Genomic DNA, 57671 nt, shown 5'->3' on the forward strand with positions numbered 1-57671 from the left:
ATACTTTTGCCTGCGTACCGTCTTCCGATATTTCCAGAGGCACGATATCCAGCTGATCCGGTGTCAAGTCATCCAGCCCCGGCTTCCCTTTTGTGCGCATCGAAGAGTAATCGATTTCCGCGTTTTTAAGCATCTTTTTGTCCTTCGCGATAAGCTCCCCGTCTTTAAAAACATAGAGAGGATTTATTTTAGACAGGCTGTCCGTCAAAACGATATCCGCAAAGCGTCCGGGCGTCAAGGAACCGATCTGATCCTCCATATGGAACGATTTTGCCGTATTGTAGGAAGCCATTTTGATGGCCTTGATAGGAGGAATGCCCATTTCGGTACAGAGGGAGATAATCCAGTCCATGTGCCCCATCTTTAAAAGACGTTCGACGGAAATATTGTCCGTGCACAGCATAAAGTTATCCGTCGGGAATTTGCGGTCCACAATCGACCTGAGCAGGATTTTAATCACTTCGCTGCTGCCTACACCGAACTTGATTTGAGTCGCCAAGCCATAGCGGATGCTTTTCTCGATATCGTCCCCGGTCCAGACATCGTGATTATTCGAAACGCCAATCGCGGGTAAATAGTTCAAGATCATATCGGAAAGGGCAGTCACTCCCCAATGTCCGTTCATAAAACCGCCCTTCTCCTTGAGCCAAGCGGCTTTGCGGAAATCGTCCTCGTCGCCCGAGCTGTAGGTGAAGTGCTCGAACTCACCCAGACCGATTACCGGCTCCATGTCCAGGACTGCTTTTGTGACCTCGGCGGCCGTTTTTTTGCCCGGTGCAAACGCATACAATCGATAAGGCAGCTTATCGTAGTCTTTGAACAAATCCCGAGCGGCCTGAATGCCGTTCTCGCCCGCCGCGCTAAGCAGATCGAGGCATTCGGCATAAATCGTCGTGGTTCCGCAAGGAACCATCGCTTCGGCCAGCGCCGTCGGATTTGCCAGTTGAGATTCAAAATGGAGGTGCGCATCGATCAAGCCGGGAATGGCATACAGCCCTTGTCCGTCGAAAACTTCCTTTACGCGAATAATAGACTCATCCGGATTAAGTGCAACGATACGTTTATCATAAACCAGGATAGAGCCCTGGTAGACCGTTTCTCCGTGCACATCCAAGATATTCAGATTCTTCAGTAGGAGATCGGCTTCTTCTTTTCCGTTTAAAACATCAAAAATAGCATGAACTTTAGCAAGATGATTGGCATCCGTCTGTTTCATAGATTTGTTCTCCTTTGTAAAAATAAATTTATAAGCAGAGCTGGGCTCGAGGCTTATCATCGTCTTATATTGGTTGGTTAAACGATTAACTAATCGCGTTTAAAAAAGGGAGCTTGCAAATTTAAAATAAAATTTAAATTAGTTAATCGTTTAACTAAAGGTCCAAAATAAAGGCTGCTTTCGAAAATACGAAAGCTGGAATACTCGGTGGACGCGGCTGCCCGATTCAGCTCCTGCCGGTTCCATAGATTAGGTGGAGTTTCGCTGGATAATTAAAGGCTCCAAAACCGTTACCGGTTCAATTTCCTGTTTGCGTATTTGGCCCAAAATCATTTCCGCGCTTATGACGCCCAGTTCCCGGTTCTGCAAATCTACACAGCTAAGCTCCGGCGTGGATATTTCCGACATCAGGGAATTGCCGAGACTTAATACCGCAATATCGTGCACAATCCGAATATCCGATTTGTGTAAAGCCTTGGTCAAATAAATAGCGCTCAATTCATTCAGTACAAATACTCCGTCAATCTTGTTCTCAAGCAGCGTAAAGACGCAATTGTCAGGCAGGTCCTTACCTTCTTCAATGACCATGATCAACGGTCCTTCAAATGACCCGTTCCCGGCTTGTCCGAATCCTTCGATAAAGTAATCAAGCAGCGGCTCCGGCAAATGTTTATGAACGATAGCCAGCTTCTTCTTTCCTTTTGAGTAAAGATGCTCTGCACCTAACTTTCCCGCCTTTACCAGATCGGGATAAACCAACGGAAATCCTTGATAAGGAATGCTTCTGTTCGCGTAAACAACCGGAATTTCCCATTCGAGTACATTCTGAATGCTTTCTTGAAAGGACTTATCCGAGAATAATCCGATAAAGATGATTCCCGCTATCATATTTTCACGCATCAGCTGAAGAATGTCGTCTTCATTCAAATTCTGATTGTCTACTTCATAGACAAAAAGATTGTAATGATGTCTGCTTAACGTTTGACTGATTCCGGAGGTAATTTCGGAGTAGTACAGATTGTTAATCTTGGGCAAAATGACGGCTACATTAGAAGTTTCATTACGCTTAAGCGCTTTGGCCACCACATTCGGTATGTACCCAAGCTCTTTGATGGCCTGCTGAATCCTGGCTTCCGTTGATTTTTTCACCACGATATTGGAATTCAAATATCTCGAAACCGTGCAGGCGCTCACATTGGCATGCTTGGCAATATCCTTTAAAGTTGCCATAGAACCTCCCCCCTCAACAATTGGTACCGCTTTCGTTAATCGTTTAACTTATTTGAAAACATCGTACCACGGAGTAATCGATTTGACAACAACATTCTGTCCGCTTTCTTGGGCACACGCATGACTCGTAAAAATCTCCAGCCCCCTTGGCCATCCCTACCTCGTCCTCCGGAGGAAAACCGGGAAACAGCCGCGGCAATATGTATCCTGTCGGTTCGTCCTTTGGAAGTAAAACTAACCGCCAAGTGTTCTGTAAGTCGGCTAGTCTCTCTGTGCGTGCTTGCGAATCAACGAGATTTGGCAATTAGGCTGGCACAAAAAAATAAGCCCCCGAATTTAAATTCCGGGGGCTTATCTCTCCGTATCTTAGAGTTTAAGGTGTTTCAGTAAAGACAGAATCATGGTCGCCGATTCGGCTCTCGTAGCCGTTGCCATCGGTTCAAACTCATTGTTGTCCCTTCCCTGAATGAGTCCCGCTTTAGCCGCCGCTGCGACATAAGGAGCCCCCCACGAAGGAATCTTATCCGCATCCGAAAACGAAGGCTCGGCTTTCGGATCTACGGCGATCTTGGAGGCGCGAACGATTAACGTTACCAGTTCCAGCCGGGACAGCGATTGATTCGGGCGAAGCGTATTGTCGGAAAATCCGTCAATCAGCCCTGCGCTCACGGCCTGGGAGACATAAGCCTGCGCCCAATCCGGAACCAATTCCGCATCCGTAAAAGTGAGGCTGGCCCCCGCCCCTTTCAACCGCAGCGCTTTGACAAGCATCGAGACCATCTCAACACGGTTAATCTGCTTGTCCGGCTTGAACGAGCCGTCCTCGTACCCCGCGATAAATCCTTTTTCAACCGCTTGGGTAATAACGGAATAGGCCCAGTGGTCTTTAATATCCGTTAACTCTACTTGCGGCTTAGGTGTTGTTTCTCCCCCGCCTGCATTGGTATTGCCGTTATTGCCGCTGTTGCCTGTGCCGCCTGTGCTGCCGTTGTTGCCGGAGTTGCTGCCGCTATTGCCATTGCCGCTGCCACTACCGCTGTTGCCGTTACCGGCGCCGCCGGTGTTTCCGTTACCGCTGTTATTGCCACCGCTACCGCTGCCCCCACCGTCACCGCCATTACCGCCACCGCTATTGCCATAGGCAGCGATAACTTCATCCGAGCTGTTCTTGCCGCTCACGGCCTTAATAACAAACCGGTATGTCTTGGACGGGTCAAGATTAGTCAATGCATATGTCGCGAAGCCTGCGGCAGGAACAACTCTTGCGTTCCAGTTTGCTCCCATCTGATCGTTCTTCTCATAGATCCGGTAAGCCTCCGGTTCCGGCCCGCCTTGCGGAGCATTCCATGTCAGCGTGGATTGCCCGTTCTGAATGGTACTCATGCGGGCGTCTCTAACCGGATTAGGTTTAGCGCCCGTTTTCTGAATGCTGAATTGATCGTACAGATCCGTCGATCCCTTCTCCGTCGTCGTATACACTTGGAACGACATCGAATTATCCTCCACCGTTATACCGGTGAACATTTCTTTGCCGGGCTGTCCGTACTTGGCCGCAAAAGGGAACGGTCCCGCTTTGGGCGTATAGCGCTTATCTCCCGCCGCATTGCTCACCAGATACAGCGTTCCTTTCGGATTGATAATCTGGTTATTCTCGTTGGTCGACGTCTTCTCCGGCACATTATCAAACATCGGATACGTTCTGGTATAGGTATGGTCATGACCGCTGAGCACGACGTCGATACCCAATTCGTCGAACAGAGCCGTCAGCTTTTTACGGAAGAAAAGGACATCGCTATCGTTTGTGTGATTCGCTACGGAGTACGGCGATTTATGGAACATGACGATTTTCCACTTCTTGTCCGTCTTGGCCGCTTCCGCCCGCAACCATTCTTCCTGTTTCTTGTAGACGATATCAATTCCCTTGGCTTCGTTATACTCCGTATTCATCACCATAAAATGAGCGGGACCGTAATCGAACGCGTAAACCGATCCGTCCGGCTTCGCTTCTGTGTTTGAAGTGTTCGGCACATTGAAATGATACGTGAAATTATTGTTTGCCTTACTCTCATGATTGCCGAGCGCCGGTACGATCGGCAGCTTGGAGAAAATCTCCTTCGGCTGGTTCAGCAGCCACATCCATTGGTTTTCGATATCCCCGTTGTCGACGAGATCGCCGGTGATGGTTACGAACTTGGAGGCCGGGAACTTGCCGAGGGCTTCCTCTAAAGTGTGCTTCCATGTGACGTATTCACTTTCCGTCGTCCCCTGAGGGTCCGTCGTATACAGGAACGTAAACGAATTTCCGGCCCCCTCCGTGGTGAAGCTCCGGATGTCGCTCCAATGTCCGTCTTGTCCGTCACCGATCCGGTAGCTGTAAGCCGTTCCCGGCTTGAGACCGGTCGCCGTAACCTTATGGCTGGCATAAGTCGTGAACTTGCCCGAGCTCTTGTCCGAACTGGACTGATAGACGCTGACCGGCAAGGCCGTACCTTCGAACGTGCGTGCGTCACCGGCCGGGAACGTGCCACTGACCACTTTAGCCGATTCGGCCACCTCCAGCTTAGTCCCCGTTATGCTTGGGTCCGTATACCAGCCGAAACCTTGGGAAGTTTTCGGATCACCGTTAAACGTTAGGGCGATAGCGGTTGGAACGACGGGGCCTTTAATCCCCCCTCCGCCGGAAGGCGTCTCATCCGGATTCGCGACGAGTTTCATATCCCAGTAGAGATCCGAGCTGCTGTCACTGCGCTGATGAACTTCTGCCGCCAGCACATTGATTCCGTTATGCAGCACACCATTTAACGCTGCCGTCAAATCCACCGTTTCAGTGGCAGGTTCGTTGATCGTGGTTGAGCTGAGCGTTTGGAAGTTGGGTTCGCCCTCCGGCATATTAAACCGGTACACTTCCTTGCCGTTGACATAGAGAACCGCCCCGTCATCAATACCGAACGTGCCTGCGATTTTCTTATAATCCACAAGGTTCTTCACATCTATCGTCGTGCGGAAATAAGAAGTCCGATACTTCATGCTGGCGTTATTCCCGTAGCTGATCGGCTGCTTAACGCTGCCGAATGCGTCGGTCGCCTTCCCTGCGGGATAACCGAAAGGTCCGGCTTGCACGCTCCAGGCGGAGTCGGCGAATTGCTCTCCCCTCCAAGCGGTTGCCTGATCGGTACCGTTGTCGAGATATTTCCATGCCGCATTCGGAGGCAGCAACACGATGTTTTTACCGTCCGCAGCCCCCGTCCCCGGGCCATTGCCCGTACCGCCGCTGCCGCTCTGCTTGATCGTCGCAGTCAGCTCCATATCAAAATACAAGTCGGAGCTGGAATCGCTCGAATTGTGAATCTCGGCGGTAATCACGTTATCGCCGTTTTTCAATGCCGCCTTGAGATTTACGCTTAAATCTTCCTTGTATACGACCGGATCGGTCTTATTCGAAGTCGCATACGTCGTGTACGTCGCTTCCGTTACGGACATCCCTGCCCGATAAACTTCAATTCCATTCGCATAAAGAACAATGCCGTCGTCGACCCCCAGCGTTGCTTTGTACGTTTCGTAAACGCCGGTGTCGCTGATCGGAACGGTTTTACTGAAATACGTCGTAATGTGCTTTTTCTTCTCGTTGCCGCCAAAGCTAAGTAGGGTGGCGACTTTGCCGAAGTCGGTTTGAGGCGCCACGTCTCCCGTGGTTACGCCGCCCGTCACCTTATAACCGAAAGGAGCCGCACCCGCCTTCCATTTTGAAAAGTCAAAAGGGCCCTTCATCGCATATCCGTAGTCGAGACCTTCATCACTGTAGCTCCAGGAAGAGCCTTTATCGATCAATTTCACGGAAGCCGCATCCGATACCGGATTTTCACCGGCAGCGCTTACGACAATACCGCTTAAAAATGTTTGAAACACGACCATAATCGTTAAAAAGATGGCTAAGCTTTTCTTTAAACCTTTGATTGACATAAGCAAGTAATCGCCCCATCCACAGTGTAATAGGACTATTGTAGGGAGAGATTGTTATAGCAAATCCAGTAGTATGTCAGTGGATTGTTAAATCAAGCCATTTCCCTTTCGCTTGGTAAATCCCGGTTTGGAAGGTAAAATGGCCGGTTTCAAATCCCTCCTGCGAAAAAAAAGGCCGTCCCCAACGGGACATCCTCACCTGTACAGCCTTTTAAACATAAAAAAAGAACTCCGATCTATTCCGTAAGAATAGAATCAGGGGCTCCTTCGGGATTTTAAAAAATAATTTGGACGGCCTGTTATTCCGCGATGATTCCTGCCTGAGCCGCCAAATCAATCGGATCGGCGTTTGAATCTTCCGCATGGCCCGCCCCTTGCAGATTAACGATCCTGGACAAAATCACAACCATCTCTTCGCGGGTAATGAATCTGTCCGGTTTGAATGTTCCGTCACCGAACCCGCCGATGATTCCTGCTTGCACAAACTTCTCGATCGGCTCTTGTGCCCAGTGGCCTTTTATGTCGTTCAAACCGATCGGATTCGTGCCTCCGATTCGACATCTAACTATGTCCTCCTTCTAAAATGTTCCATTTATTTCATGAAAGAATAGAAGCTATCTACCCCAAATTATGGGCAAGGCGATTAAATGCAGCTTTTATTTGCGTGATCTTATAGTATAACTATAGGACATTTGATTATAAGAAAGGAGGCCGTTGTAAAATGCTAAAGATCAGTGAATTTTCCAAGTTGAGCGGTGTTTCTGTCAAAGCGTTAAGATTTTATAATAGTTTGAAACTGCTTGAGCCGGCCGCCATAGACCCTGCTAATGGATACCGGTACTATACTCAAAAGCAGCTTCTGACCGTTAAGCGCATTACCGCCTTTAAAGAACATGGATTTACGCTGGATCAAATCAAAAACTTTCTGGAAGAACACCCGATACCCGACGTAAAACTAAAGTTAGTGGATAAAAAGAAAGAACTGGAGCGTTCCATCCTGGAAGCGCAGCAGCAGTTGAAAGAAATCAATAACCGGATTACCCGTGTCGAAGAAGCGGATAGCCGCCAGCAGGAAACGCCGATAACCGTTCGTAACGTACAACCTCAACTTACGGCCTCTATTCGTGATATTGTTCCACGCACGCACCTGTGCCTTCTGCTTGACGAGCTCACCCGATACGTCAATTCCTATGGAGAGGACGAAGGACGAGATTTGACGATTTTATGGTACGATCATGACAATTCGGATACGGATCAAGCCGATCTTGAGGTTGCCTTACCGTTAACAAAGGCTATTCCAAGCAGCGGAAGAGTGAACGTCGGCCTTATGCCCGGGTTAGAAGCGGCCGCTTCCCTTGTGCACCTCTGCAATCCTTACGACAACTCTTGCCTTGCCGCCGATCGGTTAGTTTCGTGGATCTCATCTCAAGGCTATGTCCGATCCTATAAAGAGCCGATTCGTGAAACCTATTTAACTTCGGACAAAGATATTTACGGAAAAATGCGATTAGCTGAATTGCTCATTCCCCTTGAGCTTGGATAAGGTCATTTGTATCTCCATGCCTCCTTGGGGGTTCTTTTTTTTTTCTGAAAATACAGGTTTATCTCCTCTTGACTCTCCCCTTTACGGGAAGGTGTACAGTAGCGCTACACATCATAAAGGAGTGAGAGCTATGAAACGATTGGAAGGAAAAATTGCATTAGTCACAGGCGGAAGCCGCGGTATTGGAAAAGCAATTTCGCTGCGACTGGCGCAAGAGGGCGCTCTGGTTATCGTTCACTATGGCAGCCGCCGTGCTGCGGGAGAGGAAGTTGTCCGGACCATTGAAGCCCAAGGCGGAAGGGCTTTGGCCATAGGAGCAAATCTCGAAACCGTTGCCGGGGTAACGGATTTGGTCCAAACCATGGAGCAAACGCTCGTTAGCCTAACAGGTCAGAACCGGATCGATATTCTCGTTAATAATGCCGGTATAGGAACTTCCAACACATTGGAAGAAACCACAGAGGAGGATTTCGACGCGATATTTGCCGTGAATGTAAAAGCGCCGTTTTTCCTCGTCCAGCAGTCTTTGCGGCTTCTGCGTGACGGAGGGCGAATTATCAATACCTCTTCAGGCGTTACGCGAATTGCATATCCTCATATTATGGCGTACAACTTGACGAAAGGTGCCATAAACACGTTTACCCTGCATCTGGCGAAGCTAGTAGGGTCTCGTGGGATTACCGTTAACGCCGTGCTCCCTGGCATCGTCGATACGGACGTGAATGCCGAATGGCTGCATACACCGGAAGGCCGGCAGCATGCGGCCGAAATGTCTGCCCTCGGCAGAGTCGGGGAGCCTTCGGATATTGCGGACATCGTGGCTTTCCTCTCTTCATCGGACGCTCGTTGGGTTACCGGACAGATGGTCGATGCCACAGGCGGGTCGCATTTATAAGTTCAATCGACAGCTCTTCCAAGCAAGATGGAGGAGCTGTTTTCATTAGCTTCCAGGCCCTTACGTTACTTTCAAGTGCTTATGTGATCTCAAAGTGCGTACTTCTCAAATGCCTTCTTCTCTCTCATAATAGCCACTATAAGAAGGAGGAGAGCCCTATGAAATCAGAAGAAAACCTATCACGTAAAACCGCTCTTGTCATCGGAGCTAACGGAGTAATCGGAGGGAATCTCATCCAGCATTTGATGACGCTCCCCGAGTGGGATATTATCGGAGTTTCCCGACGCGGCGGAGAGGATACCCCCCAGGTGCGGTATGTGGCGGCTGATCTGCTAAATGAAGAGGATACCCGCGATAAGCTGGGCAAGCTAACCGAAGTCACTCATATCTTCTACGCGGCTTATCAAGATCGCCCTACTTGGGCCGAACTGGTTCCACCCAACTTGGCCATGCTCGTGAACGTGGTTAATGCGATCGAGCCGATCGCTCCTAGACTGCAGCATATCAGTCTGATGCAAGGTTATAAGGTGTACGGGGCGCATCTCGGTCCCTTCAAGACACCTGCGAAGGAAACGGATGCCCATCATATGCCGCCGGAGTTCAACGTTGACCAGCAGCAATTCCTCGAACAACGGCAGCCGGGCAGCAAGTGGACTTGGTCGGCCCTTCGTCCATCGGTCGTTTGCGGGTTTGCATTGGGCAATCCAATGAACCTGGCCATGGTTATCGCGATTTATGCTTCCATGTCTAAAGAACTCGGACTGCCGCTCCGTTTTCCAGGGAAGCCGGGCGCCTACCACAGCCTGCTGGAAATGACCGATGCAGGCTTGCTGGCTCGGGCGACTGTGTGGGCGGCAACAGATGAACGCTGCGCGAATCAGGCCTTTAACATCACGAACGGAGACCTTTTCCGCTGGAATGAGCTTTGGCCGAAGATTGCGGCATTTTTCGAGCTTGAGGTAGCACCCCCATTACCGATGTCTTTGGATGTGGTCATGGCTGACAAGGAGACGTTGTGGAACACCATGGTGGAGAAATATGATTTGGTGAATAACAGCTTCCAAGACGTTTCCTCCTGGCGGTTCGGGGACTTTGTATTCTCCTGGGATTATGACTTTTTTGCCGACGGCACCAAAGCGCGTCGTTTCGGCTTCCATGACTTCATCGATACGGAAAAGATGTTTATGGACATCTTTGAAGACTTCCGTAAGCGTAAGGTAATCCCGTAATTTAGGGATCAAAGCACGAAACCGGTTCCTGATGTCCAGGAACCGGTTTTTTTCTACCTTATCTACCTCACTCGTCAGATTGCGGCGGTTCGAATAACACCCTTCCCCTATCACCGTACACCTTTTCAATATGCATATCGCCCCATCTGCACATGAGATGAAGGATACCCTTCAGGCCCCAGCCATAGTCCGTCAACTCATACTCGACTCTCGGCGGCATTTCGTTATACGAAATACGGGACACTATCCCATCCTCCACCAGTTCCTTTAACTGCTGGGACAGGACTTTTTGCGTTACCGCAGGCATCAGGTGCATCAGCTCGCCATTGCGCTTTTTACCGAATGTGAGATGAAACAAAATGACTGGCTTCCACTTGCCCCCGATCACTTCGAGAGTGGCTTCCACCGCAGTGTTGTAGGTTTTATCTGGTTCCTGCATTGCTTTGGATCGCCTCCCGCCGTGTAACTTCGAAACCTTTCTTTACCTCGCTGCATTTTCAGCGGTCTTCCTGAAGAGAATAGCTATTCCCTTATCTTAACTAGGAATGAATCCCCCTAATTATACTAGATCTGATTAGAACTTCAATTTTCTGCTTTACCGCTATTATGGTACGGTTCATCGAGCTTTATGTAACGACAAGTTTGTTAAGGACCCTCGGAAGATCCTTATATTCATTAAAGTACTTCTAACTAGAAAATGCCTAATTGTTGATGACCATCTATCCGCATCAAATCTATAGATTTTTTGGATACCTATTAAAAATGGTTTATTTTGCGTTCTTCCTTCCTAACATTATTCCTCGACCGTCAAATACTGAACTGTACCTGTTTCGGCGGATTGGATTATTTGATCCAATAAATAATGAAGCCTACACCCTGTTTGGAAATCAGGAGTGGTGTACGTGTTTTTTCGTAAGTCGTTAGCAAACTGGGTATAAAGCTGAGCGATATTATAAGAGATAAGATTAACTTCCTGCGGGTTGATGTGATAATAATGTGACGGAACACTTAAAGATTGAAAAGTTTGATTTTCTCCAAGAACAGCCTGCAAGTTGAACGCATCCCATTGAAACATTAACCCGTCTTTTGATTTCATAGAGATCTCACCTTTGGTACCGATTATTTCTATAGATAATCCTGCTATCTTTGAATTACGAATTTGCCCTGACAGGAGTGCGCCGCTTTTTAACATCCCATTGATTGCCACATAATCAGGTGCATTAGCTTGAATAACTTCACCTGTTTCCATAACACTTATTTCTTTGTATTGTGTCTCTAATGAGGCTGATATCTTAGTAAAGGGACTACCCATCAAGTAAGTGATTCCATCTAAAAGATGTCCAGTGGTAATGGTCAACTGGTCAGCTCCATTCTTTTTATCGAGAAGATAAGCATGGGCTTGATCAATCGTGCTCCCTTTAGTAGGGAATCCTGGCATGGAGTAGCTTACATTTATTGATAAAACCTTCCCTAGGTAATCCTCACTAAGAAGGTCCTTCACATAATTAATAGCTGGATTGGCACGAGCCTGTAGACCTGTGATATGACGAACACCTTTTGCTGCAGCCAATCGGAAAATATCGGATGCTTCTGCTGTATTCAGTGCCAGCGGCCATTCGCAATATACATGTTTCCCGGCATCTAAAGCTGCACGTACCAACTCATTATGGTCTGGTACTTTGACGGTAATAACCACCAAATCGACATCAGGATTTGCAACCAAGTCATACGGGTTTGTATAAAAGTGGTTTATTCCAAAACTTTGAGCAATCTCTTCGGCGCTTTTTTGTCGTGTGGTACATACTGCAATAATTTCGAATTCCGACAGTGCTTGAAGAGCAGGAATATGTGCCATCTTCCCCCAACCGCTTGCACCTATAATACCGACTCCTATTTTATCTGATCTCATATGAAAATCCCTCCGTTTTTTGTTGTATACTGTAATAACGTTATTATGGATGATAGAACAAAAATATAGAAGTACACACTTTTTTGTTGTATTAGCACCAAAAAGTATGATACGCACTAAAAAGTATGTATACCTATAGACGGATATTAATCAAGAGAGGAAAAATGCTATGAAAGATATTGCAAATCGGACTTATAACATTCCTGTCGAAGCCACACTGGATGTAATCGGAGGAAAATGGAAGACACTGATTGTCTGTCACCTGACCTATGGACCTAAAAGAACGAACGAACTTAGCAAGAGTATGCCCGCTATTACTCATAAAATGTTAACTCAACAGCTTAGAGAATTAGAAGAGGATGGGATAGTAATTAGGACCGTGTACAATCAAGTACCTCCGAAGGTGGTTTATGAACTTAGTGAGTTGGGGTGGTCACTTAAACCGCTACTAAACTTTATGTGCGATTGGGGAGAAAAGTATATACAGGAGCTTTCAAGGAACGGACTACCTTCCCAAACAACCACAGCATCACGCGGTGAAGAATTGTGAATTTGACACTTGGCAAACTCCACTTGGAGTGAAGGACACCGGCATTCAAGGCTTCAACGAAAAAAAAGCGAAAAGGCCGCCCTCATCGGGACAACCTCACCTCTTTCCTATCGCAAAAACATACTTTCCGGCGACGGCACGACCGTCTGAATGACATGAAATAGAATTAGAGCGCCACCAAATGAGGTAAGTGCGCTACATCTTCAATAAATGACGCTGCATACTCTAAAACTCTTTACAGATAATCCAAACTATTAAAAATCAAAATCAGCCCAACGATACACATGATCCATGACATAGCAGATCCTGAATACTTCGAGAGCCGGGTTCGAATGCTTTCTAATGGTTTTTGCATCACTCGTCCCAATAATACATGCAGTGTAAACACGATCAATGGCGGTAGCACCATAATGAAATTATAGCCAGCTAAAATCGGCAGCCACTGAAATACAGCTAAATTTGAGGTTGTCATAAGACCAATCGCAGCAAAATAAGGAAATGCTGCCCCCACTTCAATCAATGATGTCGTGAAACCGAGCGCAACCATGGATGCCATACTTTTGGACTTTGGCTTTGGCAAATCGGATATTTTACTTTTAGGATAGTAAAAGCTTGCTATAAACAAGATCCCCCCGATGATCAGCATTACCCAACTTACAATCCGATTTTGAAAGATGGAGGAAAAGGAAGCCATTACAGCATCTAGACCTAACATTAGAGAAACGCCTACTACAAAATAAACCCCTGCGACTGTCAATAAATAAATCATTAATCGTGAGTTTAATCGCTCTCTTTCAGTTAAAAGCAAATATACCGTGACCCCCAAAGTTGCCGGACTAAGTGCATCTAACAGGGCTAATCCCCCTACTATAAGAATTAATTCATTACCCACGATTCTCCTCCTTGCTAGGTAGTAGATTTTTGAAGGGAAGAAATGTAGATTTCGTATGCCCGCTCCATAAAATCAAGAACTTCCTGTTCGATCGGATAAAGTCCAAGCTTCTCAGATTGCATTGGAGACTTCCTGATATCCCATAATTTATTAATAAACTCCTCTTCGTCATTAAAATCTTCCATTTGCTTCTCCAGCATGCGTCTTACTATGTTTTGCACTCTTAATGACGCAGGATCATTCTTCATATGTCTTTTTATCTGACCTAACAGAGCAATCCACTCCAGAGAATCAGGATCTTCTCCCCTCATTTTGGGAACCCTTTTCAAAAGCTCAAGTTCCATATCATTAAACATGCTCTCTCTATAGCTCTGTAACCTTGATTTATTAGTAGTTGATAACCGAATAAGTTTCTGTAATGCAAGATAATCATCTCCACCTTCTACTGCCATACCATTTATCAATTCCCGCAGAGATGACTCTATACCCTTTAATTTATCTTGCTCTTCCATAATATAAACCAGTTGGCTCTTCAAACTAATGGACCAATTCCATTTAGGATCAGATAGCATAACTTTAATATCTTTTAAGCCACAACCGATTCCTTTTAAAAATTGAATTTGCTGTAGCCGCTTCAAATCCTCTTCTGTATATAGACGATGCCCCCCTTCGGTTTTAGAAGAGACTGTTAGTAATCCGATCTGATCGTAGTACCTAAGCGTTCTAACCGTAATTTTAGTCTGTTTCGCAACTTCCTTTATGTGAATCAAGCACAGATACCTCCAATGATTGAATTTAATTTTCTTTGTCTTTAAATAAACCCATTTTGATTAAATATCCTAATCCTAGACCGACTAATACACCAGGAAAAGCTTGATCAAGCATAAGTCCAATCCCTGCCCCAATAATGACACATGCATAAATAATGATATCTCCTTGTTTCATTTTTAATATCCCCCTTGTCATTACCATTGGCTTCATTATACAAAATGACGCAACGTCACTTTCAAGTGTTTATTTACAAGAGTGATTTCAGGAAAATAGTGAATATCGCGAAAGTCATCAAGGGACGAATACATCTAGCCAAATGACAGGGAATTAATAAGAGAAGCCTGCTTCCCACCTCTAATGGAAGCAAGCTTCTCTTATTCTCAACTCATCTGATAGATGTTACTCCAAATGAAGTCCCTCAATTGGGTCATAGCCCCGTCATATCAAGAAGCTATTTCTTCATAAACCCAATAAATCTAAGCGGTTATCAGACTAGCATTGCTGCTTCCACTCTTAACTTAACCTTTGGTTTTACCACTATTTGTGATACGGTTCTCCGCGCTGTCTTTAACGGCAAGTTTGTTCATTAACCAATGATGTATCGGAAGTTCTCCACTGCTTTGGAGTTAGGTCTGGGTAGTCTGTTCATGTGGTTATATAGACTATAGGGGAATTTAAATGTATGGCCGAAATCCCAATCCAAATGTTGAAAGCCTCTTAGCCAATATTCATCCTCAACTGGCAGCCACTCTGAACGATTCGCTAATTGAAGGGGCCATCGATCTACTGGAGAGAGCAATTTGGGCGGATGCTTCGGGTCTATATCCCGACTCGTTCGAAGAACCTTAATCAGCTTTAGAAGGGACGGGATACCTTTCAAAAAAAGTTCGGTATGACCAAGATCATGCAAGATATTTAATGCTTGAGAGAAAGTGAGCATATGTCCGATTAAATCGTGATGAGCCTCCGCTTTGTAAATGGCTCGAAAGGATGACAACTCGTTTAAGATAAAATCAGAAAGCTGTTCTGCATTTCGGATTTCAGGAAAACAATCGCATTCCGACACTTCCAGTTTCTTCACTTCCGATACCGAATAACCTAGCCATGACCTCCCGGGAATCGTTTTATGGAATGATTCAATCAGCTTCGAGATGCCTTCAATATCATCCTTACGTCCCCAATGGCCGAGTTCTTTAATAGCCCACAAACTGAGAGCGGCATAGATCACATTGTGTCCGACCCAATGGAGTCCATCCATTGTTGGCTCTAATGCAGTTAGAATCGCCTGTTCTTTGGCTTGGGCATCCGTTTCTTCTGCGTTACGAGGTATATGCATATACGTGCGGCTACGCAACATCGCGTGGGAATCTTCCGTAATTCGAGCTACCGCCTTAGCAGACAGTACATTTTCTTTAACAAAAAAATAACTTGCGATAGCTGCCGCTCCGAAATGCGCCTCCCAAATATCACCAGTCCGCTCCTTACACTGCGATATAATGGATAAACCACTTTCCAGGATGCTATAGTCCATCTCACCACTCCTCTTGCGATCAGTATGAGTGTATGCAATGCGTTCTCTCGAACTCTATTTAAGGAGAACACTCGAAAACTTGCCGTTACTTGTGATACGGCTCTCCGTATCACAAATAGTGCGAATTTTGTTCAAAGTTATTTACGGTTGACAAGATTTTTGCCACTTTCTATGATAGCATAGAAACGAATTGGTCATTATCCAGCTAAATGGAGGCGGTTTCACAATGATTCAAGAGCACTTGAAAGAAGGATACTTTGGTGAGTTCGGAGGCAGCTTTGTACCGCCGGAATTGCAGGAAGTGCTGGATTATTTGAGCACTCAATTCAACAAGTACAAGGATGATCCCGAATTTAATGAAGAGTTCCGATACTATTTAAGAGAATATGTGGGTCGTGAAAATCCGCTAACCTACGTCAAACAATTAACGGATGCGTGGGGCGGAGCTAAAATTTACTTAAAACGCGAAGATCTTAATCATACCGGTGCACACAAAATCAATAACGTGATCGGACAAATTCTGCTTGCCAAACGGATGGGCGCCAAACGAGTGATTGCCGAAACCGGAGCAGGACAGCACGGTGTTGCAACCGCGACGGCATGTGCCATGTTTAACATGGACTGCGTGATCTACATGGGAGCGGAAGATACGCGCCGTCAAGCTTTAAACGTATTCCGGATGGAGCTGCTCGGGGCTACTGTCGTACCCGTTAATAAAGGACAAGGCCGATTAAAAGACGCGGTAGACGAGGCACTGAGCGATTTGGTCCAAAACTACCAAAACACGTTCTATTTACTCGGTTCAGCTGTGGGTCCGCATCCTTTCCCGACGATGGTCAAACACTTTCAATCCATCGTCAGCGAGGAATCGAAACGACAAATCCTAGAGAAAGAGGGGCGTCTTCCCGATGCGGTAATTGCCTGCGTCGGCGGAGGAAGCAATGCGATCGGCGCTTTCGCGCACTATTTGGACGAGCCTTCAGTGCAGTTAATCGGCGTAGAGCCGGATCAAGCGGCAACGCTAACTGAAGGTGTTCCAAGCCTGATCCACGGCTTCAGATGTTTAGTGCTGCTTGACGAGCAAGGGAATCCCAAGCCGACATATTCGATTGCCGCAGGCCTTGATTACCCTGGAATCGGACCGGAGCACAGCCATCTGAAGGTAACTGGGCGTGCTGAATACGTGACAATTAGCAATGAGGAAGTATTAGCGGCATTCCAAGAGTTGTCCCGTACGGAAGGGATTATCCCTGCGCTCGAAAGCGCGCATGCGGTAGCCTACGCTAAGAAACTCGCGCCAACGATGAGCAAGGATCAAATTATTATCATTAATTTGTCCGGGCGCGGAGACAAGGACGTCGAACAAGTATTCCATATGCTGAAAAAATAATTGCCGATATGCCAAAGAAGGCAGCTGCTGCAGTAAACTATGCAGGCTGCTTTCTTTTTTTCGGCATAAATGATGAGCAAGATCTATTCTTTGCGAACCATCCATACTAGAACTCCACATGTATCGAGTTCTTATTGTAAGCACCCATTTGCAAACTTAGCATCGCAGCCTCAACATTTAGGGACAGCTTTTTGAGATAAAGGTACCGCAATAATAATGTCTGAGCTTATAGCTTATCAAATTCCACTCCATATGTATTGAAGATGGCCTTGTATTTATTTTCGAATATCGTCCATCGATTTTCTGCTCCGTATTTTTCATGTAAAGCCTTCAAATAATGTTTAGCCGTTGCTGCATCGTTGGACTTCAACAACAAATGAAAGCTCTCTTCGCCCAGATGCAAAAATGGACCCGAAATGTAATAATCCACAATGGATCTGGCACTGGTCATCGTTTCATAGAAATGAATAACTTCTTCCAATCCGCTTAGCAGCGTTTTTCTCAGATCATCCCTATTCGTATCGGGTGTGATTGCGAATCGATCCGGAACAGCCCGGGCAATTTCCCCGATTCTTGCTCTGAAGTGACACTCCGTTTCCTGGGGCGCCGTCAAAATCTCTTTCGATTGGATCTGCGCTAACTCCGCCGCATAAATACCGCAGTTCACATAAAACATGACATTGTCCGCCGAATTTCCAGAGGATTTTTGAAAATTGAATAGGTAGATGAGGCCTTCTGTTGTTTTACTGAAATTCAAACCCTTCTTCGCGAAGCCATGCTTAGAAAGAAACGGCTTTACATCCTGCTTAATCAGATCTTTAAAGAGCTGCTGCAACACAATCCCTCCCAGGTAAAATTGCTATTCCTGATGCTTTCGTAAGAGACACCTATAACCACAGTGGACATACGACCTTTTGCAACCAGTTCAATCAGGTTTAATCTTTCTCAGTTTGATTGAAGATAGGACCTCATCATTCAAAACTGCAGGCAAATCACTGTTAGACCCTAACCAAAAGTCACCGTAGCGCTCCATAACCAGCACGTCCCCACATCGGTAAAAGGCATGAGTAGGTCCCTCTTCTTTGAGGCTAATATAGTACCCATTAAGCCACACATCTTCAATCGGCTTATCAAACAACATCTGTATAGGATCTAATTTTCCTTCTACTATATAAAGGTATTTGCAGCCAAAAACAACCTCCTGTAAACAAAAACTTTTCAGAAAATGATATAGAGAGACATTTACGATGGTATGTCCCTCTGCATGGTCATCCCAAAGCAAACGTTCGTCGCAATAGACAGGAGAATTGTTGTTGCCTGCCTCCACCTGGCAAGTCCAGTTTGCTTGATTTTCCTCAAGAAACGTAATCTTATCCCCGTCCCTCTTCACTCGCTCCACCGAATAGAGACAATCCTGCCGTTGAAATATCTCTGGAGAGTTCTCCAGGTGATCGTCCGAACCATCTTTCCATCGACCTGCAAACGCATACAATTCATGCAGCGCCTTTGGAAGATAGGCTGGAAGCTCGCCCACTGGCACACCGTAGGAGCTTTCGTGCTTTCCATACCAGTCGATTAGAAACTCCTTAAGATCGTCCATTTGATCTGTATCTTTCAGCAGCATGGTAATTCCTCCAATCTAACTTTACTTCTACACGATTTACTTGTATCGCTTCCTTGGAAATGACTTTACACCGTCACTTATGATAAGGATTTCCGTGCCGGATTCCTCCAATTGAGCTTTGGCTTACCTTAATATTCTCCTTTAATTACAAAAAACGAACCCCGGATGGTTCCGGCTAGTTTAGACTTCTGCCTGGCAAACTTAAACTTCCCTTCCAACTCCTGCGGTACTTCCATCCCCTCGGAAAGCTTAAAACCGACGGCCCGCTTCTTAGGATTATCTACCGTGTACATGACATTGAGCGCAAGCCCGTCCTCATAAAAGACGTAGGTAAATAGGATATTTTCCACTTGAAAACGCGACGTTTCCAAAGGCTTGGCCGCAAACGCAAGATCACGTTCTTCTTTCAAAATCCGGTTCACATAATCGAGGTTCTCCTGACTTTCGCCGGCGGGTACAACCGTAAATTCATGCTTGTATTTGTTCATAAAATAACGGGCTTCATTGGCACGTAATCCGGCTAGCGCTTCCGCTACAGGTGAAGACTCTAAACCAACCGTGGACACATCTTTAAAATCAACGATATACGACATTTAAATCTCTCCTTTGATCTCATTATTTCCAAAAAAATTTGCCGTTATGATAAGGTTCACCGCGCTGTCCTCATAGACCTGCACATCACTAACATAAATTAACCCGGTTGTACCTGATATAGCGAGGTTCAGTTCGTATGGGCCTCAGCGACAAAACAACAATGAGATAGACTCACCGTTAGTTAATTATGCTGTCGCAAAAAAATAAGCTCCCGCCGAAATTAATCGGGGAAGCTTAGTTGCATGACTTGCCATCGGATCAAACTCATTGGTAAATAGGAGATTGATTTTTAAATTCGAAAATCTCATCCACGGCTTGACGATATCCGCCTGATTTTCGAAAAGATTCGCCGATATGTGCAACGGCTTTTTGGAAAGATGGGAGACTTAGCACTTGATCGACGGCTTCACGCAGTTGATGGGCAGTCAACCCTTGCATTTGTAGGGCAAGGCCTGCTCCGATTTTGGCGACTTGCCCCGCAACCATCGGCTGATCGGCATTTTGAGGAATGACAACGAGTGGAACCCCGTTATAAAGACCCTCATGGGTACTGTTCATTCCGCCATGTGTGACAAATAACTTCGTGTGCTGCAAAACTTCCGTTTGCGGAACGTAATTTTTGACGATGAAATTATCAGGTATCTCCCCTAAATCGGAAATTAGGGTGTTATTTCCTACAGACATGACAATCGTATGCTCCGTGTTCCCGAACGCCTCGAAACAAAGCTTATAGAAATCAATCGCCTGGTTAAAAACGGTGCCCAATGAAATGTAAATCGGATCTTTCCCTTTGATTGCGGTGAGGTCGAAATTCTTTTGAGCTGGCCGCGACGAGAGGGACGGACCGACAAATTTATACGTTTGATCGAATTTCTCCTCATTCGTTTGAAAGTCCCTTGTTGTATATACGATGGTAAACGGAGCCGGATTACAAAACACCTCATAAGGAGTACGGACCTCTACACCGTATTTTTCGCCCACCGTTTTCGTCAGGCTTTGAAACCGTTCAACGATTTCTTCGGGGGTTTTTACGGGAGGCGGTTCCAGGAGGGCATCGAACGTTTCTTCGATATGCGCAAAAGAAGTACAAGAACTGATGGCGGGAAGCTTAAGAATCTGAGCGAGCATACGCCCGCATCCGAACATGGAATCATGGATCATGTAATCAAAATGCTCTCCTCGGATCTGCTCGAGGACGGTCGGGATGACTACATCCGCCGTAAGCAAAAGACCGATAGCTCTTTCGAGTACATAGTCTTTTCCACCGGAAGTAAAGGCTTCTATAAATTGTTGATCGTCAATAGTTCGTACCGAAGCCCCCGCCTTCTCCATTCGGTCCCGGTAAGCCCCAATACAGAAGTACACCACCTCTTCTCCACGCGAAACAAGCTCCTGGACAACGCCAATCGTCGGATTAATATGTCCCTCTGAGCCGGCATTAATAAATAAAACCCGCGCCATTTCTATCACTCCTTAGGTTACGGTTCTCTAAATCGTGTAAGAGCAACGACTTCTGTGAAAATAATGGAAACAGGTCTATCATATTACAATTTTTTGGAAATCTCAAAACTTTTCTTCCCTGACATACAGATGTCAACAAGGGTAGCTTATGATGATCTCAGATGATTGTTCAGCAATCAATTCAGGTACATGAAAGGAATGGGAGTGTATGAGAAACAAACTGTCCGCAATCGTTGGAGGACTGCTGCTTGCAATACTGATGGCGTCCATGGACAACACGATTGTATCCACGGCGATCGGCACGATCGTCGGAGAGATGGGAGGACTCGACAAGTTCGTCTGGGTCACCACAGCGTATATGGTTACAGAAATGGCCTGCATGCCGATCTTCGGTAAGCTGTCCGATATGTATGGGCGCAAACGTTTTTTCATCTTTGGGATCATCGTGTTTATGATCGGTTCCGCGTTGTGCGGAATAGCGCAATCCATCGTAGAGTTAAGTATCTATCGGGCCGTGCAAGGGGTCGGAGCCGGGGCGATGGTATCCATTGCGTTCACGATTTTGTTCGATGTCGTGTCACCCAAGGATCGCGGGAAAATGATGGGGGCATTCGGAGCAGTGTTCGGTTTGTCCAGTGTGGTTGGTCCGCTGCTCGGCGGGTACATCACCGATCACCTCAATTGGTCGTGGATTTTCTACATCAATCTGCCGCTGGGCTTCATTGCCTTGCTGATGGTTGCCTTGTTCTACAAAGAATCGGCAGAGCATTCGCAGCAAAAAATCGATTGGGCGGGTTCTATTCTTCTCGTAGGGACTGTCGTCTGCTTTATTTTCGGGCTTGAGCTGGGCGGCAAAACATATGCCTGGGATTCCCCGCAAATTATCGGGTTGTTCGCCGGATTCGCGGTTCTTGCTTTCTTGCTTGTCATGGTCGAGAAAAAAGCCGCGGAACCGATCATCTCGTTCGGCTTGTTCCGCAGCAGACTGTACACGACGAGCAATCTGGTCGCTATGCTCAGCGGAGCGGCATACATGACAGCGGCGATTTTTATTCCGATCTACGTGCAGGGCGTGCTTGGCGGTTCCGCCTCCAATTCGGGGTTGACCTTATTGCCGATGATGGTGGGTTCGGTTGTCACCGCGACGCTTGGCGGATTTCTGATGACGAAACTGCAATACCGGACAATCATGATAGGAACGCTGGCGATGCTGCTGACAGGCCTTGCCCTCCTCTCACAAATTACGGTAGAATCTTCTCGACTTGCGATTACAGGAATTATGATTCTGATCGGTCTCGGGATCGGCGCTTCCTTCTCGGTATTAAGCACTTCTGTGCTTCATTCGTTCCCTGCGGCGCAGCGCGGGGCGGCAAGCTCGACTTTGAATTTCAATCGTTCGCTCGGCATGGCGCTAGGCATTACCATTTTCGGGATGGTACAAAGCCACAGCTTGCTCTCGAAGCTCACCGAGTCGCTTGGCAAGGGCGACATCGCGGTCCCGGGTGACTTGAACTTAAGCGATCCCCATTCGCTGCTGAATCCGGCGTTTCGACAATCCGTCGATCCTCAGCTTCTTGATACCATTACCGCCGGGCTGTCGGGCTCCATCGGAGCAACCTTTGCCTGGAGCCTCATTCCCGCCGTTTTGGCGCTGATTGCGGCATTCCTGATGACGAAGGATAAAATGGATCCGGCTGCCGAAGGCGAAGAATTCGCTACCGCACACTAATTCATCTATCGGCAAGCTGCAGCAGGCCGACTTAGGAGAGATGACAATGAAGCTTGAACGGTTAATGACCATTACGATTTTACTGCTCAATCGAAAACGGGTACAAGCGCAGGAATTGGCGGACCAGCTTGAAGTGTCTCTGCGCACCATTTATCGCGATCTCGATTCGCTCGGTCAAGCCGGCATTCCCATCGTCTCCTATACCGGCATGGAAGGCGGTTATGAGATTATGGACAGCTTCCGGCTGGACCGGCAGCTGCTGTCCTTCGATGAGCTGACCGCCCTCTCCACTGCGCTTCGCGGTCTTGAGTCTACGAAGGCCTACGATCGCTCGAATATGGATCTCCTCCTCAGCAAAGTTGGCGCAATGGTGGCGCAAGCCGAGCAGGGCCGGGCAGGAGAAGGAGACCGTATTCATATAGATTTTACCCCTTGGAAAAATAGCGAAGAGGACCAAAGCCGGTATAATTCGCTTCGCCAAGCCGTGAATGATCGGAAGCTCATCCGATTCAGATACACGAGCAGAACGGGCGATGAACAAAAGCGCGAGGTAGAGCCGATGGCGCTTGTGCTCAAGAACTACGCGTGGTACCTTCACGGGTATTGTCGCTTGCGCGGCGATTATCGCATCTTCAAGCTGACGCGTATTCGGGAACTGGATATACAAGCCGGCACCTTCATTCGTCGAGCGGAGTCGCTTGCGCAGTTGAATGACAGGTGGAAGAAACCTGAGATACACGAGGCGAATGAGGCGATTGCAGTTGTTCTTCAATTTAAAGCATCGGCTGCCGTGTCCGTGATGGACCATTTTGATGAAAAGGATATTGAACGGTTGCCGGATGGACAGCTTATTGTGCGAATGACCTACCCGAGTGAACGTTGGCTGATCCGTACTCTATTTCATTATATGACGGATGTTATTGTGCTTGAGCCCGCTTCTATTGCCGCAAAAGTGAGGCAGACTGCTCTGGATATTGCCGGACAGTATGGCGTGTCGGATACGAAATAAGTTCAGAGAGGGAGGTTTGCCCAAGATGTCCTTAGACGGAAAAGTAGCGATTGTTACCGGGGGCGCCCTGGGGATCGGGAGAGCGACGTGCATTCAATTGGCTAAACAGGGAGCGAAGATTGTTGTCAACGACTTCGGAAATGAGTTGACCGCCGAATCCGTCGTGTCCGAGATTGTTGCGGGTGGCGGCGAGGCCGTGTCGATTCCGGGGGATGCCCGCAGTGCGGGACAAATGGAACAGCTCGTGGAAGCCGTGAAGCACGCATTCGGGCGTATTGATGTTCTCGTATGCAATGCGAGTAAGGGCGCTACAGCCGCGACCTTTGCCGAGCTCACTTGGGAGTCGTTCGAACGGCAGCTGACCGATGAATTGAAGGCTGCATTCGAGCCGACGAAGGCAGTTATCCCGACGATGATGGCACAGCAATTCGGCCGGATCATCTATCTGTCCAGCACGGATGGCAAAGACCCTACCCCTCAATATATCGCATTCGGTACGGCGAAGGGCGGGCTCGATACGTTTGCGCGATATATTGCACAAGAATTCGGCCCTTACGGGATCTCGGCAAATGTCGTCGCTCCCGGCTTCGTTAGAACCGACGAGACTTTTATGATCTCGGAGGAAGAGGCTCGCGTGATAGGCAGCTTCACCCCACTGGGCCGGATTGCCGAGCCGGAAGATGTGGCGGAGGTTATTTCTTTTCTCGCCGGAGACGGCGCGCGATTCCTGACGGGAACATACACGCCCGTTACCGGCGGACTTATCATGGAGTGAGTCTCTCCACACCATCTGAAACTCTGCGGGAAGCCGTTAATCTCGGCTTGCTTCAGGCGGGACCTGCATAAACACCCGATACGATACCGACACCATGATGCAACTGCCTCACATGGGAGCCTTTTAAGGCTCCTTTTTTGTATGGTATATGGCGGCAAATTCGCCTGGCGAAGACATGTCCTTGAAGTAGGGGCATGTCTTTTTTTCAATAGATCTTAAGAAAATCTTTATTGTTTACGGACGTAAATGCTAATAACTTTTCGGTACGATAAGGCAAGTAATCGATAAAGTACATTTAAGGAGCTGAAATGAACGATGTTGGCTAACACCTTTACAAAAACCAAGATCACCGATAGATGGCGTTTCCTTAAAAAATTTATCCAAAATCCCCACGACGTCGGGAGTATTGTCCCAAGCTCAAACAGATTGACGCAAAAAATGCTGGAGCCTATACCCTGGAATCATGTGCACACGTTAGTCGAACTGGGAGCCGGAACAGGGGTATTCACCCAAATGATTTATGACCTCGTTCGTCCGGATTGCCAAGTCGCCGTCTTTGAGAAGGAAGAGGAGATGAGAGAATTACTCAAGCGGGAGTTCTGCGGATTCCATATGTTCTCCAACGCGCTGGAGCTTAAGGACAGCTTGAGCAGCATCGGGGCGGACCGAGTGGATTGTATCGTCTCCGGGCTGCCTTTCGCCAACTTTTCGCAAGCGGAGCGGGAGAAGATCATCCGGCAAGTTCGCGAGACGTTAAGGGAAGACGGTTTGTTCATCACCTTCCAATATTCGCTGCAGATGAAAACCATGCTGGAGGCTGCGTTCGATGAGGTAAGCATCTCGCTTGTTCCGTGGAACATCCCTCCGGCCTTCGTCTATACATGCAAATAAATGCCATGGGCTTAACCATTTCCTGTTTTTCTTTTGTTCGTGATTAAATTAGAATTGGGGGAGACATCGTGAGCATAGATTCCATACTCGATGCCATTCATCACTTCGGTTATTTCGCGCTCTTTTTCTCGTTATGGCTGGGCATAGTCGGGATGCCTATACCTGATGAAGTGGTTGTCATGACCGGGGGAATGGTCGGTTCGCTGCACTTGCTGCAGCCGGTTCCGGCTTATATGATCACCTACCTGGGAGTAGTGTCCGGGTTATCATTAGGTTATATTTTAGGCAGGGTGATGGGGCCGCTCGTCGTCGAGCGTCTGCGCAAGAAGAAAAAGATCGCGCCCTACATTCAAAAATCCGACCGGCTGCTTGAGAAATACGGGTCGTTCGCGCTGGCGATCAGCTACTGTTTTCCGGTAGTTCGTCATGTTCTGCCTTACTTGGCGGGAGTCAATAAAATGCCGTTCCCTAAATACGCGCTGATATCCTACTCGACCGGGCTGCTGTGGACGACGATTTATTTTATTATCGGTTATTTTTTTGGAAGCAACATCGAACGGATAGGAAATAATGTGTATAAATACGGGTATTATGGGCTGGCCGCGGCCGTTATTCTCATGATCGGTGCCGTCATTATCCAAGCGATTCGTAAAAAGAAGAAGGTGTGTTCCGAATGAAGAACGGGAAAGGGGCCTCCGTACTAATCATTGACGATGAGCCGGAAATTCGCGACATTGTCCAGATTTTCCTCAAAAATGAAGGCTACGAGGTCATGGAAGCCGAGGACGGGGCCGCAGGCTTGGAGCTGCTTCGGAAGAAGGAGTTCGATCTGATCATTTTGGATGTGATGATGCCGAGGCTCGACGGGATCCAGGCCTGCATGCAAATTCGGCAAACCCGGAATACCCCCATTATTATGCTCTCCGCCAAGAACGAAGACATCGACAAAATATTAGGCTTAACGAGCGGAGCGGACGATTATTTATCCAAGCCGTTCAACCCTCTGGAGCTTGTCGCCCGGGTCAAATCGCAGCTGCGGCGAGTCCGGATGAGCGAGACGCAGGATAAGCGGCAGCCGCTAGAGCTCAGCATTGGGGATTTGGTCCTGAATATCCCTCGCCACCAGGTAACGATCCAAGGAAAGGACATCTCTCTTACCCCGCTGGAGTTCGATATTCTGGAGCTGCTCGCGACTCACCGGGGGCACGTATTCAGCGTGGACAAAATTTACGAAACGATCTGGAAGGACCCCGCGCTGCAATCCGACAAAACGGTGATGGTGCATATCCGGAATCTCCGTGAAAAACTCAAAGACAATCCCCGGGAGCCCAAATATATTAAAACCGTCTGGGGAGTAGGTTATAAAATTGACTAGGCTCAAAAGACCGGATTGGATCAAAAGTCTGCAGGTAAAGCTAATGCTGGCTTTCGGGGCGGCCCTCGTACTCACGACGATTTTGAGCCTGCTCTTCGACTATGTGACGCGGGAATCGCGCAAGGTCTATTTCACCAGTTTTGAAACAAGCAAACAGAACGTCAAACAACTCTTGAGCGACATGGAGCGGCAGATACCCGTCCTCTCCGGTCCGGAGGGGATCGATCCGCTGCTAAAGCGCGAGAGCGAGGCCAGCCGGCTGCGCATTCTGCTTTCCGATATGCAAGGGACTATCGTCTATCATTCCCCATCGGTTACAGAGGATAAGATCGATTTATACCAAATTATCTATGAGCAGAGAGAGACGGAGAATCAGCCTGAGCCCGGCAAGATGTATACGGCAATTACACCTATCCAATATCAGGGTCAGAAGCTGTTTCTTGTCGTGTCGGGGCCGCTCTTTGCAGAACAAGGTTATATATATGAGAATCCTCGTCTGTACAGCTCACTTGTGTTTTTGCTGTTATTCCTGCTGCTGTTTTATTGGTTCACCTTCAGCAAAATGAAAGAAATCCGGACCATGAGCAGAGGAGTTCAGCAAATTGCCGAGGGCAAGCTGTCCATAAGACTGCCGGTCAAAAGCAAGGATGAGCTCGGGACCCTCACCGCAAGCATCAACGAGATGGCGGGACAGCTAGAGGAGATGATCGCCAAAGAGCGGCTGACCGAGCAAGCCAAGAGCGAGCTTATAACGAACATCTCTCATGACTTGAGGACTCCTCTGACGAGTATTATCGGCTATTTAACCGTCCTGATCGAACATCCGGAGACAGGCGGCGCGCTGAAGAATTACGTCCATAGTGCGCTGAACAAATCCAACCAGCTTAAAAAATTAATTGACGATTTATTCGAGTACACACGGCTTACAAGCGATCAGGTAACTCTGGACAAAAGCCGGGTGGATCTGGTGGGGATGCTGCATCAGATCATCATGGAATTCCTTCCGCTCGCTGAGCAGCATCAGGTCAGAGTGAACAGTACGCTGCCCGACCGGAAAGTGGAGGTAGTTATCGACGCAGACAAAGTCGTCCGGGCCGTCGATAACTTGTTAACCAATGCGCTCAAATTCAGCGTAAAACCGGGCAGCATCGATATCGTACTGAATGCGGAGCACCCATGGGCCGTACTGTCTATCGCCAATAACGGCTTAGCCATTACGCCTGAGCAGGAAAAAAGGCTGTTCGACCGATTCTATAAAGCCGACGAATCGAGGAACGATCACCGGATGCCGCACGGGTCGGGTCTTGGCCTTTCGATTGCCCAGAGCATCGTGCAGCTCCATGAAGGAGATATCTGGCTGCGGCGAACCGGATCGTACTATGAATTTTTTATTCGAATTCCACTCCGTATTTATTGAAGATGGCCTTGTATTTATTTTCGAATAGGGTCCATAGTATCACATAAAAATCATGGGCAGCAGCGCCTAACATCCCGGCTTCATACAGATCCGCATATTGTGACGGTTTGTTTATAGGATTGTGACTATTTATGCGCTTATTTCGGGAGACTCCCCTGTTATCCTTCAAGCCGGTTTTGTAACATGTTCAGATCATGAACGATCCGCATAGAAAAGGAGATGCCATTACGAATGGCATCTCCTTTTTCGAGTTTATGGGAACGTCCAAATCCCGGATATTAGGATCAAGTGAAATCAATTATATTGTACCATTTACAATAGTGTGTGTCACACAGTATAATATTTTCCAGGAGCTGATCATATGGCGGATGTAAATGAAACGATAACGGGTTTATTAAGCGAGCTGCGGCGAGGCACGATTGTCATTGGCGTGCTCAGTCAATTGTCCGAACCCCGGTATGGCTATTCTCTCGTACCCTTATTGGAGGAAAAAGGAATCGCCGTCGATCCCGGCACCTTGTACCCCTTGCTTCGCAGACTGGAAAAACAAGGGCTGCTCGAAAGCACATGGGATACAAATGAATCGCGTCCCCGTAAATACTATTTGCTCAGCCCTTTCGGGAAGAAAGTATATGAGGGGCTGTTCCAAGAGTGGCGCAAGCTAGTCGCCAACATGGAAGGCATTTTGACTGATCTTGGAGGAGGAGAGCAGCATGGAAGTAATTGACCGTTATATTTATGCGGTGACGCAGCGTCTGCCTGAGCAGCAAAGAGAGGATATTAAACGGGAATTGCAAAGCCTGATTGAAGATATGCTGGAGGAGCGCATGACGACCGGTCCAGCATCTAAAGAGGATGTCGAAAGCGTGCTGCTTGAGCTGGGCCCTCCGAATGAGCTGGCCGCGAAGTATCGCGGGTACGAGCGTTACTTGATCGGTCCGATGCTGATTGACGCTTACTTGACTACGCTAAAGATTGTGCTGGCCTCGATTGTCATAGGACTAACCGCGGTTTTCATCATCGATACATTCCTCTCACATTCGGGGAAGCTAGACCCGGTTACAAGCTACCTGGCCTCCCTAGTTACGGGTGCTGCGCAAGGATTCGCTTGGGTCACCGTTGTATTCGCTTGGATGGAGTATAGGCAGCGCGCCGGTAACGGCAGCAGGAATAAAACGTGGAGGCCCTCCGATTTGCCGTTGATTCCGGATGCAAAGTTGAAAATCAATAGGATCAGGCCAATCTTAAGCATCTTTTTTACCATTGCAGTCATGATGATCTGTCTCTATTTGACCGATCTGCTCGGGATTTGGAGAAACCGCGATGGCGTGTTCACGAGCGTTCCGTACCTGGACAACGATGTATTCCGACACTATTGGCCGCTTCTGTGGATCGTTGCCGCCCTTTCCATTACGAAGCAAATCGTCCGAATTATCGTGCGTTATAGATCGAGCAAGCTGCTGGCTTTCCATATCGTAATGACGATTATTACAACGATGCTTGTGTGCATCATGCTTTCGGATCAAACTCTATGGAATCCCCATTTCATCCGGGATTTGACCGCCTCGAACCTTATGCCCGCCGAAGGAGATAACTTCAAAACCCTAGTATCGACCTGGCCCAGGGTGAGCGAATGGCTCATAAACGCCATCGTGTTGTTTGCACTCCTCAATATCATAAGAGAGTCCCTTGCCTGGTACCGGGCAAAATCATCGTCCTCTCCAATCCCGCAAAAAAAGCCTCTTGTGTAGCGGCTCGGGTTGCTAGGCCCCCATTTTTCCGATTGTAGCCGGATAAGAAGGGGGCCCGGCAAATTTTCGACAATCCGACTGACCTCATAAGGTCAGTTTTTTTTATACGGCACTATCGACAAATGAATAGCTTCATTAACTTCACGTAAGTCGGGTTGACCATGTACCCTGTCGGGCTTACGGAATATCTCTTGCCCGTATCCAACCGCCGGATTCTTTCCATTTCCTCCTCGTTCAGCTCAAAGTCGAATATTTCGCTATTCTCTTTTATCCTTTGAGGATTCGACGATTTGGGGATAACAATAATCCCGCGCTCCAGGTGCCAGCGCAAAATGACTTGGGCGACCGACTTGCGATGACGATGGGCGATTGCGGACAGCTCCGGATGCTTCAGCAGCGCTTCGTTCCCCTGCCCCAACGGACCCCAGGCCTCATGCAGAATCCGATGACGAACCATATAATCATGCAATTCGCGCTGTGGAAATTGGGGATGGGTCTCTACCTGATTCACCAGCGGCGAAATCCGGGAATTCTTCTTGAGGTTCTCCAGATGCCGGATCTCGAAATTCGCTACACCTATGACTTTGATCCTGCCTTCGTCGTACAGCTCCTCCATGGCCTTCCAGGCTTCCACGTAATGAGGGCCGGCGAAATGAATCAAATACATATCGAGATACGTTACGTTCAGCCTCCGACAAGTCTGCTCGAATGCCTTTCTTGTCGTATGATACCCGAGATCAGTTGTCCACGCTTTGGAGGTAATGAAGAACTCCTCCCGAGGAATACCGCTTTTTGGGATAACTCGACCTAGCGCCCCTTCATTGCCGTAAATTTTCGCTGTATCGAAATGGCGATACCCGGTTCGAATTGCCTCTTCGACCGCCCTCTCGAAGTCTTCCCCGCTTTTGATCTTATATAGGCCGAATCCGAGTCGCGGAATGTTGACCCCGTTTGCCGCTTCGACTGTCTGATTCATTCGCGGTCTCCCCTCCCTGTTAATCGGGTTCGTTGATCCGATGCTTGTTCTTCACATGGCGCAAGCGCCTTCTCGATTTCATTCACCAGGTTTTTCAACAACTTCAGATTACTTGCGGAGTCCAGGCGATAATAGTTAAGGGTCCCTTCTTTACGAACGCTTATAATCTGCGCCTCTTTCAAAATTTTCAGATGATGCGATACGGCCGGCCGGGATAGGTGGGTTTTTACCCTGATCTCCCCTACGCGCATGCCGGGGTTTTGCGTCCCTTGAATCAAGGCCATGAGAATGGCTTGTCGGGTTTCGTCTCCGATCGCGTTCAACACCTTCTGATTGTTCTTAAATTCGATGGCGATAGCGGCCGCGCGCTCCTGATCCACGGAGGTCCCCTCCTTTCGTTTATTTGTTTAATCGTTTAATTCTTTTTACGGATCTAATGTACCACGATCTCGAACTAGGCGGCATTTCGGGAAAGAAAATAAAGAACCTTTTTTTTCCATAAGTGATACGAAATAAATAAAAAAGCCTCAAACCGCCCTATAAAGTCATCTTCACAGCAAATTTCGGTAGGCCACTACGCTCTTTTCGTCCAAAAATTTAGCCGTCATTAGGATACGGCTCCCCGCGCTGTTTGCAAAGGCAATTTTAAAGACCATCCAAAAGGATGGCCTTTAGAACCGTTCATCTATTTTAACTGCCTTTCTTCTTCGAGAGGTAATACAATCTGAACCGGCATGCCAAATGCGCTATATTTATGAGCGATAATACGGCAAGCCATAAAATTAGAGAGGACATGGTGGTCCATAGTCCAAACCAAGGCAATACTCGCCCGCCGCCAATAAAGGTAGCTATTGGCGACAAAAACAAGAGAATAAAAACGGGAATTATTCTTCCAATTGTTGAGATGATTAATTTTGCGGCCGTGATGCTTTTATTACTTCTCATTAAACGAATAAGTCCGGATACTCCCCAGAAAATCGTCGCAATGATCAAAAGAATCATCACGATCTCCAAGTTGCTGCTGTTAAGAATAGAAGCATCCGGATCTTGCCCATGAATAATCTTTACGATCCCGTCGGTAAAAGCCGCATAGTCGACAAACATATTTAATCCCGAATTAAACATCATCGTAATGCCCATCTGCTGATCCAAGTAGATTATCTCTTCCGACTTATACGTCCAGAAAATACCGCTATGGGAAATCGTCCGTCCCTCTTGTTCATCAGCGCCGGCAAGCCAACCCATTCCATACGAACTCATCTGTCCTGCTTCATGATACAGTTCCATAAGCTCCGGGGAAAGAAGACGGCCGCTGTATTGGGCAAGCATCCATTTAGCCATATCTTCGGCAGTGGAGACGATACCGGCAGGACCTTCAACAAACCATGACGGTTCATCTTGGCTTACAGGGCGGCCAAGTACGAGGTAATGCCCCCGAGGAATAGCCGGGTTATCATTAATTTGCTGAGTAGAACTGATATTCACGGTTTGACTCATGCCCAAAGGCTTTAATATTTGATTTGCTAGGTAATCGGAGAAATTCTGTCCGCTTATTCGCTCCACAAGTAGAGCCAAATATTCGTAATTCGGATTGTAATAGCTATAAGCTGTTCCGGGATCATGAGCAAGCCTAACCGCATCCAACGACCGGTTAATTTCTTGCAAGGACTGATATTGAGGGAATTTTGTCATGTCAGGATTCACTTTATCGTTTAAACCGCTTGTCTGATTGAGTAAGTTCCGGATCGTAATATCGCGAACACGTTTGTCCTTGGGCGACAGATCAGGAAAGTAGGATACGTAAGGCGCGTCAAGATCAATTAATCCTTTCTCCACCAATTGCAAAACAGCCAGCGCCGTAAATGATTTACTTAACGAAGCAATAGGGAAAGGGGTTGTACCGCCTATCACGCGGCCATCGGATAGTTCACCGAATCCTTGCGCATAGAAAACCTCATCGTTATTGGCGATCGCCAAGGCCGCACCCTTAATATGATTCGCTTTCATGTTTTTTGTTACGTAGTTATTAATCTTCTGCTGGATTTCAGCCTTGTTTTGGACTTCAGCGGCTGATGCCGGTTCAGCCATAAAGGAAACTGCTGACAACAAAAAGCAGAGCAAGCTCAACCCCATTTTCTTAAATACGATGAACATGTTTAGCACCCCTCATCACTTGATAAGGAAATGCTAATCGATAATTATCAACTATTTATCAACCCCGTCAAAAAACTGGCCGTTACTTGCCCGCCGCCGCTGGGACCATTATCTATTTGCAGATTCCCCTCATGCTTTTCGCACAGGATTTTGCAAGTATACAGTCCCATTCCGTGGTGTTCATTTGCATTCGAAACCTCTCCGCGATAAAAAGGCAGCATCGCCTTGTGAAGATCCGCTTCCGAAAAACCGGTGCCGTCGTCCAAAACCGTAATGGAGAGATAACCCATTTTGACGCAATAATGAATACGGACAAGTCCGGAAGCAAAGCGTGCTGCGTTCGCCGTAATATTCTCAAAGACTTGCAGCACCAGATGGGTATCAACAGATATGCTTTGAGAATCTGAAGCAATAGACGTGTTGAAGGTCCTGCCATATTGCCCAATTATTTGGCGTGCGCTCTCATTAAGCAGAGCGATGAGCTGATCCATTTCAATCGAGTGACTGTGTATCGGCATGTCCTCCATCTTCTGAATGGAACTCATCGCTTCCGTGTACTTTTCAAGTCGTACAATATGTACACTCATGGTCTGAATCATGTCCAGGAGCTTTTCCTCGGATATTTTGTTTTGGGGTAGATAGGTGCTTAGAAACTCGAAATTTCCTTTCAGGACAGACAGAGGCGTTCTTAAGTCATGTGCAAAAATAGCGTTCAGTTGCTTGCGTTCCTCAATCGACCGCCATAATGTTGTATAGTTCTTCTCGAGTTGTCCGCGCATGATTTCAAATGCACGGCATAGTTCGCCCATCTCATCCTTACCGTCATACGAAATTCGAAATCCCAGATCGTCCGAAGAAATTTTTTCAGATGCTTTCATCAAGATATCTAGCGGTTTTCTTAGTTTCCAACGGTAAAAAAGGCTGGCCATTAGAACAATACCGACTGCAACGGTTAACAGGACCAACGCTATTAACGAGGGTAGTATCCAGTCGTTTGCTTCTGAATGCGCAGCATAACGCTGTCGTAAGCTTTCAGCCCATTGAAACTCCACTACAATAACGGCTAAAACCGCGATCAGCATAAGACAGCCTAAAAAGATGAAGGACTGAAGCAAACTCATCCGCTTCAACTGCAGCCAATTCATGATTTTCGCCATCTGTAACCTACTCCCCAGACCGTCTCGATCCTATCATCGCAGCCATGCTCTTTCAATTTGTAACGAATTTTTCTAACGTGTTCTACGATTACGGCGCTGTCTCCCTCATCATCAATTCCCCATACTTTCTCGAAAATACGTTCTTTGTCGAACACCATGCCTGGATGTGTAGACAACAACTCTATAATATCAAACTCTTTTTTGGCCAAGGGAATTCGTTCGTCGCGGAAGTAAAGTGCACGGGCTGAATAATCAATCACCAAATCTTCGCTAAATTTGACGGACGTTTTATGCTGACTTCGTATTTCCCGGCGCAGGTGCGCCTCTATCCTTGCGCCTAATTCATGAATACTGAACGGTTTTTGAATATAATCGTCTCCGCCCGCACGAAAACCCGATATTTTATCCGTATCCTCCACACGGGCGGTTAAAAATAAAATAGGGCAGGATATAAAGTTCCTGATTTTTCTGCATAGTTCAAGACCATCCATCTCCGGCATGTTTATGTCAAGCAAAATTAGATCCGGATGCTCTTCAATTTGCCGAATCGCCTCATGACTGTTTTGGGCGGCCATCACAACATACCCGTTTATTTCAAGGTAATCCGTGAGCAGCTTGCGGAGATCGGGTTCGTCGTCTACAATCAGAATCTTAGTTGTATGCCTGCGGTGCTTTTCCATTGAATCATTTCCCCCCAGTACCCATCCTCCCCGAAATGGGGTAAGGATAAAATTCCGTTCTAGTTGTGATACGGTTCAGCTTAACGAGTCTATCGGCGAAAACATTTATTCAAGAAAAACCGGAGGCGCTGCCCCCGGTCCTCTTCAGGCTGTACATATATCCGAGCGTAATATTGCCTCCCGCGAAATGAAGATCGTCCGTTACCCGCGATGGTTGTCCGGAGCGAGCTGCTTCTCCAAGAGCAGCTCCGCAGCATTCCGAAAATACTCCGGATCAAACTCGGACCTATCCAAGTAGCTCTTCATGACGAATCCGTCATACAACATTCTCAGCTGCGCAGTCAGCTCCTCAGGCTCTCGTGCCCCGCCTTCCCTTGCAAGCTCTAGAACCCGAGACCAGAAACTCCTCTGAATGCCCAGCAATTTGATGTGGGCGGGGTGATCCGGATCCGGGAATTCGACCGCCGCGTTCAAGAACGGACACCCCCGGTAATCCGGCATTCCCATCTGTTCGGTCACATCGCGAATGAGGGTGTCGAGCTGTTCCTTAGGGGAGTTCGGATGCAGCTGCCTCAGTCTTTCCAGTTTTTCTACTTTTAGTTCATCCCTAGATTCGAGATAAGCAACCGCCAGATCATCTTTCGTCGCGAAACTTCGATAAAAGCTTGCCTTGGCAACGCCGGACTCCTTGATAATCCGATCGATGCCGACCGCCCGTATTCCCTCCATGTAAAACAATTCGGAGGCGACCCGAAGTATACGATCTCTAGCCGATTCTTTTTGCATATTCGACCCCCGTCTCTATAGTTTTGGAAAAGGTTTGGAAAAAAGTGTGTTGACATGAGACAGATCTGTCTGTATTATTTTCATCGTAAAGAGACAGACCTGTCTACTCCATTATATGAAATCCTCTCGCCTCCTGTCAATCGAGCGAGTAGTGAGAAAGGGGAACATTCTATGCCCAATACACTTTCGGACGCTTCCGCCCAGGTCGTGCGGACTCGCGATCCCGTCTCCAAAGGAGACGGACGCAGATCGCGTCTGATGCTGCCGGCTCTGCTTTTGCCAGTATTTATGGCCGTGTCGAACGCGTTCATCGTGAACGTAGCCACGCCTTCGATCCAGAAAGGGCTCGGGGCCAGCTTCGCCGATGTACAATTCATGCTTACCGGGTATACGCTTACGTTCGCCGTTCTGCTGATTATCGGCGCCCGGCTGGGCGATCGGTTTGGACGCCGGAGAATGCTGTTCATCGGGGTGGCCTTATTCACGATCGCTTCTCTGTTATGCGGCGTATCTGCCCACGTCACTCTGCTCATTGCGTCGCGCGTTGTGCAAGGCGTCGGCGCCGCTCTGTTTATGCCACAGATCTTATCCCTCATTCAAGCCAATTATCCTCCGGAACGTCGGGGTGCGATCTTCGGCATGTATGGAGCGACCCAGGGAATCGCGGCGACGGCCGGGCAGATAATCGGCGGGCTGCTTCTCCGTATGAATTTGTGGGATCTGGATTGGAGAGCGGTATTCCTGATCAGCGTCCTGCTCGGGGCTCTCATCTTAGCCCTGATTCCGTTTATTCCGGAATCCGGCTCGCCGGATCGTGCCCGACTGGATTGGATTGGAGCCGCACTCGCCGCGGCCGGCTTGCTGATGCTCGTCTATCCGCTCGTGCAGGGACAGCGTCAAGGATGGCCCGCCGGCCTCGTCGTCAGTTTGCTCTTGTCGGCTCCTGTGTTGGTTTTGTTCGCCTGGTACGAACGGCGACTGCTGCGCCGCGACCGGCTCCCATTTATGAATGTCGATCTCTTCAGACATAAGGTTTTCACGTCCGGCATTCTCGTCGTGCTGCTGTTGATGTCGACACAGGGCGCCTTCTTCCTTGTCTCCGCCTACATGCTTCAGCTTGGACTTCATTTCTCGGCTCTGCAAGCAGGCCTTGTAATCGGATCGATGGGAATAGGCTACTTCCTCGCATCGCTGTTCTCTTCCCGAGTCACTGCGAAGCTTGGAGCCCATGTGCTGACCGTCGGTTCCATCTTGACGACAGCCGGTTACCTGCTGCTTAGCTGGGCGGTCCGAACGACCGGAATTTCATTCGATATCGGCGTGTGGATCCCGGCTCTAGCTGTGCTCGGCATCGGTCAAGGCTTAGTCGCCGCGCCACTGACGAATATCGTTTTGGCGAAAATCCGCACAACGGACATCGGCTCCGCATCCGGTGTCATGACAACCAGCATACAGATCGCCTCTACGATCGGAATCGCCCTGATCGGCATCGTTTGGCTCAGCGCTCTTGAAGCCCATACCGGCTCGGTATCCGCCTATCCCGACGCGTTTAACATTTGCCTAAATGTGCTGGCCGCCGTCACTGTGCTCATCCTGCCGCTGGCATTGATGCTGGCGGGGCGAAACGGAGCCCAGAAATGAAGCCCTCCGCGCAACGAGGCACTGAAGAACTTGCTTCATCTTGCCATCCGTCGCTAATGGAGATTACAAAAAAGACATCCGCTTTGAATTTCAGAGCGGATGTCTTTTGGTTTTTGGGCATTTATCGTCCTGTGTATAGTAGAGTGCCACATCTCAATTTCGAACCATCAATATGGCCGATTCCACATGTCTTGGGTGCAGACTTTTAGGATTTTCATGGTTAAATGCTTAAAAGCGAAATTGCGAATCACTCTTGTATTATACATATTTGGTAAAATACTGTATATTGTTTTAGATAGGATTAGAATGGTTCGATCTATGTAAACCATTCTCAATACTCTGGGGGATTATCATGAGGATTATAAAAAGAACTATTCTACTAGTAATTAGCTTATTATTTTTATTCATAGGGTCTATTATTGTCTTTATGAATTTGAGAGCTGAAAAATTAGAAAATGAAGTACGAAGTTATCTAACATCCAAAGGATACGAAGAACATCAAATCCAAAAAATTGATGGTAAGATATCAATTCAGCCTGTATATCAAGTTGTAGTTATATTTACTGATGAACCGAATGTAACTTACTGCTATGGGTCAAAAAAGTATTACTCCATTCTTCCTTCAAAAGGAGAAGATAAAGTATTTCAATTAAGTGTTACTCGTTTCATTGATCAAAACTACGAGTATAAGCACATCGAACCTAATGTTAAGGAACAACTTAAATGAGAACTAGTGGGGATGGTTTTAACTTAGAGTTGGTCGTTGAGAATATTAAGCATTTAGTTTCACTTTGGTTCGTTGTCCTCCCGGATCGTGGGGACGCGTGATAGTGGCCAGGCGTGCGCAGCGATCCGCAGGAGCGCCGGACGCCAACGAGGAGGGAACAATAATGAAAAAAAAATTAACTGTCATTGCGATCACTGTAGGTATTATCGGATGCAGTCTTTTAACCGCCGGAGTAGCTTTCGGGGACGTAGACCCCATCAAAAATCTGAATAACTTAAAGTCAGCGTTTGAATCAAATAAAAAGAAATTAAACGAGATGCCGAATCAAACACCAGAAGAAATTGAGGCTACCGTTAGAGCTGGTAAAGAACCCAAGGATTTAGGTAAGGAAGTAGCAAAAAAAGAGCAAATTGCTGATCCCGATGGTGAAGCTAAATTTGCAAATCAACTTAAAAGTTATATCGCTGGTATGAAGGATTCGGTAAGTGAACTAAAACACATGGCGGAAGAGACAAAAGATAGTAAGTATCTGAAGAAAGCTGAAGAGCTTGAGAAAAAAATTGCTAGGTATGAACAAGAACAACAAGCTTATCTAAAAAAAGAAGGAAAAACAGTGAAAGAATTACGTAAAGAATTAGATATTCCAGCGTATTAATCCAGGAAATTTAAAACAACAAAAACAACTATGAAGAATCATTTTTTTGATCTCTTCATAGTTGTTTTGTTATCGCACAAAAAAATAAATATCACGCAGTCGAGCTCATTACTAGACTGAAATAGCGGGAGGTGTTTTTGCGTAAAGCAGACCGCCTCTCCCGTTAGTACACGCTATGGGCAATTAGATATACCTTTATTTATCACTGGAACTCTATTGAATTCGACATAATTAATCCCAAAAATTCTTCAAGAGTATTGGCCACTTTATCAACTTCTTCGAATTCGGGCTCATAGCCGCGTACAATAGCACCTTTATCATGGGTTAAATCAATCGCATAGAAGGAATATCCACCGTCAACTGACATAACTATCGGCAAGTAATGATCCCACCACGCAGTTATTTCCGATTTCCAACTATCGTCATTCACCGCTGCCTCTAAACTGAGTAATTCATATTCATTCCATTTAAACGCGATATCCGAACTATTATTGAACTCATCCTCACAAATAAACCAAGTCTTCTCATTTGGTGTCATACATTTTTCAACCACACTTAAAAAATTCAAATATTCATTTGGGATTTCTTTATATCTAGATACAATGCTGCTATCTAAATTTAATTGAAACCCGGATTTTTCGATTATATCCCAACCGTTTTCTTTAGCCCAAATAATAAATTCGCCCATTTTTTTGTCCATATTCATCACCCCCTAAAATATTCCACGCGCCCACCCCATTTTCCTAGGTTCCCACAACATTATTTTCGCCGTCACTTTGGTTACGGTCAGCTTAACGCTCTTTCGTCCAGCCGTTCGTGTTCATTAGATTCCTTCGCTTAACAAGTATAAGAGATGGAAATGAAGTCCAATCTAAACTATCTGTTATGCAAGGAGATCAGCACATGACATATGGAGAAATTTTATTTCGTACGGCAGCGTCCTTCGTTGCTCTACTCGTTTTGACGCGTCTGCTCGGTAAAAAACAAGTCGGACATCTAACGTTTTTCAATTATGTAACAGGGATCACCTTCGGCTCCACCACTGCGGAAATTATCGTCAACAGACAAATCACGCTGCTGCAAGGAATATCCAGCTTGGTCTTATGGTCGCTCTTGACGTTCATCATCGCATTGACCGGATTGCGCTCCGTCAAAGCTCGTGAGATTCTCGACGGCCAGCCTACGATTCTCATCAAAAAAGGAATGATTTTGGAAAAGGCATTGGCTAAACAGCACCTCAACATCGACGATTTAAGCATGCTGCTTCGGAACAAGGATGTCTTCTCGCCCGAAGAAGTCGAAATTGCAATTCTGGAACCTGACGGTAAACTCAGTGTGTTGAGAAAAGAAGAACTACTGCCTGCAACAAAAAAAGATATAAAAGCAACCGTTACGCCTGTTCAAAAAATCCCGACTGAACTTATCGTTGACGGCAAAATCGTAGAAAAAAATCTTATCAAAATGGATGTCTCCGCTGCCTGGCTCAATCAACAATTAAAGAAAGCCGGCATTCATTCTTTGGATCAAGTATTTTACGCAGAGCTCCAATTGGACGGGACGCTCTATATCGACAAATACCAGGATTCGATGCCATAAAAAGACCCGGCAGCGACTACTTGAGTTCAACCCAACCTTCAACAACCTTAGAATTGGCCCCTCTCAACTAAAAAAACGGAGGGGCTTTTACTTCTGCAAGCATAAGCCCTTTCTCAAGGTACCACATCATGCTATCGCACAAAACTTGCAACTACTTATGATACGGTTCACCGCGGCAAGTGCTTCGGCAACGAAGAAAAAGGGGGTGATTTACTTTAGAAGTATACTATCACAAATGAGGTTAATATTTACTTCTATCATGCCGATATATACTTTAATTCTTTTGGCAGTTGACTTCACTCGGGCTGATGTCTCTCATGGCGGGGATACCTGTTCTGTTTGATAATTAATATTTGAAGGATTTCTTAACAAGGAAGCGAAGGAGCATAAATGAATTATGAGGAGATTAAAGGTTTTATTGTTTTTGTTTATTACAGGAGTAGTAATTGTCGGCTGCAACTCACAGTCCAAATCAGGTAATTATGAGACTGTAACGTTTAATGGATTGGAGTTCAGTATTCCTAAGGAGTGGACCCAAACTCCGATAGAAAATTCTAAAGACCAAATATCGTATAAACCAGATTTCGGAAAAGACAAGTACGGATTTTTTTATATTTATTCGTACCCTTATCCAAGAAATGTGTATAAAAGCAAGTTCATTGACTGGGAAAAGAACACATATAAAGGTATCTTTGCACTGAGTGATGAAACGAAGCTCAATAAAAATATGACTGTGTTGACCTATAAAACAAACTTTAACGCAATTAAAAATGCTCAACTCCCTGATCAGGTCGTGCAAATTATAGTCATCGATGATGTTGATCGTGTACTGGAGGTTTCAATGGATATACCAAGAGATTATTTTGAACAAAACCCATCTATTTTCAAGCACATTCAAGACAGCTTAACTATTAGTAAATAATTAGCATTCACAGCTTACTTTAAAATAAAGTTAGGATATAAGAGGAGTTAAAGGAGTGCAGCAACCTGGAGAAACAGATCAACAGTATGAACTGAGACTAAGAAGTAAGGTAAGGAAGCTCGGTATATCGCTGATGATTTTGGGGGCTGTTTATATAGCTGGCATGTCTTGGTATGAATTGTATCCTTTTTGATCCATGCCGATCTTTTTATGCCCGAGGACAAGCTGCGCCATGTTCCACATAGCGTCAATAAGACCTTTATCATGAAGGACATTATTTATTTTCAGCAGCAAGAAGGCCACCGATATTGGTGGTCTTCGATGTTTACTCCGTTAGAGTAATAACCTGACAGAAGGCAGAACTAATTGGCGTAATAGCTAATGAGAAGGCTCCGCCGGCTAGAGGTTCATCCATAACTGGAAATGATGTTCCTGCAACAACTTCACCATTCGCTAAATGCAAATAAACTTCGGTTTTACCTTTGGACTTGGCGTTACCACTATCGATGATACAGCTCACCGCGCTGTCTATAACGGCAAGTTTTTGGGCCATCCTTGGCGGGATGGCCCTTTCTTTGATTCGCTTTGATCACGCCTTTCAGGTTCTTACTTGGATTCGATACGACCTAACGGATTGGCGTTCTCCTCCAGAGCTTTCCGGGCTGCCAGCCAGCTGGAATCGTCGAGATTGAGCGCATCGCGAAGGTAAGACCACGTGAGCTGCCGGAGCAAAGCAACTCGTTCGGGGTTCTCGTCCGTAGTTTCCGCGACGTTGTACCCGGCAATTCCGCCAAGAGAGTGTTCTGCCCCAAAGAGGGTGAGCAGGCTCTTGCTGCCTGGACTCAGGAAATAGGGGTCGGTGAACCAGTCCGGCCCCCGAGTGGACAGCAGGGATTGGTCATGATCCCCCGCCACCACCAGGGTCGGCGTCCTCATGTCGGAGAAGCTCGGGTTCATAAATGGGAAGTGCTCTGCCGCGAACGGAGTCAAGTCATCCCCACCCAGTCCGGTCGTGGCAAGCAATACGCCCGCCTTGATACGCGAGTCGGACATGTTCTCTCCCGGTTCGCCGTGGGCATCGAGGACGCGCGCACCGAGCAGCATGCTGACCGTTTGACCTCCCCACGAGTGTCCGGCTGCGGCAATACGGCTTCGATCGAGACGTCCGCTGAGGCCTGGAACGGAAGCTTCAATATGATCAAGTTGGTCAAGGATGAGCTTCAGGTCTTCGACGCGGAAACGCCAGATCAGGGGTGTACGGGGATCGTCAGGAGGAAGATTCAGCGTCCTCGAGTCGAGATGGGTGGGTTGAATGACCACGAAGCCACGAGCGGCCCAGTGGTCGACTAACGGACCGTAGCCATCCAACGACCAACCAAAGCCATGCGAGAAAATAATAATAGGCAATTGGCTCCCCATCGCTGGCGCTGATACCCGCACTTGCAAATCCTCACCGCGGCCCGGGGCTGACAGCACTACCGGCTTTATCGAGATGACTGGAGTAGAAGTACTTACGTTCATTTCCATAATAAATGTTCCTTTCTTGGTCTTCTCAATATCAGTTTAGGTTGACGTGTCAACCCAAAGCAACTGTAGCATATTGAAGTTGACACGTCAACCATGCTATTATGTTCCCATGGATAAGAGCGAACTAAACAAAGAAGAATTGAGATTATGGTATATGTGGAAAGGCTCCTTTCACAGCATCTTCGGTCGCGTAATAAAAGAGATGTCCGAGCACACCGGACTATCAGAGGGCGATTATGGGATATTGGACCGTTTAGACCTTCTGGGGGACGGCAGCCTTCGCCAACAGGAGCTGGCCGAATCAATGGACTGGGATAAGAGTCGATTGTCACATCATCTGACGCGGATGGAAAAACGCAAACTTGTGATGAGGAAACCATTAGACACAGATCGCGGTGTTCAAGTCATCATCACTACCGTTGGAAAATCGGCATTGGATGATGCCCGTCCCATCGTCTCCAAGGCAATACGCAAACATTTTCTTGATCAATTAACCGATCAAGACATTGAATCGATTACTAAGCTGGCGGAAAGAACAAAAAACAGGGGCTAAAGAGTCATGTATTGCTCTCCGGTAGCTGATACTTTTCCTCGAAAAGAATTGCCCAAGTTAGGGTTAAAACACAGATCTGCGTGTCATCCTAAATATGCCCAGTCATTCCTTCTTCCTCTTACATAAATTGGAGCATTAAAAAAGAGGAGTTGATACTGTGGTACGCATCCTTGATAAAGCGGCCGTCCAGCCGCGTAGTCGCTTCAACCCGGCCAAATCGTTTACTATTCGACGTTCCCCGCAAAAATCCGGCATAGCAACAATCCCGATCCGGATTCCGGCGAATTCTCAACCGAACCGGGTAGATTTGGTGGCATCCGTTGGTGTCAGAGGCGTCACAGGCATTGGGCAAATTCTCTTCAGAGTCTTTCGCGGTAATACAGAAATTTTCAACACACAGCAAGGTATCGAATCTACGGGTTCAGAGCAAAATTATATCGTTACCTTCCAAGCTGAAGATAGAAATGTAAAAGCAGGTACTCATTCTTACACAGTCACGGCGGAAAACCGCACTGCAAATACAAGAGTAGATGTTGTAGGGCCAATCTCATTTAGCGGGCTGGCTGTTAAAACCAGAAACTAATCTGCGGCTCCCTGTCCTTCACGAAGGTGACAGCACCAAGCCTTTAAGTCGCTTTACCGTCGCCTTGCGACCCGCTACGATAAATTGGCGTGTACGTTCAAGGCATTTTTGACGTTGTTTCCATTATGGCAGGGTTCCCCGCGCTGTCTGTAACGGCACGTTATACGGCCATCCTTAGCGGGATGGCCTTTTGTAAACCAAGACTTGTCTCCCTCAGAATAATAAAGAAGCCGCGATTTACGCGGCACTTAATGAGATAAAGTTTAAAATGTATTATATATATTTTCACATTCTTCCGCGGTCGGTTCATAAAAACAGTGCTTCTTCCATCGTCCTGCGAGCGGCTGATTATACCAAGTTTCCGGACAGGGTCCGGGATTTTCGAACGTTCCCGGACGGAAATACCACAGGGAGAATTTACCTGGCCAATTCCGTTCCCCATTCACAGCCCGCCGTGCCAGACGGCGTTCCCTATCTCTTGCATTTTGATAATACAGACCATGCTGCAATGCTTCGAACGCATGCGGCTGGTTGATCATTTGGGGAATTGTCCGGATTCCTTTAAAATCGGAGCAATTCCCTCTCACTCGGTTAATGCCGACATTTCCAACAAGGAGCATGCCCATTTCACCTTCGGTCTCAGCTTCGGCTCGAAGCAACCTTGCCAACATATTAATATCCTGGTCCCTGGCTTTTACGACTGCCATTGGATCACCTCTTTAGATTTCCTAGACTCATCATATTGTAGGGGGAGCAGATGTGTTACTCTGGGCAGGCCATTTAATAAAATAAACAAGCGCTATTTCACCTCATAGCCGCCTTTTCCGCCTGGGTTAAGAATCAACTTTTGGCAGGAAGACCCGCCCAAACTCAACGATTACGGGTGTGCTATAATAGGCTCTAACGGATGAATTTAGAGAATAGGTGTGTGGACCGATGGAAGTAAAGCCGGAACATCCTGCCAAAGCCAAAAAACCGCTATACCTTACCGTATACAATGAACTTTTCAAAAAAATTATGAGTGGTGTGTTCCCCTCCAATAGTCAATTGCCTACTGAACCTGAACTTGCCAAAATGTTCGACGTAAGCAGAATGACGTTAAGACAAGCATTAGCTCTCTTGCAGGATGACGGGCTGGTAAAGAGTATTCACGGTAAAGGAAACTTTGTTACCCCATCTCGAATGGTGCAGAGAAATGATGGGCTCGATAAAATCGGAAACCCTATTTATAAGTGCCATACAGAGGACATTGACCATGTCGACATCCAGTTCAGATTGGACTTGGAGAGTGACTACACCAAAGAGGTCCTGAAAAGGAAAGCCACGGCTGTGGTAGCCGTTGAGCGTTGGTATATGAGTAAAGGACAGGCGGTGGCTTTCGGATTTACCTTTATGGCAATTGAGGCCGTAACGGAATTGAATCTGGACCTCCAAAATGAAGAGCAGCTGTTGGACATGCTTGAGAATAAGATATATGAGTTGGCTAACTCTGCAACGGTGGAGGTTAAGCATTCCACGGTGATGAATACCTCGTCTCAAAAATTTGAACTTGATGCCGACGAGGGGTGTGACTTGCTGTTGGAAAGTCTATATGTAAACGAACAGTACCCCATTGTATACAATAAATATTATATTCCTAAAGAATTTAGCCGGATTGTGATCAACGCTTCGAAGAAATAGGACATAATAGAAATGCAGGGCAGTGGTTTCTCCATAAAGGAGAGATCACTGCCCTTTTGCATAGGACCGCCTAAAGAGATAGAACATTAGAAAATTATCCAGAAAAAATAAGTTGATAAAGGAATGTGATGTATGGTACTTTATCCGTGTACCAATTAGACAACTTACTATACAACTATACCAATATGTAAAGAAAAGGAGATTTAAAATGAGTACATCCCCTAAAGAAACGCCGCATATTCAACCTGGTGGAACAGAGATCGCCGAGACGATTCTATTGCCGGGCGATCCCTTAAGAGCGAAGTTTATTGCGGAGAACTTTTTGGATAATGTCGTCCAGTTCAATGAAGTCCGCGGTATGCTGGGCTACACGGGAACTTTCAAGGGTAGAAAAATATCCGTGATGGGAACGGGAATGGGAACTCCGAGCATGAGTCTGTATTCATGGGAGCTGATTCATGTATTCGGTGTTAAGAATCTCATTCGAATTGGTTCCGCAGGGGCGATTCAAGATCATTTGAACCTGTATGATATTGTTTTCGCAATGGGTTCTGCAACCGATTCCAATTATGGGCACCAGTACAATCTCCCAGGTCACTATTCGATTACGGCATCCTTCGAGCTGTTGGAAAAAGCCAAGAAAATAGCGGATGCGCAGGGACAGAAGGTTCATGTAGGCAATGTGCTCTCCAGTGACATCTTCTATAATGCGGATCCGACGGCACTGAAGAGATGGAGTGAAATGGGCATTCTATGCGCCGAGATGGAATCTGCAGGTCTGTATATGAACGCAGCCCATGCGGGCGTTAACGCACTGTGTATCTTGACGATCAGCGATCATATTTTTAGACATGAATCCACGACTCCTGAAGAGAGACAGACCGCTTTCACTAAAATGATGGAAATTGCACTGGAACTTGCTTAATCATTCCATTCCAAGAAAGGAATGTGGCTAATGGCTACTAGAACTGAACAAACACCGCAAACTACCCCAGCCTTTCAGCCGAAAAGGGCAGTGCCTGTCATTCTGCTCTTTTTCGTTTTTGCCTTGATCGTCGATAACTCATTCAAGTTGGTTTCGGTAGCTATAGCCGATGATCTGGGAATCTCGGCAGCAGCGGTTAGCTGGCAAGCCTCATTAGCGGGACTTGTGATTGGAATCGGCGCTGTCATCTATGCCTCTTTGGCCGACACGATCAGTATCCGAAAGCTGCTGAGTGCAGGGATTATCTTAATCTGCATCGGTTCCATTATCGGTTTTATTTTTCAACACTCTTATCTGCTCGTTATTATTGCCCGTATGATCCAGACAGCAGGCCTGGCCGCGGCTGAAACCTTATATGTGATCTATGTAACGAAACACCTGCCCAAAGAGGAGCAGAAAAAGTTCCTGGGTCTCAGCACAAGCAGTTATTCGCTTTCTCTTGTTATCGGTTCCATTACCGGGGGTTACGTGTCCACCTATTTAAGTTGGTCCACGTTATTCTTAATCCCGCTGCTGTCCTTAATTCTGCTTCCCTTCATTCTTAAATATTTGCCGAAGGAACAATCTCGGAAGAGTCATGTTGATTTTATCGGACTGCTTCTAATATCCGCCATTGCCACTTCAGTCATGATGTATTTAACGGATTTCAACTGGATCTTTATTGTGATCTTCGCAGCCGCAGCAGGACTTTTTCTTGGCTATATCACCAAGAGTAAGAAGTCGTTCATCGGGATTTCCTTTTTTCAAAATAAACGGTTTGCAGCCGTTCTTGCCATCGCCTTTGTGATTTATTCCGTTCAACTAGGCTACATCTTTATTTTCCCATTCCTGCTTCAGAAAATGTATAATCTTCAGCTCGACACGATCTCGCTGCTGCTGATACCGGGTTATGTAACGGCGATACTGGTTGGATCGCTGTCGGGAAAAATAGCAAAAGTATTGACCAATAAGCAAGCGGTTTCCATTGCTATGCTCATTATCGTATGCAGCCTGGCTTTGCCCGGCCTTATTGGAGGCTCGGTTATTGTATATGTTCTCTCCATGCTGCTGTTCTCAGGGTCATTCGCATTCATGTACGCACCTATGCTTGATTCATGCATACGTTCCATTCCCGTAGAAAGATCGGGAACAGCCATTGGATTCTACAACTTGGTGTTGAATGTGGCCGTTTCTATAGGCATCACCTATACCGCGTCTCTAATGGATGTAGTATCTTTTGGAACGGTGTTATGGATCCTTGCTGCAATTACCTTGTTCGCCCTATTGATGTACGGGCTGCTTGTAGGCCGACTTACTGAGCCCAAATAAGTAAAAATGCCTGTGGCTTATAACGCCCAAAACACCTTCTCTTTGGAGGTGTTTTGGGCGTTTTAAATATCTCCTGCGCTCTTGAAGTCGTTCTCCTATCATTCTCCTGCTCGGCTTTTTTCTCGATCCCAGAGGCCAAGAAGTATGTCCCAAAATATGTGGTGTCTCACCCGATTACCGCCGAGGACTATCCGCAACCCACGTATGATGGGCTTACTGAAATCTGGTTCGACAGTTGGGCCGACCGTGATGATCATTTCAATCAGTAATCGCGCGCTGCATCGAACCAGCTTTGAGCCATTTCTTCCGTTATCGGCTGACCAATCAGGTGATCGGACTGGCTAAGCTGCCAAACCGCTTCCCCAAGGTCTTCTCGTTCGGTGGTTTCGATGCCTTTGAGCGTATTAAAACGCAAAGTGAAAGCGGTAATAACCGCCTCGGCATCGGCAAAGCTGCGGGCCTGTGCTAAATTTTCCTGTGCAACGTCGTAAGCTTCGTTAGCCAGCTTGGCCAGACGTTTAGGCCAGGACGAGAACGGGCGTCCGAACTCGGTCGACCACCACTCAGGCTTTCGCAATTGGCTCACTGAAGCATGGCCGGTCCACGGGCGGGTTTTAGCGCGCGTTTTCATTTGCTGCTTCAGACGCTTACCCGTGAACTCTTCCACATTGTATGCGATAAAACGGTCAAGCAACGGCCACACGTTCAAGGACGGGAGGTCCTCCAGATCAGGCATGAAGCGCAGCTCCAGATTCGTTAACCCGGTATGCCGGGCCAACAAGTCCAAGTCGCAGAAGTTCCCCCACAAACTCAGTGAGTCTAGGTTCGGGAACCGGTCCAGACACTCTAGCGAGATGGGCTGTCCCAGCGGCGCGTTCTGCAGCGCTAGGCTCGTCACCTGGTGCAATTCACCTAGGTCGGGCATCAAGAAGGGGGTATCCTTCTTGCGTCTGCCGGTGCGCGGCGCTAGTGTCAGAGAGGATGGCATATTGCCAGTGGCCGAGAAACGTGATAGATCGCCGGACACGTTCAAACGGAAAGGCTTCCTCGGAAGTTTTAAGTTCAGATGCCCTCCGGACGGACCCAACTCGATAGTCAAGCCGTGCAAAATGGACGGACTGGCATTCACCACCGTGTCTTCAGATAAGATCGGAGCCCACGTCATCTCTTCAATGGGTCGTTTCTGCGCCCAGTCAAAGAAGCCTGCGTCGCTTCCTGTATAATGCAGAAATCGCGGCCAGGGCGAGCCCGCCGGCGTGGAAAACGCATCGAATACGGTCCAATCGATAAGCGAATCGGGCGCGACGTGAAGGTCTGCCTTCTTCCCCAAATGCGACGGTCCAATTGATAGACTGCCCACACCTTTTTGTCTGACAAGAGTGTGACTGCTCGGACCTGTCAGGTCGATGGGATAACGGCCATCTTCTTTAATCGAACCGGCGGGAGGACGAGCTTGGTCATCATTCGGCATTTCTATCATCCTTTCTTCTAAACCCTATCAAAACGGTTTAGGTTTCCGATGTCCCCATTGTATCACTTCTATCCAAATTTCCCCTATCCCTACTTATGATACGGTTCACAGCCCGGTCAATTTTGACAAATAAAGCGAGAGAGTAGTAGATTCTATTTATACGAAATCTTTAATTTGGGTGAGCCTATGAGAAAAAAACTACAAATTTACATATCGTCTACTTTCAACGATCTTATTGAGGAAAGACATACCGCTGTTGAAGCCGTACTTCAAGCCGGTCATATTCCTGCTGGAATCGAGCAATTTTTCAAGGAAAGTCCGGTGAACATCAGGAAGAGATGGATTGACGAGTCCGATGTATATATCCTGATTCTCGGAGGATTCTATGGTTTAACGCTTCCTGATGAATCCAAGAGCTATACGCATTGGGAGTATGAGTATGCCGGAGAAACGGGCAAACCTAGATTTGCTTTTGTTGTCACAGATGAAGCATTAAGACAAAAGCCATACGACTTCGCGGCAATTGAATACTATCGGAAGTTTCAAGAGTTTAAGCAATCGGTCATGGAACAAATCCCTATCTATTACGTTGAAGATGTGCGGCACATTAAAATGGTACTTCGTGATCAATTGCCGGAGTATGCAGCAAGAAACGATTTGTATGGCTGGGTTTCCGGCAAGGATGTCCCGGACGTTCAAAAGCTGTTGGAAGAGAATGCACGATTAAAGGCGGAGTTGGAGAAAAAGAAATGAGTACCACGTCCTCGGTCTCGATAGCAGCCAATGACCTCGGCGATGGCGCGGTTTTCCGCCAACTCCATGCGGAGATTATTTCTCCATCGCTTCGATCGCATACTTCAACTCGACGTCTTGCCCGTCCATCACGCTTTCTTTGAACGTTTCTTCATTTAGAGGGATTTTGATATCGGGAACCGCGCCCCCCACTCCTGTTTGGTCCGCGTCTCCCTGGACCTTCTTGTTCTGATTGAGCGACCTTCCATCGGGGAACTGGAGGACATAGCCTTCCGGCATCTTGATCTCGATCGGGCTGCTGATGAGTCCGAACGAACCGGCCGTTGAGGTGAACCCTACGATTTTGACATTGGGTATGCCTTTTAGAACAAGAGGCAGCCCTTCTCCCGAGCTTCCGGTTCTGCCGTTGATCAAGATGGCCACTGTCCCGTCGAAATAAGGCTTTGCAGGCTTGACCTTGACGACTTCATTCCGGTTCAGTTCAAACTCCCCCGTGTATCTGTTGTAATAACTGACATATTCATAGTGTTTCATCTCCTTGACGAAGAAACCGGCCAGATCGGCGGCAAGCTGATCGTCCCCGCCCGGATTGTTCCGCAGATCGACGATCAACCCTTTTACGTGCTTATCCTGGAACATTTTCAATAGGTCCGCCAGGCTTTTTTCAGGTGAGGTGTCGTTTGAATTGGGGAGAAAATGCTTGATTTTCACATATCCATAGCCGTTTTCAAGAATTTTCCCTTCAATGGGGGAAGCATCCAGATCGGCTTGGGTGAGTTTGGTTTTCGTCTTCTTCAGCGTCTCGAATTGATCGTCATAAGCCGTCAGCTTCGTTCGGGTAGGTTCGGACTCCCCCCAATTGCGAAATTCGACTTGTACTTCTTTGCCGATGGGCGCACGCACCATAAATCGTCCCTGATTGAACCTCTTCACCTCATCCGTAGCCATGTTGTTCTCACTCCATGTCGTCCGGCCGAAGGCTTCCCTCCCCGTTTTTCCGTCCCAGGCGACGATTTCCGCACCTAGCTTCATGCCGCTCTTGGCCGCGGGGCTGTTCTCCAAAACCAGACTTACGAGAACTTTGCCGTTATCCAACTGAACGGTGCTTAGTCCAAAGCCGCCGCCAACTTCCTTTTTAAATACCGCATTCCCATCGTATACATTATCGTTAACGATTTTGATATGTCCGTCCCGCAGAGAAAACAGATATTCTCTTAGCGTTTTATAATACATATCGGAGTCTTTGTCTTTCTCGGCCCTTTTGAAGATTGGCTCGTACTTGCTTCGGCGCTCATTCCAGTCGATGTTCTTCCATTCCCCGAACGGATATTCCCGCGACAATCTTTCGTTCATGGCGACGAACGCCTTGGAGTAGCTCATGCCGCTAAAATCGCTAACCGGGTTGTACCGCAATACTCCCGCGTTTGCTAACGCAAATACAATGGGAGCAGCTCCGCATACGCAAATTACGTTCCTCACGATCCTGAATGCTTTCTTCTTCGGAGCCGTCCAGGCTTGAGGCTTTAACAGTCTCCTAATTGTGCATAAAAACACGAGTAGCGTCAGCGACTCGATGATCAGAGCCAGAAGGGTCATGTCCCCGGACAGGACACTTGCAATGGCCGCGAGCACACCCGCACTGGGTAAAAAATCAAACCATCTGTAATACTTCTTGATAGGTACCGCGTAAACCGTCAATACGAATAAATTGATGATGCACATGATCAATTCATAAACCGTCAGCCATTTTACCGAATCGATCGTACCGATAACGCTCATTTCCCGTCTCCTCCCATTCATTTTCTCCTGGCAGCCACCGCTGCGATACATTGGAAAGAGTAAGGGAGAAATATGAACGGAGCGTGAACCGGTTTACGATTTGTCAGGCGGAATGGCGGGCAGATGAACGACGACTTTCGTACCTTGTCCGACTTTGCTTTCCATATAAATATCGCCTTGGTGAAGAGCGACAATTTTTTTGACGATAGCGAGTCCAAGGCCGCTGCCGCCGCTGCGATTCCGGGACCGGTCCGTCTTGTAAAAACGCTCGAAAACGCGGCCCAGTTGTTCAGGTGCTATACCGATCCCGGAATCGGATAAAGTCACGGAATATCCGTCCATGCGAGTCCTTAATTGAAAATGGATGAGTCCGCCTTCCGGCGTAAACTTGATGCTGTTGCCGAGCAGGTTCGTCCATACTTGATTGAGCTGATCCTTATCGGCCGTTATTACGGCAGCCTGAGGCAGATCCAGATCGATATCCATGTTTTTCTCTGACCATAGAGGTTCGCAGTTCACGACAACCCGTCTGATTTGTTCATCCAGATTAAACGTGGCGTACTCCAATGGATGGTGATTGGAATCGAGGGACGCGAGCTTGAGTAAATTATCGCTGAGCCTGGATAATCGGCCGCTTTCCGCCAAGATGATATCCAGATACTGAATGCGCTCGTCTTCGGCAATTGCATTCATGTCCTTCAGCGCTTTCGCAAAACCGGATATAGACGTTAACGGAGACTGAATCTCGTGCGACACATTCGAGACAAAGTCCTGGCGCATCTGCTCCAATTGCTTAAGATCAACCGCCATTTCGTTAAAGCTTCGAGCCAAATTTCCCAGCTCGTCCTTGCGCCTCACTCCCAATTCCACGTCGAAATCGCCCTTCGCAAGTCGTTTAGTCGCGGCAGTAAGCGTCTTGATCGGTTTTACAACATAGATCGCGGCTATGAGAATGCAGATGCTTCCCGTAACCAGAACTAATAAAAGAATGGCTAGCATCAAGTGAATGAGGGTCGATTCGTTTTTGGATGAGGGCCGCAAAAATAAGGCGTGACGCTCACCGCCGATTTGGAACTTCAGCCCGATGAACGTCTCCTTATCCTTGGAGGAAGATCGGTATATCTCACCTTCCCTTACTTTCCGAATGGATTCCTGCGAAATCGCAAGATCGTCCGTGTCGGAGCTGTACTTGAAGGATTTCATGGCTCCAGAGCCGGCGTATAGTTGAACGGAATAGGAGGTCAGCTTCACCATGCTTTCCATGAACCGATCCAAATTTGCCGGCCCCGTCTGTTCGTAGACGCGAATGATCTCCTCGCCCGCGGCTACCAAATCGTTTTGCCCGATCCGGTCTATTTTTTCCTCGAATAGGGCGAGCCCAGCCAGAACGGAGACAAGCAGGCCTATTCCCATAGCAGCCAAAAACGTTAGCACGACGCGGACGTATAGAGACCTTGTCATTTCTTCACCTCTAGCCGGTATCCGAGACTGCGGACCGTCTCGATGCGGAAATGCTCGGCATCCTCGGCGAAACGCTCCCTAATTCTCTTAATATGGACATCGACGGTTCGGTCGTCGCCTTTGTAATCCATCCCCCAAATTTGCACGATTAGCTGTTCTCTGGTTAATATTTGTCCAGGGTGACAGGCCAGTTTGAACAGAAGTTCAAACTCTTTTAACGGCAAAATGAGCTCTTTGCCTTCACGGATCACTTTGTGAGCCCGCCGGTCCAACACGATTCCGCCTAATTGAATGATCTGAGAGGAAACGATTCGATAACGCTTTAGCAGCGCTTTTACTCTCATCACAAGCTCCAAGGGATCGAAAGGCTTAGTCACATAGTCATCCGTGCCGAGCTGGAAGCCTTTCACCTTTTGCCCCGATTCTCCTTTGGCCGTTACCATAAGCAGCGGAATCTCCGGATAGAGGCGACGAATCTCCCTGCACAATTCCCATCCGTCCATATGCGGCATCATAATATCGAGAATCACGGTATCGACGGTCGAATTCTCCATGACGGAGAGCGCCTCGATCCCATTTGCCGCCTCGACAGTGTCAAACCCTTCGCTCTTCAAATACAAGGTGATGAGCTTGCGAATATGCGCGTCGTCGTCTGCAACAAGAATCTGGGTCATGTCCGGATGATCCCCTTTCGATCATTCACCTTACTCTAGGAGAGTTGGTGAGCTTTTGAAGGAATTATACCATGTAAAAAATGTAAACGAGGGAATCGGTTTAAGCCGTTGAGATTAACGGGTCTATCGGTGAAAAATAAGAAAGGAGCCTATCGCGGCGCGACAGCTCCTAGCAATCCAAGTGATTCACGTGAAACAATTCTTTTCTCCGCGCCCCCTGTAACTTGCAGCTCTACATTGTAAATGCGCTAAGCAAAGACGGCCATAACGAAATTCGCTCGCGGCAGCACAAACATACTGTTTCTCCCGCAAAATAAGGCAGATGACTAACCAGCCCGAGAGGTGGGTATACGCCTGGGGAACCGGGTCCGTTCTCATCCTAAGTCCGCGTGCATGGCTTCCGCGATGGTCAAGAAATCTTCACGGTCGATCTCGAAGTGGCCGGTACGGAACGGGTATCCCCAATTCCGCTTGCCGCGGGTAATGCAAAGCCGGTCGAGCAAGTCCACGATCCTCGCTTCCCGGCAGGGAACATACTCGATGTTCCGGCGGAAGGGTACGAACGTCGCGGACATCGCATACTCGTATACATGATCGTCCACTACCCGGCCGATAGCGGTGAACGCTTGCAGTGGCTCCCCGCCTCCCATCTCGGTACGAGGAGAATAGTACACAAGCCAATCCCCCGACTGCATCCTGCGCAGCGGCGCAGATTTGCCGTGACACATCTGGGCGAAGCCGCCCTGTACCCCCCGCTGCACGTGCGATGCCGAGACGACGCCGATCCAATAGCGCTGCTTTCCACTTTCCGGGCCGGCGTCCCCATCGCTCGGGAATGGACAGCCACCCGGCAGGCCCTCCTTTGGGCCAGGAGTAGACGGACTCACCCGCTCCCTATCCACGCCGCTTAGAATAGCGTCGGCATTTCGGGTCTTTCCAGTACCTTGCCTGACCTCACACATGCGCTGCCCTCCAGGCGTCATCCAGACGCTTCCTCTGCAGCAAATGATGGCGATAGTGCATTTCGATCAGTTGGAACCATTCGAGCGCATTCAATCCGCCGAATCGCGGATGGACAACCGTATTTCGCACGAGCTCGAAATCCGTATCCTTTCCTGATTCCGATATTGCTTGGGCAACCGGATCAAACGCCGCCACGACCGCCGGTTCGATCTCGGTCATCCTACGAACCGTGTCGCGCAGCCCATCCACGAGTTGTTCCTTACCTTCCGGTTGCGGCGGTGTGTATTGAGGTGATGGGGGAACCTGGACGCGATCCGGCGGAAAGCTTCCCGCCCCGAACACTTCCTCCCCCGGCTTCGTCTTTCCCGTCGAAGAAACTGCCGGGTTGCCGTTCGGCGCGAGGCACATCGCGACATTCCGCAAATGCATAAACTGTGCGGAATTGATCAGATGCACATGCATCTGACCGAGCGACCATTCGTCTTCCGCGGGCTTCCACAGCAGCTGCTCAAGACTGACGCCGTCCAACTCCCGAATATAGCCGCTGACCGTCTCCTCGAACTTACGCAACATTTCCTTCGTATTCATTACCGAATCCAACTCCCTCTTGCTTAAGTTGACTCCAGCATACAACAAAGCTACTGACACCAGTCTGTCAGTAGCGTTCAAGCATCTTTTCAATTTCCTTACGCATTCGTTCCCGCAGACCGTATCGCGTCTATCGGCGAAAAGGATAGATTGAGAAAAAAACAACCATTAATGACATGAAAGTCGGTAATGGTTGTAGTCCGGCGTAACTACTGTCCGGTTATCGTATAGACATTAGAGGAGCCTACCGGCGCCGCATTGAAATAAGCGTTATTCTGAACGGCTCCGGGGAACTTAACCCCGTATGTAATCCCGCCTCCGCCGTCCTTGACACCTATAATCTCAACCGCACTTGGAATCGGAATATCAAGCGCCACCGGGCTATGCATAATAGTTATGTTCGCTTGAAGGATATTGCCGTCCACCTTCACCGTAACGACATCACCGTCTTCCGCGGCGAAGTCCCAGATCAGCATACGGCTTGTCGTCGTATTTTTCTTCATCTCAATCTTGAAATCCCTGGCTTCAAGTCCCGCCGAATCATCGGCCGCGGCTAGCTGGATACCCGCCTTCATCCCTTTGCCGATCCCGTTTGACTGAACATCTTTTATACTGCCGGTTGAACCTTGGAAATACATGAACATCCCAAACGTGATCAGCCCCGTAATTCCGATCCAAAATCGATGCTTATTTCTTTTTTTTCCGTTAGAAGATGACTTACGATTGTCTGACGCCCCTGTATATTCCATAGAGACATCATCATTTTCCCTTTGTCGAAGCTCATATTGGTTGGGTGTGTTTGACTTCGGTCTTTGCTCATCTTGTCGGTGATCTGCCAATTTCCTTCTCCTCACTATTCCTTATATCGATTTGTCCGCCGAACAACCGGGTACTTCCAGTACAGCAGCGACATGCATAATCGGATAGCCGCAATCGCAAGCAGCAGAAGCGTAATGGCCCATCCTTTGGAATAAAGTCCCTCGTCCGCCCATTTGTTAAGAATTATGACTCCTACCGATAGAGCGAAGCTGGTATAAATGAGCATTTGCAGGGCTGGAAGCAAGATCGTGATTTTACGATAGGGGATACCTAAAAATTTACTTCTCATGGCCAAGTAAATAAAGAAAGCCAAAAGGCTTATTACGATCACACCGCCGCTTGCGACCGGAACCTCGTTAATTAGAATTTTCTTTATGTCACCGTATATTATGAAAGGCATAAAAAGCGTAGCGATAATGACCCCGAACATGAAGGAATGATAAAAAACGATGGCGAGCAACCATTTTAGGACTTTCATTCCATCACCCCCGTCTTTCCTTGAAAGTCTTCAGGCATCAAAGTGGATAATTCCTCGGCTGTGGCGTCGGCTTTCTTGCTCATACGCAAGGCATGGCCTCGAATCGCTTTCTCGACCAAATTTCGAACGAGCCGTCCATTGCCTGCGGTCTTATCTCCTTCATAGGTCTCCAAAATGGAGAGTAGCGAAGCTTCGGCCTCCCGGGCGATCACATATCCTTGCGCCTTCACCAGCAAACGCGCAATTTGCAGCATTTCCTCGGCTGTATAATCGGGAAATGTAATCATATTGGGAAACCTGGAGCGGAGCCCCGCATTGCGGTTCAAGAAGCGCTCCATATCTTCGTCGTAGCCGGCCAATATAACGATGAGCCTGTCCCGGTAATCGTCCATGGCTTTGACGAGCGTATCGATCGCTTCCTGCCCGAATTGATCCCCTTCCGCCAAAGCGTAGGCCTCATCCACAAACAAGATCCCGCCAAGAGCGCGTTCGATAACCTCTTTCGTCTTGAGCGCGGTTTGCCCCACATAACCGGCAACCAGGCCGGACCGATCGGTTTCTACCAGCGTGTCGGCCTTGATCACGCCCAGTTCTTTAAATCGTTGGGCCAAAATACGGGCAATGGTCGTCTTGCCGGTTCCCGGGTTTCCTTTAAATACCATATGGAGAGCTTGAGCGGAAGCCTTGGGCAGCCCCATCTCTTGACGGCGCTTGGCCACCTCAATTTGAGCCGATAGGCTTCTCACAAATTCCTTAACGGAGGACAGACCGACAACGTCATTGAGCGCTCCAAGCGCATTCGCCCGCTTCTCCGCGAGGTCTACATGTGCCGACAGTCCAAAATCCTCCACAGTCAGCTCATTTAACTGATCCGCCGAAATATCCGGGTGATCGGCCAATCGCTCCGCTTGCTTGCGGATCGCCTCCTCCAGCGTATTGCGGACGAGCCGGCCGTTGCCTCCGTCCTTTCTACCCGGGATTTGCTTCTCATTAAAATAGGGTTCGAGCAAACC

At 47.6% G+C, this 57671-nt stretch carries 58 protein-coding genes (2 of these 58 running past the window's edge); 25 read left to right on the plus strand and 33 right to left on the minus strand.

Going from position 1 to position 57671, the window contains the following annotated elements:
* The 4 genes from PCH01S_RS18490 to PCH01S_RS18505 all read right to left on the minus strand — a co-directional run.
* Positions 1–1216 carry the 5' portion of an amidohydrolase family protein gene (locus PCH01S_RS18490; RefSeq protein ID WP_042231627.1) on the minus strand. Its footprint begins 512 nt before the window's first position, so 1216 of the gene's 1728 nt are visible here — the first part of the coding sequence; it begins with the start codon at positions 1214–1216; the stop codon falls past the left edge of the window.
* Positions 1217–1465: 249 nt separating this feature from the next.
* On the minus strand, positions 1466–2446 hold the full coding sequence (locus tag PCH01S_RS18495; RefSeq protein WP_084706638.1) for a LacI family DNA-binding transcriptional regulator: 981 nt from the start codon (positions 2444–2446) through the stop codon (positions 1466–1468).
* A 366-nt stretch (positions 2447–2812) separates the two neighbouring features.
* On the minus strand, positions 2813–6406 hold the full coding sequence (locus tag PCH01S_RS30540) for an S-layer homology domain-containing protein (RefSeq protein WP_164977107.1): 3594 nt from the start codon (positions 6404–6406) through the stop codon (positions 2813–2815).
* A 299-nt stretch (positions 6407–6705) separates the two neighbouring features.
* Positions 6706–6936, minus strand: coding sequence for an S-layer homology domain-containing protein (locus PCH01S_RS18505; protein ID WP_042231630.1), 231 nt, complete (start codon positions 6934–6936; stop codon positions 6706–6708).
* Between the two features lie 191 nt (positions 6937–7127).
* Between PCH01S_RS18505 and PCH01S_RS18510 the strand changes: the two genes are divergently transcribed.
* From PCH01S_RS18510 to PCH01S_RS18520, 3 genes are all read left to right on the plus strand, one after another.
* Complete coding sequence (locus PCH01S_RS18510) at positions 7128–7949, plus strand: MerR family transcriptional regulator (RefSeq protein WP_042231633.1); 822 nt, start codon at positions 7128–7130, stop codon at positions 7947–7949.
* A gap of 130 nt (positions 7950–8079) precedes the next feature.
* Positions 8080–8844, plus strand: coding sequence for an SDR family oxidoreductase (locus tag PCH01S_RS18515; RefSeq protein WP_042231636.1), 765 nt, complete (start codon positions 8080–8082; stop codon positions 8842–8844).
* A 158-nt stretch (positions 8845–9002) separates the two neighbouring features.
* On the plus strand, positions 9003–10073 hold the full coding sequence (locus PCH01S_RS18520; RefSeq protein ID WP_042231638.1) for an SDR family oxidoreductase: 1071 nt from the start codon (positions 9003–9005) through the stop codon (positions 10071–10073).
* A 67-nt stretch (positions 10074–10140) separates the two neighbouring features.
* Here the strand turns inward: PCH01S_RS18520 and PCH01S_RS18525 are convergent, their stop codons facing one another.
* Entirely contained in the window at positions 10141–10512 is a 372-nt protein-coding gene (locus PCH01S_RS18525; protein WP_042231642.1) for a winged helix-turn-helix transcriptional regulator, read from the minus strand.
* A gap of 354 nt (positions 10513–10866) precedes the next feature.
* The gene (locus PCH01S_RS18530; RefSeq protein WP_042231644.1) at positions 10867–11982 is read right to left on the minus strand and encodes a Gfo/Idh/MocA family protein; all 1116 of its coding nucleotides are present in this window, start codon (positions 11980–11982) and stop codon (positions 10867–10869) included.
* Between the two features lie 169 nt (positions 11983–12151).
* Here PCH01S_RS18530 and PCH01S_RS18535 point away from each other — a divergent pair, with 169 nt between their 5' ends.
* The gene (locus PCH01S_RS18535) at positions 12152–12532 is read left to right on the plus strand and encodes a winged helix-turn-helix transcriptional regulator (RefSeq protein WP_042231647.1); all 381 of its coding nucleotides are present in this window, start codon (positions 12152–12154) and stop codon (positions 12530–12532) included.
* 235 nt (positions 12533–12767) lie between these two features.
* Here the strand turns inward: PCH01S_RS18535 and PCH01S_RS18540 are convergent, their stop codons facing one another.
* From PCH01S_RS18540 to PCH01S_RS18555, 4 genes are all read right to left on the minus strand, one after another.
* A complete protein-coding gene (locus tag PCH01S_RS18540) occupies positions 12768–13424 on the minus strand; it encodes a GAP family protein (protein WP_042231649.1) in 657 nt (218 codons plus the stop codon).
* Between the two features lie 14 nt (positions 13425–13438).
* A complete protein-coding gene (locus tag PCH01S_RS18545; protein ID WP_042231651.1) occupies positions 13439–14194 on the minus strand; it encodes a MerR family transcriptional regulator in 756 nt (251 codons plus the stop codon).
* A 25-nt stretch (positions 14195–14219) separates the two neighbouring features.
* Positions 14220–14369, minus strand: a complete 150-nt coding sequence (locus PCH01S_RS30930; protein WP_042231652.1) for a hypothetical protein — start codon at positions 14367–14369, stop codon at positions 14220–14222.
* 412 nt (positions 14370–14781) lie between these two features.
* Positions 14782–15726: a hypothetical protein gene (locus PCH01S_RS18555; RefSeq protein WP_042231654.1), complete on the minus strand. Its 945-nt coding sequence runs from the start codon at positions 15724–15726 to the stop codon at positions 14782–14784.
* 226 nt (positions 15727–15952) lie between these two features.
* Between PCH01S_RS18555 and trpB the strand changes: the two genes are divergently transcribed.
* Positions 15953–17116, plus strand: coding sequence for a tryptophan synthase subunit beta (trpB, locus tag PCH01S_RS18560; protein ID WP_042231657.1), 1164 nt, complete (start codon positions 15953–15955; stop codon positions 17114–17116).
* Between the two features lie 226 nt (positions 17117–17342).
* Here the strand turns inward: trpB and PCH01S_RS18565 are convergent, their stop codons facing one another.
* From PCH01S_RS18565 to PCH01S_RS18580, 4 genes are all read right to left on the minus strand, one after another.
* A complete protein-coding gene (locus PCH01S_RS18565; RefSeq protein ID WP_042231659.1) occupies positions 17343–17954 on the minus strand; it encodes a DUF4304 domain-containing protein in 612 nt (203 codons plus the stop codon).
* 87 nt (positions 17955–18041) lie between these two features.
* On the minus strand, positions 18042–18740 hold the full coding sequence (locus PCH01S_RS18570) for a hypothetical protein (protein ID WP_042231663.1): 699 nt from the start codon (positions 18738–18740) through the stop codon (positions 18042–18044).
* 128 nt (positions 18741–18868) lie between these two features.
* Entirely contained in the window at positions 18869–19333 is a 465-nt protein-coding gene (locus tag PCH01S_RS18575) for a hypothetical protein (RefSeq protein ID WP_042231668.1), read from the minus strand.
* Between the two features lie 265 nt (positions 19334–19598).
* Positions 19599–20795, minus strand: a complete 1197-nt coding sequence (locus PCH01S_RS18580) for a macrolide family glycosyltransferase (RefSeq protein WP_042231670.1) — start codon at positions 20793–20795, stop codon at positions 19599–19601.
* 208 nt (positions 20796–21003) lie between these two features.
* Between PCH01S_RS18580 and PCH01S_RS18585 the strand changes: the two genes are divergently transcribed.
* From PCH01S_RS18585 to PCH01S_RS18625, 9 genes are all read left to right on the plus strand, one after another.
* Positions 21004–22524, plus strand: coding sequence for an MDR family MFS transporter (locus tag PCH01S_RS18585; protein WP_042231672.1), 1521 nt, complete (start codon positions 21004–21006; stop codon positions 22522–22524).
* A gap of 46 nt (positions 22525–22570) precedes the next feature.
* Positions 22571–23533 (plus strand): helix-turn-helix transcriptional regulator, encoded by a 963-nt coding sequence (locus tag PCH01S_RS18590; RefSeq protein WP_042231675.1) that lies wholly within the window; start codon positions 22571–22573, stop codon positions 23531–23533.
* Positions 23534–23558: 25 nt separating this feature from the next.
* Positions 23559–24308, plus strand: a complete 750-nt coding sequence (locus PCH01S_RS18595) for an SDR family NAD(P)-dependent oxidoreductase (protein ID WP_084706640.1) — start codon at positions 23559–23561, stop codon at positions 24306–24308.
* 438 nt (positions 24309–24746) lie between these two features.
* On the plus strand, positions 24747–25199 hold the full coding sequence (locus PCH01S_RS18600; protein WP_241688771.1) for a class I SAM-dependent methyltransferase: 453 nt from the start codon (positions 24747–24749) through the stop codon (positions 25197–25199).
* Positions 25200–25267: 68 nt separating this feature from the next.
* On the plus strand, positions 25268–25876 hold the full coding sequence (locus PCH01S_RS18605; protein ID WP_042231684.1) for a DedA family protein: 609 nt from the start codon (positions 25268–25270) through the stop codon (positions 25874–25876).
* Positions 25873–26574: a response regulator transcription factor gene (locus tag PCH01S_RS18610; protein WP_042231687.1), complete on the plus strand. Its 702-nt coding sequence runs from the start codon at positions 25873–25875 to the stop codon at positions 26572–26574. Before PCH01S_RS18605 ends, PCH01S_RS18610 begins: the two co-directional genes overlap by 4 nt.
* Positions 26567–27991 (plus strand): sensor histidine kinase, encoded by a 1425-nt coding sequence (locus tag PCH01S_RS18615; RefSeq protein WP_042231691.1) that lies wholly within the window; start codon positions 26567–26569, stop codon positions 27989–27991. Before PCH01S_RS18610 ends, PCH01S_RS18615 begins: the two co-directional genes overlap by 8 nt.
* Before the next feature lie 361 nt (positions 27992–28352).
* Positions 28353–28718, plus strand: coding sequence for a PadR family transcriptional regulator (locus PCH01S_RS18620; RefSeq protein WP_042231694.1), 366 nt, complete (start codon positions 28353–28355; stop codon positions 28716–28718).
* Positions 28705–29742, plus strand: a complete 1038-nt coding sequence (locus PCH01S_RS18625) for an HAAS signaling domain-containing protein (RefSeq protein WP_042231697.1) — start codon at positions 28705–28707, stop codon at positions 29740–29742. Before PCH01S_RS18620 ends, PCH01S_RS18625 begins: the two co-directional genes overlap by 14 nt.
* A 112-nt stretch (positions 29743–29854) precedes the next feature.
* Here the strand turns inward: PCH01S_RS18625 and PCH01S_RS18630 are convergent, their stop codons facing one another.
* The 6 genes from PCH01S_RS18630 to PCH01S_RS18655 form a co-directional block, all read right to left on the minus strand.
* Complete coding sequence (locus PCH01S_RS18630; protein ID WP_042231698.1) at positions 29855–30718, minus strand: aldo/keto reductase; 864 nt, start codon at positions 30716–30718, stop codon at positions 29855–29857.
* The gene (locus tag PCH01S_RS18635) at positions 30715–31098 is read right to left on the minus strand and encodes an ArsR/SmtB family transcription factor (protein ID WP_042231701.1); all 384 of its coding nucleotides are present in this window, start codon (positions 31096–31098) and stop codon (positions 30715–30717) included. The genes PCH01S_RS18630 and PCH01S_RS18635 overlap by 4 nt, the downstream gene beginning before the upstream one ends.
* Positions 31099–31408: 310 nt before the next feature.
* Complete coding sequence (locus PCH01S_RS18640; RefSeq protein ID WP_042231704.1) at positions 31409–32872, minus strand: serine hydrolase domain-containing protein; 1464 nt, start codon at positions 32870–32872, stop codon at positions 31409–31411.
* A 47-nt stretch (positions 32873–32919) separates the two neighbouring features.
* Positions 32920–34029, minus strand: coding sequence for a HAMP domain-containing sensor histidine kinase (locus PCH01S_RS18645; protein WP_042231705.1), 1110 nt, complete (start codon positions 34027–34029; stop codon positions 32920–32922).
* Positions 34014–34709 (minus strand): response regulator transcription factor, encoded by a 696-nt coding sequence (locus PCH01S_RS18650; protein WP_042231708.1) that lies wholly within the window; start codon positions 34707–34709, stop codon positions 34014–34016. The genes PCH01S_RS18645 and PCH01S_RS18650 overlap by 16 nt, the downstream gene beginning before the upstream one ends.
* 201 nt (positions 34710–34910) lie before the next feature.
* Positions 34911–35495 carry a TetR/AcrR family transcriptional regulator gene (locus tag PCH01S_RS18655; RefSeq protein ID WP_042231709.1) on the minus strand — a complete coding sequence of 195 codons (585 nt, stop codon included), beginning with the start codon at positions 35493–35495 and terminating at the stop codon, positions 34911–34913.
* A 171-nt stretch (positions 35496–35666) separates the two neighbouring features.
* Here PCH01S_RS18655 and PCH01S_RS18660 point away from each other — a divergent pair, with 171 nt between their 5' ends.
* From PCH01S_RS18660 to PCH01S_RS18670, 3 genes are all read left to right on the plus strand, one after another.
* Positions 35667–37136, plus strand: coding sequence for an MFS transporter (locus tag PCH01S_RS18660; RefSeq protein WP_053228751.1), 1470 nt, complete (start codon positions 35667–35669; stop codon positions 37134–37136).
* A gap of 352 nt (positions 37137–37488) precedes the next feature.
* On the plus strand, positions 37489–37863 hold the full coding sequence (locus PCH01S_RS18665) for a DUF3139 domain-containing protein (RefSeq protein ID WP_042231712.1): 375 nt from the start codon (positions 37489–37491) through the stop codon (positions 37861–37863).
* Positions 37864–38026: 163 nt separating this feature from the next.
* Positions 38027–38518 (plus strand): hypothetical protein, encoded by a 492-nt coding sequence (locus PCH01S_RS18670; protein WP_042231714.1) that lies wholly within the window; start codon positions 38027–38029, stop codon positions 38516–38518.
* Between the two features lie 202 nt (positions 38519–38720).
* Here PCH01S_RS18670 and PCH01S_RS18675 read toward each other — a convergent pair whose 3' ends face one another.
* Positions 38721–39218, minus strand: a complete 498-nt coding sequence (locus PCH01S_RS18675) for an SMI1/KNR4 family protein (RefSeq protein WP_042231717.1) — start codon at positions 39216–39218, stop codon at positions 38721–38723.
* A 203-nt stretch (positions 39219–39421) separates the two neighbouring features.
* On the opposite strand from PCH01S_RS18675, the gene PCH01S_RS18680 reads away from it, so the two are divergent.
* Entirely contained in the window at positions 39422–40114 is a 693-nt protein-coding gene (locus PCH01S_RS18680) for a YetF domain-containing protein (protein ID WP_042231720.1), read from the plus strand.
* Positions 40115–40511: 397 nt separating this feature from the next.
* Complete coding sequence (locus PCH01S_RS18685) at positions 40512–41036, plus strand: hypothetical protein (RefSeq protein WP_042231723.1); 525 nt, start codon at positions 40512–40514, stop codon at positions 41034–41036.
* Between the two features lie 325 nt (positions 41037–41361).
* Here the strand turns inward: PCH01S_RS18685 and PCH01S_RS30545 are convergent, their stop codons facing one another.
* Positions 41362–41589, minus strand: coding sequence for a hypothetical protein (locus PCH01S_RS30545; RefSeq protein ID WP_129112441.1), 228 nt, complete (start codon positions 41587–41589; stop codon positions 41362–41364).
* Positions 41590–41642: 53 nt separating this feature from the next.
* The gene (locus PCH01S_RS18690) at positions 41643–42563 is read right to left on the minus strand and encodes an alpha/beta hydrolase family protein (protein ID WP_042231725.1); all 921 of its coding nucleotides are present in this window, start codon (positions 42561–42563) and stop codon (positions 41643–41645) included.
* A 109-nt stretch (positions 42564–42672) separates the two neighbouring features.
* Here PCH01S_RS18690 and PCH01S_RS18695 point away from each other — a divergent pair, with 109 nt between their 5' ends.
* Positions 42673–43116 (plus strand): MarR family winged helix-turn-helix transcriptional regulator, encoded by a 444-nt coding sequence (locus PCH01S_RS18695; RefSeq protein ID WP_042231728.1) that lies wholly within the window; start codon positions 42673–42675, stop codon positions 43114–43116.
* Between the two features lie 157 nt (positions 43117–43273).
* Entirely contained in the window at positions 43274–43699 is a 426-nt protein-coding gene (locus PCH01S_RS18700; protein ID WP_042231730.1) for a hypothetical protein, read from the plus strand.
* A 263-nt stretch (positions 43700–43962) separates the two neighbouring features.
* Here the strand turns inward: PCH01S_RS18700 and PCH01S_RS18705 are convergent, their stop codons facing one another.
* A complete protein-coding gene (locus tag PCH01S_RS18705; RefSeq protein ID WP_042231732.1) occupies positions 43963–44406 on the minus strand; it encodes a cell wall hydrolase in 444 nt (147 codons plus the stop codon).
* Positions 44407–44635: 229 nt separating this feature from the next.
* On the opposite strand from PCH01S_RS18705, the gene PCH01S_RS18710 reads away from it, so the two are divergent.
* The 3 genes from PCH01S_RS18710 to PCH01S_RS18720 all read left to right on the plus strand — a co-directional run bounded on the left by PCH01S_RS18710 (position 44636) and on the right by PCH01S_RS18720 (position 47672).
* Entirely contained in the window at positions 44636–45379 is a 744-nt protein-coding gene (locus PCH01S_RS18710; protein ID WP_042231734.1) for a GntR family transcriptional regulator, read from the plus strand.
* 208 nt (positions 45380–45587) lie between these two features.
* A complete protein-coding gene (gene deoD / locus PCH01S_RS18715) occupies positions 45588–46304 on the plus strand; it encodes a purine-nucleoside phosphorylase (protein ID WP_042231736.1) in 717 nt (238 codons plus the stop codon).
* Between the two features lie 30 nt (positions 46305–46334).
* Positions 46335–47672, plus strand: coding sequence for an MFS transporter (locus PCH01S_RS18720; RefSeq protein ID WP_042231739.1), 1338 nt, complete (start codon positions 46335–46337; stop codon positions 47670–47672).
* Positions 47673–47934: 262 nt separating this feature from the next.
* On the opposite strand, the gene PCH01S_RS18730 is transcribed toward PCH01S_RS18720, so the two are convergent.
* Positions 47935–49143 carry a hypothetical protein gene (locus PCH01S_RS18730; protein ID WP_042231741.1) on the minus strand — a complete coding sequence of 403 codons (1209 nt, stop codon included), beginning with the start codon at positions 49141–49143 and terminating at the stop codon, positions 47935–47937.
* Between the two features lie 186 nt (positions 49144–49329).
* Between PCH01S_RS18730 and PCH01S_RS18735 the strand changes: the two genes are divergently transcribed.
* Positions 49330–49896 carry a DUF4062 domain-containing protein gene (locus tag PCH01S_RS18735; protein WP_042231744.1) on the plus strand — a complete coding sequence of 189 codons (567 nt, stop codon included), beginning with the start codon at positions 49330–49332 and terminating at the stop codon, positions 49894–49896.
* Between the two features lie 75 nt (positions 49897–49971).
* Here PCH01S_RS18735 and PCH01S_RS18740 read toward each other — a convergent pair whose 3' ends face one another.
* The 8 genes from PCH01S_RS18740 to PCH01S_RS18775 all read right to left on the minus strand — a co-directional run.
* Entirely contained in the window at positions 49972–51675 is a 1704-nt protein-coding gene (locus PCH01S_RS18740) for a S41 family peptidase (protein ID WP_042231746.1), read from the minus strand.
* A 93-nt stretch (positions 51676–51768) separates the two neighbouring features.
* Entirely contained in the window at positions 51769–53136 is a 1368-nt protein-coding gene (locus PCH01S_RS18745; RefSeq protein ID WP_042231748.1) for a HAMP domain-containing sensor histidine kinase, read from the minus strand.
* Positions 53133–53810, minus strand: coding sequence for a response regulator transcription factor (locus tag PCH01S_RS18750; protein ID WP_042231751.1), 678 nt, complete (start codon positions 53808–53810; stop codon positions 53133–53135). The genes PCH01S_RS18745 and PCH01S_RS18750 overlap by 4 nt, the downstream gene beginning before the upstream one ends.
* 374 nt (positions 53811–54184) lie before the next feature.
* Positions 54185–54595 carry an EVE domain-containing protein gene (locus PCH01S_RS18755; protein ID WP_241688873.1) on the minus strand — a complete coding sequence of 137 codons (411 nt, stop codon included), beginning with the start codon at positions 54593–54595 and terminating at the stop codon, positions 54185–54187.
* 169 nt (positions 54596–54764) lie between these two features.
* Positions 54765–55361 carry a DinB family protein gene (locus tag PCH01S_RS18760; protein ID WP_042231755.1) on the minus strand — a complete coding sequence of 199 codons (597 nt, stop codon included), beginning with the start codon at positions 55359–55361 and terminating at the stop codon, positions 54765–54767.
* Between the two features lie 209 nt (positions 55362–55570).
* Entirely contained in the window at positions 55571–56005 is a 435-nt protein-coding gene (locus tag PCH01S_RS18765; RefSeq protein WP_255246855.1) for a hypothetical protein, read from the minus strand.
* 209 nt (positions 56006–56214) lie between these two features.
* Positions 56215–56658: a hypothetical protein gene (locus PCH01S_RS18770; RefSeq protein WP_042231763.1), complete on the minus strand. Its 444-nt coding sequence runs from the start codon at positions 56656–56658 to the stop codon at positions 56215–56217.
* A protein-coding gene (locus PCH01S_RS18775) for an AAA family ATPase (protein WP_042231766.1) crosses the window boundary here: on the minus strand, positions 56655–57671 show its 3' portion. The gene runs 2661 nt beyond the window's last position; 1017 of the gene's 3678 nt are visible here — the last part of the coding sequence; its start codon lies off the right edge, out of view — the gene reads right to left on this strand; it ends in the stop codon at positions 56655–56657. Before PCH01S_RS18775 ends, PCH01S_RS18770 begins: the two co-directional genes overlap by 4 nt.

It is taken from the genome of Paenibacillus chitinolyticus NBRC 15660 (assembly GCF_000739915.1).
GTDB classification, from domain to species: domain Bacteria; phylum Bacillota; class Bacilli; order Paenibacillales; family NBRC-103111; genus Paenibacillus_F; species Paenibacillus_F chitinolyticus.

What these genes read in the sequence shown, in the direction of transcription:
- PCH01S_RS18495 (WP_084706638.1), bottom strand. Translation starts at nt 2,446, where the DNA reads ATGGCAACTTTAAAGGATATTGCCAAGCATGCCAATGTGAGCGCCTGC.
- PCH01S_RS30540 (WP_164977107.1), bottom strand. Translation starts at nt 6,406, where the DNA reads ATGTCAATCAAAGGTTTAAAGAAAAGCTTAGCCATCTTTTTAACGATT.
- PCH01S_RS18510 (WP_042231633.1), top strand. Translation starts at nt 7,128, where the DNA reads ATGCTAAAGATCAGTGAATTTTCCAAGTTGAGCGGTGTTTCTGTCAAA.
- PCH01S_RS18515 (WP_042231636.1), top strand. Translation starts at nt 8,080, where the DNA reads ATGAAACGATTGGAAGGAAAAATTGCATTAGTCACAGGCGGAAGCCGC.
- PCH01S_RS18520 (WP_042231638.1), top strand. Translation starts at nt 9,003, where the DNA reads ATGAAATCAGAAGAAAACCTATCACGTAAAACCGCTCTTGTCATCGGA.
- PCH01S_RS18525 (WP_042231642.1), bottom strand. Translation starts at nt 10,512, where the DNA reads ATGCAGGAACCAGATAAAACCTACAACACTGCGGTGGAAGCCACTCTC.
- PCH01S_RS18530 (WP_042231644.1), bottom strand. Translation starts at nt 11,982, where the DNA reads ATGAGATCAGATAAAATAGGAGTCGGTATTATAGGTGCAAGCGGTTGG.
- PCH01S_RS18535 (WP_042231647.1), top strand. Translation starts at nt 12,152, where the DNA reads ATGAAAGATATTGCAAATCGGACTTATAACATTCCTGTCGAAGCCACA.
- PCH01S_RS30930 (WP_042231652.1), bottom strand. Translation starts at nt 14,369, where the DNA reads ATGAAACAAGGAGATATCATTATTTATGCATGTGTCATTATTGGGGCA.
- PCH01S_RS18555 (WP_042231654.1), bottom strand. Translation starts at nt 15,726, where the DNA reads ATGGACTATAGCATCCTGGAAAGTGGTTTATCCATTATATCGCAGTGT.
- trpB (WP_042231657.1), top strand. Translation starts at nt 15,953, where the DNA reads ATGATTCAAGAGCACTTGAAAGAAGGATACTTTGGTGAGTTCGGAGGC.
- PCH01S_RS18570 (WP_042231663.1), bottom strand. Translation starts at nt 18,740, where the DNA reads ATGCTGCTGAAAGATACAGATCAAATGGACGATCTTAAGGAGTTTCTA.
- PCH01S_RS18575 (WP_042231668.1), bottom strand. Translation starts at nt 19,333, where the DNA reads ATGTCGTATATCGTTGATTTTAAAGATGTGTCCACGGTTGGTTTAGAG.
- PCH01S_RS18580 (WP_042231670.1), bottom strand. Translation starts at nt 20,795, where the DNA reads ATGGCGCGGGTTTTATTTATTAATGCCGGCTCAGAGGGACATATTAAT.
- PCH01S_RS18585 (WP_042231672.1), top strand. Translation starts at nt 21,004, where the DNA reads ATGAGAAACAAACTGTCCGCAATCGTTGGAGGACTGCTGCTTGCAATA.
- PCH01S_RS18590 (WP_042231675.1), top strand. Translation starts at nt 22,571, where the DNA reads ATGAAGCTTGAACGGTTAATGACCATTACGATTTTACTGCTCAATCGA.
- PCH01S_RS18595 (WP_084706640.1), top strand. Translation starts at nt 23,559, where the DNA reads ATGTCCTTAGACGGAAAAGTAGCGATTGTTACCGGGGGCGCCCTGGGG.
- PCH01S_RS18600 (WP_241688771.1), top strand. Translation starts at nt 24,747, where the DNA reads ATGCTGGAGCCTATACCCTGGAATCATGTGCACACGTTAGTCGAACTG.
- PCH01S_RS18610 (WP_042231687.1), top strand. Translation starts at nt 25,873, where the DNA reads ATGAAGAACGGGAAAGGGGCCTCCGTACTAATCATTGACGATGAGCCG.
- PCH01S_RS18620 (WP_042231694.1), top strand. Translation starts at nt 28,353, where the DNA reads ATGGCGGATGTAAATGAAACGATAACGGGTTTATTAAGCGAGCTGCGG.
- PCH01S_RS18625 (WP_042231697.1), top strand. Translation starts at nt 28,705, where the DNA reads ATGGAAGTAATTGACCGTTATATTTATGCGGTGACGCAGCGTCTGCCT.
- PCH01S_RS18630 (WP_042231698.1), bottom strand. Translation starts at nt 30,718, where the DNA reads ATGAATCAGACAGTCGAAGCGGCAAACGGGGTCAACATTCCGCGACTC.
- PCH01S_RS18640 (WP_042231704.1), bottom strand. Translation starts at nt 32,872, where the DNA reads ATGTTCATCGTATTTAAGAAAATGGGGTTGAGCTTGCTCTGCTTTTTG.
- PCH01S_RS18645 (WP_042231705.1), bottom strand. Translation starts at nt 34,029, where the DNA reads ATGGCGAAAATCATGAATTGGCTGCAGTTGAAGCGGATGAGTTTGCTT.
- PCH01S_RS18650 (WP_042231708.1), bottom strand. Translation starts at nt 34,709, where the DNA reads ATGGAAAAGCACCGCAGGCATACAACTAAGATTCTGATTGTAGACGAC.
- PCH01S_RS18655 (WP_042231709.1), bottom strand. Translation starts at nt 35,495, where the DNA reads ATGCAAAAAGAATCGGCTAGAGATCGTATACTTCGGGTCGCCTCCGAA.
- PCH01S_RS18660 (WP_053228751.1), top strand. Translation starts at nt 35,667, where the DNA reads ATGCCCAATACACTTTCGGACGCTTCCGCCCAGGTCGTGCGGACTCGC.
- PCH01S_RS18665 (WP_042231712.1), top strand. Translation starts at nt 37,489, where the DNA reads ATGAGGATTATAAAAAGAACTATTCTACTAGTAATTAGCTTATTATTT.
- PCH01S_RS18670 (WP_042231714.1), top strand. Translation starts at nt 38,027, where the DNA reads ATGAAAAAAAAATTAACTGTCATTGCGATCACTGTAGGTATTATCGGA.
- PCH01S_RS18675 (WP_042231717.1), bottom strand. Translation starts at nt 39,218, where the DNA reads ATGGACAAAAAAATGGGCGAATTTATTATTTGGGCTAAAGAAAACGGT.
- PCH01S_RS18680 (WP_042231720.1), top strand. Translation starts at nt 39,422, where the DNA reads ATGACATATGGAGAAATTTTATTTCGTACGGCAGCGTCCTTCGTTGCT.
- PCH01S_RS18685 (WP_042231723.1), top strand. Translation starts at nt 40,512, where the DNA reads ATGAGGAGATTAAAGGTTTTATTGTTTTTGTTTATTACAGGAGTAGTA.
- PCH01S_RS30545 (WP_129112441.1), bottom strand. Translation starts at nt 41,589, where the DNA reads ATGGCCCAAAAACTTGCCGTTATAGACAGCGCGGTGAGCTGTATCATC.
- PCH01S_RS18690 (WP_042231725.1), bottom strand. Translation starts at nt 42,563, where the DNA reads ATGGAAATGAACGTAAGTACTTCTACTCCAGTCATCTCGATAAAGCCG.
- PCH01S_RS18695 (WP_042231728.1), top strand. Translation starts at nt 42,673, where the DNA reads ATGGATAAGAGCGAACTAAACAAAGAAGAATTGAGATTATGGTATATG.
- PCH01S_RS18705 (WP_042231732.1), bottom strand. Translation starts at nt 44,406, where the DNA reads ATGGCAGTCGTAAAAGCCAGGGACCAGGATATTAATATGTTGGCAAGG.
- PCH01S_RS18710 (WP_042231734.1), top strand. Translation starts at nt 44,636, where the DNA reads ATGGAAGTAAAGCCGGAACATCCTGCCAAAGCCAAAAAACCGCTATAC.
- deoD (WP_042231736.1), top strand. Translation starts at nt 45,588, where the DNA reads ATGAGTACATCCCCTAAAGAAACGCCGCATATTCAACCTGGTGGAACA.
- PCH01S_RS18720 (WP_042231739.1), top strand. Translation starts at nt 46,335, where the DNA reads ATGGCTACTAGAACTGAACAAACACCGCAAACTACCCCAGCCTTTCAG.
- PCH01S_RS18730 (WP_042231741.1), bottom strand. Translation starts at nt 49,143, where the DNA reads ATGCCGAATGATGACCAAGCTCGTCCTCCCGCCGGTTCGATTAAAGAA.
- PCH01S_RS18735 (WP_042231744.1), top strand. Translation starts at nt 49,330, where the DNA reads ATGAGAAAAAAACTACAAATTTACATATCGTCTACTTTCAACGATCTT.
- PCH01S_RS18740 (WP_042231746.1), bottom strand. Translation starts at nt 51,675, where the DNA reads ATGAGCGTTATCGGTACGATCGATTCGGTAAAATGGCTGACGGTTTAT.
- PCH01S_RS18745 (WP_042231748.1), bottom strand. Translation starts at nt 53,136, where the DNA reads ATGACAAGGTCTCTATACGTCCGCGTCGTGCTAACGTTTTTGGCTGCT.
- PCH01S_RS18750 (WP_042231751.1), bottom strand. Translation starts at nt 53,810, where the DNA reads ATGACCCAGATTCTTGTTGCAGACGACGACGCGCATATTCGCAAGCTC.
- PCH01S_RS18760 (WP_042231755.1), bottom strand. Translation starts at nt 55,361, where the DNA reads ATGAATACGAAGGAAATGTTGCGTAAGTTCGAGGAGACGGTCAGCGGC.
- PCH01S_RS18765 (WP_255246855.1), bottom strand. Translation starts at nt 56,005, where the DNA reads ATGTTCATGTATTTCCAAGGTTCAACCGGCAGTATAAAAGATGTTCAG.
- PCH01S_RS18770 (WP_042231763.1), bottom strand. Translation starts at nt 56,658, where the DNA reads ATGAAAGTCCTAAAATGGTTGCTCGCCATCGTTTTTTATCATTCCTTC.